The following is a 56,772-nucleotide window of genomic DNA, read 5'->3' on the forward strand; positions in this document are numbered from 1 at the left end:
TTCGCGTCGATGGACAGCTCGTCTTCAATAACATCTTTCATGTCCTGGACGCTGCGCTCGCCGGCCGCGGCCTTGGCTATGTTCCAGAAGAAATTGCCCTTCCTCACATCGCGAAAGGTCGGCTGGCCCGGGTTCTGGAAGGTTGGTCGCCATATTGGGATGGCTACCATCTCTATTATCCGAGCCGCCGGCAATCCTCACCTGCTTTCGTTGCCTTGGTCGACGCGCTGCGCCATCGCGAGTAACTATCGATGCCGCGGGCTTCGACGTTCTTGCCACTGAAAGCCAGGCAACGAGGGCGACGACAACCGTCTGTACATCATGGCTCGCAAGAGGACGTGACCGGCCGAGGTTGCCATGTCTCAGTTAGGGCTGCTGTATTGCCGCGAGCTTCCAGTCGCCGCCGTTCTGGCGCGTGAAGGTCCACAGTTCGGTTGTTTCCGTCGGCCGATCGGCTTCGCCGGCGACGATCTTGCCGCTGGCGCGATCGCGCATGACGTCATGAGACTCGTAGCGCAAGGCAGCCGTCGCGTAGTCGCGATCGTCTTCCCGCCAGCTCTCCGCAATATCGGCCTCCAACAGGCTGACGTTCGAGACCTCGTTCCTGACGCCGTTTTTGGCATTGTCGGCAAGCTCCTCGGACAAGTATGACACCATCTCGGGGGTCGCCAGCCGGCGCAAGCCAGCGTGATCTTCGCGCCCGAACGCTTCCTGAACCTCCGTCAGCCGCTGCTGGAATATGTCGAGGTCGGCCTGCGTCATCGTAATTTCATCGGACGCTGGAGCTGTCCGGCCAAATCCAGACCCAATGCCTGGAATGGGGAAAGACGAGACGTTGTCGGCGTCAGGCTGGGCTGCCGCGTTTCGCCCAAAGTTCCCCATGCTCCGCGGAACACCGGCCATGGCGGGCGCCTGGTTGCGTGCCGATTGCGACCGGAAAAAGCGGATGATCAGCATGATCGCGCCGCCGATCAGCAGCCCTTGAAGCAGCAGCCCTAATATGCCGGCCAAGCCGCCGAACCCTTGGCCCAAAAGAAGTCCTATCAGACCGCCGAGCAACAGCCCGCGCATCATCGAACCGCCGAGGCCGTTGAAGAACCCTGGCCTCTGGGATGCCGGCGTCTGGCGGGCCGCACTGTTCGTTACGGTGTTGGGCGTCATCGAGCGCTCGACCGGCGCGGCCGGCTGTGGCGCAGTCCTGGTCGGCGGGACCGACTGGAAAGTGCGCGTGCCGCGACTGCCGAAGCTGCCGCCACGCCGCGCCTCAGCGTAATCGGCCGTGACCATGGAGAATGCCAGGAACAGTCCTGCAAACAAAACTGCAAACCGGCTCGAACGCGAAATCATCATGGCAAATCCCTAGGCGATACTCTTCGCGCTCATGTGGGGTGCGCCGATCGAAATATCAGTGGCCCACCTTCCGTATTCGGCCATTGAGGAGAATTCGCGGATCGCCTCGACTCCAGACACGGCCGCTGACGTGATCCTTCTGGCACCTTGTGCGTTGTCGCCTTTGGGCACGCCGAGGGAGACGAACCGTGTTTGCAGGTTTCACAGCGACCAGCTTGCAACTGGACGACACGACCATTTTCGCAAGGGTCGGCGGAACCGGTCCGCCGCTGCTGCTGCTTCATGGTTTTCCCGAAACGCATCTGATGTGGAGGGATATCGCCGTGGCCTTGGCGCCCAACTTTACGGTGATTGCCGCCGATCTTCGAGGCTATGGGCAAAGCGGCTGCCCGGTCTCCTCTGCCGATCATAGCCCATACGCCAAGCGCGCCATGGCCGGCGACATAGTTCAAGTCATGAAGCAGCTGGGGTTTGAGCAGTTCATGGTTGCCGGACATGATCGTGGCGGGCGGGTCGCCTATCGTCTGGCACTCGACCATCCCGATGAAATCTCCAAAGTCGCCGTCCTCGACGTCATCCCCACCGCCGCCGCGTGGGATAGGGCGGATGCCAGACTGGCTCTCGCCTTCTGGCCCTGGAGCCTTCTTGCGCAACCGGAGCCGCTGCCGGAGCGACTGATAGGCGCAGCGCCTGATGCCATCGTCGACAATGCGATTGCGCAGTGGGGGTCGCCGGCAGAAACATTCTCTGCAGAGGTCAGGGACGCCTATGTCGAGGCGCTTCGCGATCCCGTTCATGTTCATGCGATTTGCGAAGAGTATCGGGCCGCTGCGACGATCGATCGTGAACATGACGCGGCGGACCAGGCAAAAGGTGGTCGCATTGAGTGTCCGCTGCTGGCACTTTGGAGTAGCGAAGGCGGCCTCGAGACTTGGTATGCCGGGGAAGGCGGACCGCTGGCTATCTGGAGGAAATGGGCCGACAGAGTTGAAGGAAGACCCGTTCCAGGCGGGCACTTCTTTCCAGAAGAGCACCCTCGCCAGACCGCAGCGGTTCTCTCGAAATTCTTCGACGATAATGAGGGGAATGACGCCCAGGGCAGAGTGTTGTAGAGCTTCACATGCTTCAATTATGCAGTAGTACCTCGGGAACGCTTGGGATCGAGTATCTCTGTGGTATTCGCCCGTCCGGCGCCAAATCTGCTTGATAAAAGAATGAAAGCCATTTTTACAGCCACGCCTTTGATATGCAGCCTCGTCCTTGTCGGAGGTTGCGCATCGCCCTTCCACGCATCCTTTGACGCCGCAAAATACGACAAGATGAGCTGCGTCGAACTCAACGTGGCCATGGGCGAAGTCGCCAAGGAGATGTCAGCGACAGCGATCACTCGGGGCAAAGTCGCGAAAACCAGTATTCCGGACTGGCTATGGGGCGCCCGGCGTGTCGCCTCTACCGTCACTGCCCGCCAGAGCGCGAGAATCGAACGCTTGCGGCAGCAGCAGGCTGCGATTGCAGCGGTGAGACGAAGCAGGTGCTGATTGCGGCGCCGGCGTGAGAGCCTGCTGCCGAAGGCCGAAAATGATCGATTTCGCAGGACATGGCATTGGAGCCGAGGCTCGACGGCTCCGTGAATTCGATTATCCTCACCGTCACGGCTTCAGTCTCGGCGACACGGCCAAACCGAGGAAAACGAGAACGGCCTGGTTGAGGCGCAGGATGTCCGCGTCGTCTAACCGTCCGATATTTGCGCCGATCTTGGATTTCGGGACCGTGGTGATCTTGTCCACCATCAGTCGGCAGACGGCGAGCAGCCCGTTCCGCTCGTTCGGTTCGATGGCCAGACGGAACAATGGCGCGTCCGTCTCGTCGGTCGTGCAGCCGCAGATGGTGATCGAATCCGTCGCATCGAAACTGTCATCCTGGATGATGACGACAGGACGCGGTTTGCCGGCGTAATCCTTGCCGCCGGCGACCGTCCAGATATCGCCACGCTTCATTCATCACCCCAATCCGATATCGCGTCGATGAACGCCTGATCCTCGCGTGCATGGGCGCTTGCCGCGACCGCTAGTGACTGGCGATGCGCTTCCGAACGGAAGCCCGGCGCACGCACGTCCGGCACCCAGATCTGTATCGGACGCAGACCTTGCCGGCGCAGACGTTCACGATGTTCCCGCACCTTCATGCCCGAGGACTTAGGCTTCGATGCCGAGGCCATGAACGATTCTCCCTGCTAGTGGTTACATGTAACCTATTGCAGAGGGCGAGCTTTGACCAGTCCTCATCGGAAAGCCCGCACCGGGCTACGACAACGGCTGTGACTTGCTGCTATTGCGTGCCATGTTATCCTATTGGCTTCAGCCGTTCGATGAAGCGCCCCTTTCGGATATGCCGTTCGCGGATCGCCTGCAGCCGGCGGGCGAAGTCGCCAATCGTCCCCCGCTCCTCGGCAATCGCCTTGAGGTCGAGCAGAAGACCGGCGGCCGTATCGTAGCCGGAAGCGTTGCGGCGGTCGATTTCGGTCTCCACCTCGCGCCATACGGTTTCGCCGCGCCGCATGATCGCATCGAGCCGGGCGCGGCGAGCGCTTAGCTCTTCCGCCTCCCGCCGTTTCCTTTCAGCCTCCCGCCGCTCGCTTTGCTCGCGCTCGCGAGCCTCGCGGATCGCATCGGCACGGGCGCGCAATTCGCCGGCCGAGCGCGGAGCGACGGCAGGTCGAGCCGCCGAGGCTTGCAACGCCTGGCGATCCCGAACGAGCGCCCGAAGCTCGTTTCCCACATGCGGATCGCCCTCGGCCAGTCGAGCAAGCAGCGTCGTTTTTTCATGATCAGGCAAATCGGCAACGGAACGACGGATGACATCCGATGACAATGGGTCCCCCGCCGTCGTGCCGGCGGGACGTTCGGCCGCCGCCTCGACGAGATCGGCATCGAGACGGAAGAACCGCGCGAATGCGTCGAGCGCGCCAGTCATCGGGCCGATCCCCGGCAACGGCTCCGCCTCGTCCGGCTCGATAGAACCGGCCTCGACCGCCATCAGCCACAGCAGATAGAAAAGCCTCAGGTCGCCGCCAAGCACGTCGGCGCGCAGCGGCGCCAGCGCTGCGAGCCAGCCCGATTCGTCGTCCCAATAGTCCTCGAGCTCCAGTTCCTCGCACAGGATGTCGACGATCCAATTTTCACCCGCTGTCGTGACATCGACGCAATCGACCGAGTGGAGAAATCCGTCGAGACGCCGCCGATCGACCAGCCGCTTCGGCAGACGGATCATCAGGCGGTACGTGCCCCAATTGGCCAGATAGAGATGGAGATCGAACCAGCGCTCCATCAACTGGACCGGGTCGCCTTTGAAGTCGCCCCACTCGTAGGAATTCGTGAAGCTCGTGGCGGTGATCCGCGCTCGTGTCGACAAATCGCGCAAGACCCGGCGATCCGCTTCGCCGAGCGGACGGTCGACCGCCTGAAACTCGTAATACTGGTATTCGCTCATGACCGCTTTCGCTTGGCTCTGTAATGGCCGACACCGACACCGCAAGCAGGCCGGCGATAGCGATTCAGACTGGATGCAGAATACCGTCCGTTTCGAGAATGCGAAGCGCCTCGACGAGCGTCTCGCCGGCGTAAAGCCGCCACCATTTACCCGTGAGCCGCATCCAGTAGATATCGAATTGATCTGGCCCCACGCGATCGATTCTGGCGAAAGCCGCGTTGAACTCCTCGCCGCGATTGTGTTCCATGCCCGACCGGTAGCGCTGGATGAAGCGGTATCGACCAGCTGCCCAGAAGCCGAGGATATCGACCATGTAATTCCATTCGGTCGGTCGGATCTGGGGCAGGACCCGAGGTTTCAGGACGTCACGGATCAACGTCTCGCAGGCCGCGACGATTGCTTGTTTTTCCCGCTCGTCGGCCACGGCCAGCCTTCCGGCATGCGCCGCGATGACCCATTGTTTCCTCTTGGTCACCGGCCTTGATCCACCCTTGCGTCGCTGATTTATCTCATATGCGGATAGCGATATTCTGCCGATTCACGGGAGAGCAGCAAGCATGAAACCGGACCAGCGGGCAAGAAAATGGATCGCCAAGAAGGCCAAGCTGGGCGTGCGCAGTTACCCCGTCGGCACCATCGCCTTCTATGGCCCCGATAACCTCCGCGCCACGAAGGTGGCGGTGGGTATCGTCCCCGCCCCTCAATCCGAGGCGACGATCCTGCGTCGCTGGTTTGTCGAAACCGGCGACGTTCGGAGGAGCGATACGATCTTCGCCGAGATCGCCGCGTTGTTGCGCGGGCATGGGGTGCATTCCGTAGCGATGGTGGACGGAATTCTCGGCTGTCCGCACGAGGAGGGAATCGACTATCCGGAAGGCGGCACTTGCCCGAACTGCCCGTACTGGGCAGGGCGAGATCGTTGGACAGGCGAGCTCGGTAAGAACTGATGCCCGACAGGTGGATTCGTGGGCCATAAAAGGACACTTCATCCCGCACGGTCCATCGTCAGCGTAATGGACAACCTCAGACCGACACACCGGATTGGTGCGCAGCGATTGCGCCAAGGAATATCTCGCCGAATTCCCTGAGCTTGGCGGCGCCGACGCCGTTGACCGCGGCAAAGGCGTCGAGGTCGCGCGGGCAGCGTTCGGCCATATCGATCAATGTACGATCGGAGAAAATCACGAAGGCCGGCACCTGGCGCTCCCGGGCGAGTCGCAGTCGTACCGACTTGAGCGTGGCCAAAAGCGCGGCATCCAGGTCTTGCGTGCCCGCGGCAACGTCCGGGGTGGGACGTGTCTTGCCACGCGATGCGTGCCGCGGCGCCTCTACGCGATACCGGAACGGGACCTCGCCGCAGGCCAGCTCACGGCCCTTTTCGGCGATGGCGAGGCCGCCATGGCCGCCTGAGTCCAATGTCAGAAACCCTCCCGCGACGAGCTGGCGGACCAGGGACAGCCAGACATTCTTCTTGTGCGCCACACCGGTCCCGAAGCTGGCAAGTCTGTGGTGGTTCCTGGCCAGGACCTTCTCGGTTTCATGGCCGAGCAGAACATCGACGATTTGGGCAGCACCGAAGCGCTCGCCGGTTTGTGCGATGGCAGCGAAGACGATCCGTGCCTCCGCCTCGCCATCCGCATGCGGCGTCTGGTCAAGGCAGTTGTCGCAATTGCCGCAAGGCATTGCTGATTCGCCGAAGTAGCCAAGCAGGATCTGGCGACGGCACTGGGCCGTTTCGCAATAGCCGATCAGCGTATCGAGCCGGCCATGCGCGCGCCGTTTATGCTCCGCCGGCGCGTCCTCGTCGTCGATGAAAAGCCGCCGCATGCGGATATCGCCGAGACCGAAGAGCATATGTGCCTCGGCAGCCCGCCCGTCGCGGCCCGCGCGGCCGATTTCCTGATAATAGGCTTCGAGGCTGCCCGGCAGGTCGGTGTGGAAGACATAGGCGACGTCAGGCTTGTCGATCCCCATGCCGAAGGCAATCGTCGCCACCATCACGACGCCGGACAAGGTCATGAATGCGTTTTGATTCGCTTCACGCGCGTCCTTGCTCATGCCGGCATGATAGGCCAGGGCGCGCACGCCGTTCTTCTCGAGGAACGCCGCCATCTCTTCCGTCTTCTTGCGCGACAGGCAATAGACGATCCCGCTGCGGCCGGCATGACGCTGCACGAAGCCCAGCAATTGGCGCTTGCTGTCCTGCTTGGCCTCGATGCCAAGCTTGATGTTCGGCCGGTCGAAACCCAGCACCAGGGTTTCGACGCGCCCGGCGAACAGCTGCGCGGCGATGTCGGTGCGCGTCGCCTCGTCCGCTGTCGCCGTCAGCGCGATGATCGGCACATCAGGGAAAATGTCGCGCAGCCGCGACAACTCTTCATATTCGCGCCGGAACGCCGGGCCCCATTGGGAGATGCAATGCGCCTCGTCGACAGCGATCAGCCGGATATCGAGCCTGGCCAGCGCCTCGAGCATCCGCGCGGTCATGAGCCGCTCCGGCGCAAGATAGAGCAGGCGCGTCTGGCCTGCCGCAACGCGGCGCCATGCGGCGACATTGGCATCGCGGTCGAGCGAGGAATTGATCGTATCGGCGGCCACGCCGGCAAGACGCAATGCGGCGACCTGGTCCTGCATCAGCGCCACCAGCGGCGAAACGACAATGGTGAGCCCGCCCAAGACCAGCGCCGGGACCTGATAGCAGAGCGATTTGCCAGCGCCGGTCGGCATGATAGCCAGCACATGACGCCCGGCCAGCAGCGCCTCCGTCACAGCGTCCTGGCCGGGACGAAAATCGTCGAAGCCGAACACGTCCTTCAGGACGCGGCGCTTGGGATCCTCCGCCGGGACGCTTGCCGCCGCTACCTGCATCAGGGAATTACTATGTTCGGCGCCGCCCAAAAAGAGAGCGGGCTCAGGGACTGCGACGACATCTCCCTGTCGAATCGCCAGCTGACGGCCTTGACCTCGGATTCGAATATTCGATCACCCCTCAAATCCCGTCTCCGTCGGCGCCGTCTGAAAGAATATCTCCCTCATTGGCGGATATGGGATCGTGATTCCAGCCTCTATTCGCTTTGGCTGTGAATAACGTGTCGGCCTGGGCGCCGGTTAATCCTATCTTCACCATAATTCGGCAGGTTCAGGTTCTGCGGTGATGTTTTGAGTACCGCGGCGCACAAGCGCCCAGGCAACCCGCCCGCGTCTCTCCGGAGGCGCGGGCTTTTCGTTTGCGGGATGTGCTGGAAGGAGGCGGCGAAAACAGGCGATCCTGCTCTTCGGGCCGGACACACGCCGCAATGACCTGCGTTCGCTCGCCCTCAGTCGATAAAATCGGCGCGGTGCGGTGTAAAACTGTCGACGAGGCGGCCGGCCTCGAGCGCCTTGACGCCGTGGATCAGGTTGGAAGGGACAATGAAGCTGCTTCCCGTTTCCAGGATTTCGGTCCTGCCGTCGATGGTAACCTCGAAGCGTCCTTCGGCGATGTAGCTCGCCTGGACATGCGGGTGCGAATGCAGCGCACCGACACCGCCCTTGTCGAAACCGAACTCGACCATCATCAATTCGCCCGTGTACAGGAGCACACGCCTGCGATTGCCATCCGGGGTCGGCGTCCATGCGCCCTCGCCGGCGTGCGAAAAGATCTTCGTTCCAGTCATCGCCAAATCCTCATCATGGCCTCATCGCGCCAGCCAGCCGCCATCCACAGGCACCACCGCGCCGTGCATGTAGTTTGACGCCGGCGCCAGCAGGAAGACGGCCGCGTCGCCGATGTCTTCCGGCCCGCCCCAACGCCCGGCCGGAATGCGCGCCAGAATGGCGGCGCTGCGGTCTGGATCGGCACGCAGCGCCTCGGTGTTGTTGGTTTCGATATAGCCGGGCGCAATACCATTGACGTTGATGCCTTTCGACGCCCATTCGCAGGCGAGCAACCGGGTGATGCCGAGCACGCCGTGTTTCGAGGCGGTGTAGGAGGCGACGCGGATGCCGCCCTGGAAGCTCAGCACCGAGGCGATGTTGACGATCTTGCCGCGCCGTCCGGGATCGGCAAGCACGCGCCGGGCAAAGCACTGGCTGAGAAAAAAGACCGTCTTCAGATTGACGTCTATGACATCGTCCCAATCGGCTTCCGCCAGATCGACGGCGTCGGCGCGCCGGATGATGCCGGCATTGTTGACCAGACCGTCGAGCGGTCCGGTTTCGTCCCAGATGCGATCGAGTATCGCCTGGGCAGCGGCATGGTCGGCAAGATCACAACGCACCGCCTCGAAGCGTCCGCCCGCCGTCGCGACCTTTTCCGCCGTCTCGTCCATCGCCGAACGGCCGACGCCGACCACAGCACCGCCGGCGCGCGCGATCGACAGGGCGATGCCTTGGCCGATGCCGGTGTTGGCGCCGGTGACGAGGACGCGTTTGCCGGCCAGGCTGAAAGCAGAGAGGTCGCTCACCGCAGCTCTTCCATCGCTACCGGATCGACATCGGTGTAGTCGACATTGTCGCCGGCCATCGCCCAGATGAAGGCATAGTTGGACGTGCCGGCGCCCGAATGGATCGACCATCCCGGCGACAGCACCGCTTCTTCATTGCGCATGACGAGGTGGCGAGTCTCGTCCGGTTCGCCCATGAAATGGAACACGCGCGCCGCCTCCGGCAGGTCGAAGTAAAGGTAAGCCTCCATGCGCCGGTCATGCACATGGCACGGCATGGTGTTCCAGACCGAGCCTGACGCAAGCTGGGTCATGCCGACGACGAGCTGACAGGTTTTCACGCCTCCGGCATGGACGAACTGAAAGATCGAGCGCTCGTTGCAGGTCGCCTGGCTGCCGAGGTCGAGCCGGTTGGCATCGCCGATGCGGATCAGCTGGCTGGGATGGCTCTGATGCGCCGGTGCGCTGAGCAGATAGAACTTGGCCGGCTCGGCTGGATCGACTGAGGCGAACGACACCTCATTGGTGCCCATGCCGAGATACAGCATGTCGCGCGGCTGCAGCTCGTAGGACTGGCCGCCGGCTTTCACGATGCCGGCGCCACCGATATTGACGGCGATCATTTCGCGGCGATCGAGAAAGTTCTTTGTCCCGGTCGGCTTGATCGCCTCCAGTGGCAGCGGCGTGCCCGCGGGCATGGCGCCGCCGACGATCATGCGGTCGTAATGGGTATAGGTCAGGCCGATGCGGCCGAGCTGGAACAGGCCTTCGATCAGGAAATTGTGACGGAGCTCGTCCGTCCCCATCGCCGCGGCGGTAACAGGGTCGATGGCGAAGCGCGAGGTGAAGTCCGTGTGGTTTTCAGTGTGATTCATTGCTGTCCCATTGGGCTGCCTCATTGATCATTCGGTGCCGCGGCCTTGACCGAATCGGCATAAAAAATCTGACGTGCATGCAGGCGCTCGCGATAGCGCTGCTGGCTGGCGGTGAGATGGGCGCGCATGGCTTCGCGCGCGGCCTCGGCATCGCCTGTCATAATGGCGTTCAGGATCACCAGATGCTCGCCTTGCAGCCCACGCTGGTAGACGTCGGATTGGGCGAGCTCGGTGGACCACGGCGATGTCACGTCGCAAGGAATGGCGCGCCGGCCAAGCACGTCGAGCATCTCGACATAGAACGGATTGTTGGTGGCGCTGGCGATCGCGCGGTGGAAGGCAAGGTCGGCCGGACCTGTCGGCTCGCTGTTCAACAGCAGCCGCTCGAACTCGAAAAACGCTTCCTGGATCGCTGCTTCCTGCGCGGCGTTGCGACGGATAGCGGCCAGCCCGGCGGATTCGATCTCGATCGCCAGGCGCACCTCGAGCACGTTGAGCGCGATCGAATCCTTGCTGCCCATGTCCGCGGCCAGCGTGCCGAACATCGTCGAGATATGCTCGGTGACGAAGACCCCGGCGCCCTGGCGCGGTTCGACCAGACCGTCGGCGGCAAGCTTGGCCAGCGCTTCGCGGATGACGGTGCGGCTGACCCCGAAGGTTTCGGTCAGCTGACCCTCGGTCGGCAGCTTTTGACCCGGCTGGATCCCGCCAGCCTGCAACTGCTTGCGGATCGCCGCGACCACGGTCTCCGACAGCTTGGGCTTGCGTTCGACCTTGAGGCTGGTCGCCATATCCGATGCCATTGCCAACCCCTATTTGAAGACACTCGGCAACCATAGCGAGATGGCCGGAATGTAGGTGACGAGCCCCAGCACCACGAGGCCTGCCCCATAGAATGGCCAGATCGAGCGCATCGCTTCCCAGACGGATATCTTGCCCACTGCGCACGCCACGAACTGCACTGCGCCCACTGGCGGCGTGTTTAGCCCGATGCCGAAGTTGAGGATCATGATGACGCCGAAATGCACCGGATCGACGCCGTAGGCCTGCGCCACGGGCAGGAAGATCGGCGTGCAGATGATGATCGTCGGCCCCATGTCCATGAACGTGCCAAGGAACAGCATCAAGATGTTGAGCAGGAGAAGCACGACCAGCGGATCTTCCGAGATCGCGTTCATGGAGGCTATGAGCGCTGCCGGCACTTTCAGGAAGGCCATCAACCACGAGAACGCCGCCGCCATGCCGATGATGAGCAGCACCATGGCCGTGGTGCGCACGGCACCATGGGTGGCATGAACGAAACCTTCCCAAGTCATCTGCCGGTAAACCAGGACAGTAACGAGCAACGCATAGATGACGGCGATGCAGGAACTCTCGGTGGCCGTGAAAACGCCCGATCGCACGCCGCCGAAGATAATCGCGATCAGCAGCAGGCCGGGCACCGCGACAGCGAAGAGATGCGCGACTGCGGCGAAGCCCGGAAACGGCTCGGTCGGATAGACGCGGGAGCGCGCCACGAAATAGGCGGTGATCATCAGTGCCAAGGCCAATAGCAGGCCCGGGATGATGCCGGCCGTGAACAGGTCGGCGATGGAGATCTTTCCGCCTGCCGAGATCGAGTAGATGATCATATTGTGCGACGGCGGCAAGAGCAACGCGATCAGCGCCGCCATCGAGGTGACGTTGACGGCGTAATCCGCTCCATATCCACGCGCCTTCATCTGCGGGATCATCAAGCCGCCGACCGCCGCTGCCTCCGCCACCGCGGAGCCTGAAATGCCGCCGAACAGCGTAGCGGTCGCGATGTTGACCTGCCCGAGGCCGCCACGCATGTGGCCGACGAGAGAGCCGGCGAAGGCAACAATCTTGCTGGCGATGCCGCCGCGCACCATCAAGTCGCCGGCGTAGATGAAAAACGGAACGGCCAGCAGCGAAAAGACGCTCATGCCGGAATTCAGGCGCTGGAACACGATGAGCGGCGGCAGGCCCATGTAGAGGACGGTGGCAAAGCTTGCGACGCCGAGGCAGAAGGCGATCGGCGTGCCGATAAGCATCAGAACGGTGAAGACGCCGAAGAGTATCCAGAGTTCCATGGCGTCAGACCTTCACGTTCGCTGTGTCGAGTTCGGCTGCGACTTCGGCCGGCGGCAGTTCATCGAGCGCATCGTCGATCGGCGCACCGGAAAGGCGAAGCACGATGCGCTCCAGCGTGAAGAGCACGATTAGCGCGCCTCCCGCGACAAGTGGGACGTAGTCCCAGCCCCCCGATATGCCTAGCGACGGCAAGGTGGCGCCCCAGGTCAATGCGACCAGCTGGCTGCCATACCAGATCATGCCGATGCCGAAGGCGAGCGCGACGAGGTCCGAGATCATCCTCAGCCAACGCTTGCCGCCTTTCGGCAGAACGTAGAGCAGGACGTCGAAGCCGAGGTGATAGTTCTCGCGCACCCCGACGGCGGCGCCGAGGAAAATGAACCAGCTCATCAGCATCACCGAACCCTGCTCGGTCCAGCTCGGCGAGCGGTTCAGAACATAACGGCCGAACACCTGCCAGGCGACGAAGGCGGTCATCAGCACCAGCCCGATGCCGGCGATCCACAGCGCCGCCGTGCTGATGCGCGACATCACCCGCGCGATGCCGGACAGGGGCGGTCTCTGTTCTGAGCTGGAGGTCACCGGTTCTCTCCGCAAGAGGATGGCGGCGCGGAATGCCCGCGCCGCCGCTTGATCACTGCACGGCCTTGATGGCCTCGACCATCGCCTTCAGCTTGTCGTCCTTGACGTGCTTTTCGTAGATCGGGCCCATCGCGTCGATGAAGGGCTGCTTGTCCGGCGTCGTGATCTGCGAACCGGCCGCTTCGACCTTGGCACGCGATTCCTTGACCTTGGCGGCCCACAGCTCACGTTGCTTGGCGACGCTTTCCTTGGCGGCCGCCCTGAAGATCGCCTGGTCTTCCGGCGTCAGCTTGTCCCAGCTCGACTTCGCCATGACGAAGGCTTCCGGCACCATCGTGTGCTCGTCGAGCGAATAGAACTTGGCGACTTCCGCATGCTTGGCGGTGTCGTAGCTCGGAAAATTGTTCTCCGCACCGTCGATGACCCCGGTCTCGATCGCCGAATACACCTCGCCATACGGCATCGGCGTCGCGTTGGCGCCGAGTGCCGCCACCATGTCGACGAAGATGTCGGACTGGATGACGCGGAATTTCATGCCGGCCATGTCGGCTACAGAGTTGATCGGCTTCTTCGAATTGTAGAAGGAGCGCGCGCCGCCGTCATAAAAGGCGAGCAGCACCAGCCCGACCTGTTCGAACGCCGCCGCGATCTGATCGCCGACCGCTCCGTCCATGACCTCGTGCATATGGTCTTCCGAGCGGAAGATGTAGGGCAGCGAGGGCACGGTGGTTTCGGGGATGAGCCCGTTGAACGGCGCCATCGAGACGCGGTTGAGGTCGATCACGCCGGAGCGCACCTGCTCGATCGTGTCCTTTTCCTCGCCGAGCTGCGCGGAATGATAGACATCGACCGAATAGCGGCCGGCCGTGCGCTCCTTCACAAGCTCGCCAAAATATTTGACCGCCTCGACCGTCGGATAGCCGTCCGGGTGCGTGTCGGACGAGCGCAGAACCGTCTGGGCGCTTGCCGCTCCGGCCATCAGTGCGGCGGCAAGTAGCGTAGCTCCCGCCAGTCTAGAAAAATGCAGCATTGGTTTCCTCCCGTTGAACGATGGCGGTAAGCGCCGTTAGATCCGGTACGCCTTTTTTGCGAGCGTATAGGCAAGTTCCTGCGCCAGTTCGTGCGCCTCGTCCTCGCGGAGCCGGTGCTCGGCGACGAGACGCGCAAGAAAGGCGCAATCGACCCGACGCGCCACATCGTGGCGAGCCGGGATGGATGGAAAGGCGCGGGTGTCGTCATTGAAGCCGACGGTGTTGTAGAAGCCTGCTGTTTCGGTGGTCATCTCGCGGAACCGGCGCATGCCCTCCGGGCTGTCGTGGAACCACCAGGCCGGCCCGATCTTCAGTGCCGGGTAGACGCCGGCGAGCGGCGCCAGTTCGCGCGCATAGCTGGTCTCGTCGAGCGTGAAGAGGATGATGGTAAGGTCGCGCTCCAGACCGACGCAATCGAGCAGCGGCTTCAGCGCCGTCACATAGTCGGTTCTGGTCGGGATATCGAAACCCTTGTCTCTGCCGAATTTCTGGAAGACGGAAGGCGAATGATTGCGCCAGGAGCCGGGATGTATCTGCAGGACCAGCCCGTCGTCGCGGCTCATCTTAGCCATTTCGGTCAGCATCTGGGCGCGAAACAGTTTTCGCTCACGCTCGTCGTCCGAGCCTCGGCGGATGCGGTTGAACAGTTCCTGCGCGGCGGCATCCGACAGATTGGCGGTCTCAGCTGTCGGATGGCCGTGATCCGACGCGGTCGCGCCGAAACTTTTGAAGAAGGCCCTTCTTTGGCGATGCGCATCGAGATAGCCGGCCCAGGTGCCGGTGTCGCAGCCGGTGATGTCGCCGAGCCGATCGAGATTGGCCGAAAAGCCTTCGAAATCGGGATCGACGATGGCGTCCGGCCGATAGGCGGTGACGACGCGGCCCTCCCAGCCGCTGTCGCGGATCATCTGGTGCCATCTGAGATCGTCGAGCGCGCCTTCGGTCGTCGCAATGACCTCAATGTTGAAGCGCTCGAACAGCGCTCGCGGGCGAAAATTCTCCCACTGCAGCAAGGTCGAGATCGTGTCGTAATGGCGGTCGGCGGTTGCGGTCGTCAGCGGCTCTTCGATGCCGAACAGATGGGCAAGCACATGATCGAACCACAGCCGCGTCGGTGTGCCGCGGAACAGATAATAGTGCTCGGCGAAGCGCCGCCAGATCGTCCTGCCGTCGGTCTCCACCGGTGAGTCGTCGAGCGTTGGCACACCAAGGTCCTCGAGCCGGACGCCCTGGCTGAACAGCATACGGAAGATGTAATGGTCCGGCACAACAAGCAATTGCGCCGGATCGGGAAATGCCTCGTTGAGCGCATACCAGCGCGGATCGGTGTGACCGTGCGGGCTGACGATCGGCAGATCCTTGACAGCTGCGTAGAGATCACGGGCAAGCGAACGCGGATGCGCCTCCGAGGGAAACAGCAAATCCGGATCGGTCAATGCGGCCACGTCGTTCCTCCCAACCTGGCCATCGGTAGGATCGGAAGGAAATAATGTCAACATACAAAAAATAGATTGTTGTATGATGACTTTAACGCAACGTCAGCCCATTGTGCGGGAACGAAACGGATGTTACGCCGCATGCCGGCCACGCCCGGCACGAGCTCGATCAGACCCATCGCACGATGACAGACAGACGCCTTTCCAACAGCACGCGGCAGGCATTGCCGGCCTCGGTCGCAGTCCCCGGATACGACCGCAACCGCGTCGTACCCGGCATCGTCCATCTCGGCGTCGGCGCATTCCACCGCGCCCATCAGGCAGCCTATGTCGACGACTGCCTGGCGGCGGGAGAGACGGATTGGGGCATTGTCGGCGTCTCGCTGCGCAGCGCCGACACACGCGACGCGCTGGCTCCGCAGGACGGGCTCTACACGCTGGCGGTCAGGAGCAGCGACAGCGAAAGCCTGCGCGTCGTCGGCTCGATCCTGTCGATGCTGGTGGCCCCGGAAGATCCGGGCGCGGTGCTGGCCGCGCTGTCTGACCCGCGCACCTCCATCGTCACGCTGACGATCACCGAAAAAGCCTATCTCAGGGTGGCGGGTGGCGGACTGGACACAGCCCATCCCGACATCGTCCACGATTTGGCCAACCCGCAAATGCCGCGAACGGCGCATGGTTTTCTGGCCGAATCGCTTGCGCGCCGCCGTGCCGCCGGTATCCAGCCATTCACCCTGCTGTGCTGCGACAATCTCCCCGCCAACGGCGCCACGCTGCACCGGCTGTTGGTCGAATTCGCCGCTTTGCGCGGCACCGATCTCGCCCGCCATATCGCCGACGAGGTGGCGTTTCCGTCGAGCATGGTGGATCGCATCGTGCCGGCGACCACCGATGCCGACCGGGCACGGATATCAGGCCAGCTCGGCGTCGAGGACGCCTGGCCTGTCATGACCGAACCGTTCTGCCAATGGGTGGTCGAAGACGATTTCCCGGCGGGCAGGCCGGCCTGGGAAAGGTTCGGCGTCACCATGGTCGGTGATGTCGGGCCGTTCGAGGACATGAAGCTGCGCCTGCTCAACGGCTCGCATTCGGCGATCGCCTATCTTGGCCTGCTCAGTGGCCATGAGACGGTCGACCGCGCCTTCGCCGATCCGGCGATCCGGCAATTCGTCGACGGATTGTGGGCCGAGGCGATCACGACGCTGCCGAAGGACGCCGGGCTCGACACGGCCGACTACACGGCCCAACTCGCCAAGCGCTATTCGAACACCGCGCTCGCCCATCGGACGGCGCAGATCGCCAATGATGGCAGCCAGAAACTGCCCCAGCGCATCGTTGCCTCGGCCATGGAGCGGATGAGTGCCGGTGCCCCGCCCGCCTATCTGATGCTGGTGGTAGCCGCCTGGATCGCCGCTTGCGAGACGCGCGGCAAATCCTTGCCGGAAAGCCACTTCACCGACCCGCTCGACTTGGCCCTGGCCGCACTCGACACTCGGCATCTGTCGGCTGACGAAGCGGTGGCGGCGGTGTTCGACCTGGCCGGCTTCGCCAAGGGCGGTGCTGAGCGCCTGACGCTGATCGACCTCGCGGCCGCGCATCTCGAACGCCTGCGGCAGGGAGGTGTGGCTGCTGCTTTCACAGCGCTGGGCATTGCGAGCGAATGACTGTTGGGCGGACCTGACACTAATCCGGATCAGGGCTAAGGCGATGCAGAAACTTTGACGTTGGCGGGGCGCGCCCTCTGTCCTGCCGGACATCTCCCCCACAGGTGGGGAGATTAGCCGTCACTACGGCTTTCGCCAATCGCCAACGTCGCTGAGCGAGCGCCAGCGGCGAAGCTACCAATCTCCCCCCAAGTGGGGGAGATGTCCGGCAGGACAGAGGGGGCGCGAAGGATCGCTGCAGAACACTCATTCTGCGCGACCAATGGCATGTATCCCAAGAGCTGCTCTCCGCCTGGAATGGGTAGGGATACCCTGCCCTCTAGGCCGGCAGGACCGCGCCTTCGAGTGTGGTGAGTTGGCTAAGGAACTGCTCGGCCTTGCTGCGCGTCTGGTCGTCCTTGGCGTCGGCGACGTCTTCCCTGGCTTCCTGGATACGGCGGGCCAGGTCGGCGCGGTCGATGTCGCCGACGGCTACCGCCGATTCTGCCAGCAGCGTGCAGCCCGCCGGAACAATGTCGGCAAAGCCGCCGAACACCACGTAGCGCTCTGCCTTGCCTTCCGCGGTCTTCACCGTGACGACGCCGGGCTTGATCGTGGTCATGACCGGCGCGTGATGGGCCATGACGGTCATTTCGCCTTCGGCGCCCGGAATGACGACGGCTTCTACCTGCTCGGAAACCAGCAGGCGCTCCGGCGAGACCAGTTCGAATTTGAAAGATTCAGGCATGATCTATTTAGTGAGTGGTCAATAGTGAATAGTAAGTAGTGAAGGGCAAAACGCCCAAACCCGTACTTACTATTCTCTACTCACTACTCCCTACTCCCTATTCGCTTGATTATGCCGCTTCGGCCGCCAGGCGCTGAGCCTTCTCGACCGCTTCTTCGATGCCGCCGACCATGTAGAAGGCGGCTTCCGGCAGGTGGTCATAGTCGCCGTTGCAGAGGCCCTTGAAGCCCTTGATGGTGTCGGCGAGATCGACCAGCTTGCCCGGCGCGCCGGTGAACACTTCGGCGACGAAGAAGGGCTGCGACAGGAAGCGCTCGATCTTGCGGGCGCGGGCCACCGTCTGCTTGTCCTCTTCCGACAGCTCGTCCATGCCCAGAATGGCGATGATGTCCTGCAGCGACTTGTAGCGCTGAAGGATCGACTGTACCTGGCGCGCCACCTGGTAGTGCTCTTCGCCGACGACCATCGGGTCGAGCATGCGCGAGGTCGAGTCGAGCGGATCGACGGCCGGATAGATGCCCTTTTCCGAGATCGCGCGGTTGAGCACGGTCGTCGCATCGAGGTGGGCGAACGAGGTCGCCGGCGCCGGGTCGGTCAGATCGTCGGCCGGCACGTAGATCGCCTGCACCGAGGTGATCGAGCCCTTGGTCGTCGTCGTGATGCGCTCCTGCAGCGCGCCCATGTCGGTGGCCAGCGTCGGCTGGTAGCCCACCGCCGAAGGAATACGGCCGAGCAGCGCCGACACTTCGGAACCCGCCTGCGTGAAGCGGAAGATGTTGTCGACGAAGAACAGCACGTCCTGGCCCTGGTCGCGGAAATATTCGGCGACCGTCAGCCCGGTCAGGCCGACGCGGGCGCGCGCACCCGGCGGCTCGTTCATCTGGCCATAGACGAGCGCTGCCTTGGATCCTTCGCCGCCGCCCTTCTTGTTAACGCCGGACTCGATGAACTCATGATAGAGGTCGTTGCCTTCGCGGGTGCGCTCGCCGACGCCGGCGAACACAGAGAAGCCGCCATGCGCCTTGGCGACGTTGTTGATCAGTTCCTGGATCAGCACGGTCTTGCCGACGCCGGCGCCGCCGAACAGGCCGATCTTGCCGCCGCGGGCATAAGGTGCCAGCAGGTCGAGAACCTTGATGCCGGTGACCAGGATCTGCGCTTCCGTCGCCTGCTCGACATAGGTCGGAGCCGGCTGGTGGATAGAGCGCATCTCGATGCCGTCGACCGGGCCTGCCTCGTCGACCGGCTCGCCGATGACGTTGATGATACGGCCGAGCATGCCCGGGCCGACCGGGACGGTGATCGGTGCGCCGGTGTCATAGACGTCCTGGCCGCGAACCAGACCTTCGGTCGAGTCCATGGCGATGCAGCGCACGGTGTTCTCGCCAAGGTGCTGAGCCACCTCGAGCACGAGGCGATTGCCGACATTGGACGTTTCCAGTGCGTTCAGGATCGCCGGCAGATGTTCGCCGAACTGCACGTCGACAACGGCGCCGATGACCTGGCGGACCTTGCCGGCCAAGCCAGTCTTCTTGATGGCAACGGTCGGCGCCTTCGCCGCGGCTGCCTTGGCGGGCGCGGCCGCCTTCTTGGCCGGAGCGGCTTTCGCTGCCGCTGCCGGAGCCTTTGCTGGTGCTGCCGCCTTCGCGGCGGTCTTCGGGGCCGCCTTCTGGGGGGTCGCTGCTTTCGCCATCGTCTTTACCCTTTTCGTCTCTTGTTTCTCACGCGATCCGCTCGAAGGTCGGAGACCTTCGTGGGAGCGCGCCTAGAGCGCCTCGGCGCCCGAAATGATTTCGATCAATTCCTTGGTGATCTGCGCCTGCCGCTGGCGGTTGTAGGTGATCGACAATTTGTTGATCATGTCGCCGGCGTTGCGCGTCGCATTGTCCATGGCGCTCATCTTGGCGCCCATCTCGCCGGCCGCGTTTTCGAGCAGCGCACGAAAGATTTGCACGGAGATGTTGCGCGGGATGAGGTCGGAGAGGATTTCGCCCGGCTCCGGCTCGTATTCATAGACGGCATTGCCGCCGTCCGTCGCCTCGGCGGCAGCGGAAGTCACGCCTGCCGGGATGATCTGCTGGGTCGTCGGGACCTGGCTGATCACCGACTTGAACTGCGAATAGAACAGCGTGCAGATGTCGAAGCCACCCTCGTTGAAAAGTTGGATAACTTTCTTGGCAATGGCATCGGCATTGACGAAGCCGAGCGTCTTCACTTCACGCAAATCGACACGCTCGAGGATCAGCGCCGCGTAGTCGCGACGCAGGATGTCGAATCCCTTCTTGCCGACGCAGATGATCTTGACCTGCTTGCCGCCGGCCAGAAGCTTGCGGATGTGGTCGCGGGCAAGGCGCGCGATCTGCGAATTGAAGCCGCCGCACAGACCACGCTCGGCGGTGCAGACGACGAGCAGATGCACGTCGTCCTTGCCGGTGCCGGTCATCAGCGCCGGGGCCTCGCCGCCGCCGCCGATCGCCTGGGTGATGTTGGCCAGCACCGCGCCCATGCGCTCCGAATAGGGGCGCGCGGCTTCCGCCGCCTCCTGCGCGCGGCGCAGCTTCGCCGCGGCGACCATCTGCATCGCCTTGGTGATCTTCTGCGTCGCCTTGACCGAGGCGATACGGTTACGAAGGTCTTTTAGTGAAGGCATGCTTCAAACCTGATCCCGTCCGTCCGGCCTCGTTCAAGCAAAGGTCTTGGCGAAGGTGTCGATCTCCGCCTTCAGCTTGGCGCGCAGATCGTCCGACAGCGCCTTCTCCTTGCGGATGCCGTCGAGCACCTCCTTGCCGGCCGAGCGCATGTGGCTGAGCAAGCCATGCTCGAATTTACTGACCTGGTCGATTGCCAGCTTGTCGAGATAGCCGTTGACGCCGGCGAAGATCACCGCGACCTGTTCTTCGACCCTGAGCGGCGAAAATTGCGGCTGCTTCAGGAGTTCGGTCAGGCGCGCACCGCGGTTGAGCAGGCGCTGCGTGGCGGCGTCGAGGTCAGAGCCGAACTGGGCGAAGGCCGCCATTTCGCGATACTGCGCGAGCTCGCCCTTGATCGAGCCGGCGACCTGTTTCATCGCCTTGATCTGCGCCGAGGAGCCGACGCGCGACACCGACAGGCCGACGTTGACCGCCGGGCGGACGCCCTGGAAGAACAGATTGGTTTCCAGGAAGATCTGGCCGTCGGTGATCGAGATGACGTTGGTCGGGATGTAGGCCGACACGTCGTTGGCCTGGGTCTCGATGATCGGCAGCGCCGTCAGCGAACCGCCGCCATTGTCGTCATTGAGCTTGGCGGCACGCTCCAGAAGGCGCGAATGCAGGTAGAAGACGTCGCCCGGATAGGCTTCGCGGCCGGGCGGGCGGCGCAGCAGCAGCGACATCTGGCGATAGGCGACCGCCTGCTTCGACAGATCGTCGTAGCTGATCAGCGCATGCATGCCGTTGTCGCGGAAATATTCGCCCATGGTGCAGGCGGTGAACGGCGCCAGGAACTGCATCGGCGCCGGATCGGAAGCGGTGGCGGCGATGATGATCGAATAGTCGAGCGCGCCACGCTCTTCGAGAACTTTCGCGAACTGCGCGACGGTCGAGCGCTTCTGGCCGACGGCGACGTAGACGCAGTAGAGCTTTTCCTTCTCCGGCCCGTGCTCGTGCACCGATTTCTGGTTGAGCATCGTGTCGAGGATGATCGCGGTCTTGCCGGTCTGGCGGTCACCGATGACCAGCTCGCGCTGTCCGCGGCCGACCGGGATCAGCGCGTCGATGGCCTTGAGGCCGGTCGACATCGGCTCGTTCACCGATTTGCGCGGAATGATGCCGGGCGCCTTGACGTCGACGCGCTTGCGCTCGGTCGCCTGGATCGGGCCCTTGCCGTCGATCGGGTTGCCGAGCGCGTCGACGACGCGGCCGAGCAGGCCCATGCCGACAGGCGTGTCGACGATGGCGCCGGTGCGCTTGACGATGTCGCCTTCCTTGATGTCGCGGTCGGCGCCGAAGATGACGACGCCGACATTGTCGGCTTCGAGGTTGAGCGCCATGCCGCGGATGCCGCCGGGGAACTCAACCATCTCGCCGGCCTGGACGTTGTCGAGGCCATAGACGCGGGCGATGCCGTCACCGACGGACAGAACCTGGCCGACTTCGGAGACCTCGGCCTCCTTGCCGAAATTCTTGATCTGGTCTTTCAGAATTGCGGAAATTTCCGCGGCGCGGATGTCCATCAGCCGACCTCTTTCAGTGCAAGCTTGAGCGAATTGAGTTTGGTTTTGAGCGACGTATCGATCTGGCGCGAGCCTATCTTGACCACCAGCCCGCCGAGCAGCGACGGATCGACGGTCACGGTGATCGCGACATCCTTGCCGGCAACGCTTTTCAGCGCCGCCTTCAGCTCGGTTTGCTGGGCGTCGGTCAGCGCATGCGCCGAGGTAACTTCAGCGCCGGTCTCGCCACGATGCTCGGCGGCGATCTGGCGGAATGCCTTGATCATGCCAGGAATGGCGAACAGCCGGCGGTTCTGGGCGACGACGCGCAGGAAATTGCCGGTGAGGCCGGCGATCCCTGCCTTGTCGGCGATCGCCGCAATGGCCTTGGCCTGGTCCTCGCTGGAGAAGACCGGGCTATTGATCAGACGGGTAAGATCCGCGCTGCCTTCGAGCATCGCCGCGAAACTGTTGAGGTCGGCCTCGACCTTTGCGACCGAATTCGCCTGGAGCGCGAGCTCGAACAGCGAACCCGCATAGCGCTCTGCGACACCTGAGATTGGTGATGACGATTGGGCCACGGACCGTCTTTTCTCTTGTCTGACAGGCCGCAGATTATTGGCTCGAGCGAAAACTCTGGCTAAATCTTTGACCTTACTGCATTTTTCCAAGCACGGAGACGCGGCTTCCGCTATCCCCGGCCGAAAGTCGATTGCCGTCTAGCACAGGCATTTTAAGACCGCAATGCGTCGTCCCGCATGGTTTTCAGGCACTATTGTCGCATCCGGCGGTGCGGTTCGACCGCCGGTTCCGAATTCGCCTTTGATTCAAGGCACAAAGCCGAAGGCGAAGGCAAGCGGCAGCGCCGCCAGCACCAGTTCCACCACGATGGACGCCCAGTTGAAAGGTGTGTTGGCGCCGTCCGACATCATCGACAGCAGGCGGCCGAAGGCGGTGAGCAGCCAGGAAAAGCCAAGCGCCATGTAGAGCAGCGGTTGCGCAAGCAGAATGCAGCACAGGCTGACGCCGAGATAGAAGCCCGACATCCTGCCGCGCCCTTCGGCGATCGCCGCCGCCTTCTCAGGCTTGACCTGCAGCCGCAGAATCCGGAAGCCCAGCCCCGGCGCCAGGAACAGCAGCAGCCCGAACAGCAAGGTCACGACGGCGCTCGACCATGCGAGCCACTCGCCCTGGCTCATAGGCCATGGAAACGCAAATTCCATACTGTCCCCTCGTAAATGGCTGTTCGAAATTTCGGGCATTCTAGCGAAGGAAGAGACATGCGCCAGATGGCGCCGGCACTTTAGGAAAGCGCATCAGCCCAGCACGAATTCGACCGCCGCCTCGGCATGGATGCGCGTCGTGTCGAACACAGGAATGTCGAAATCCTGCTGGCCGATCAGCATGGTGATCTCGGTGCACCCCATGATGACGCTGTCGATGTTTTCGTCGCGCCGCATACGGGCGATTTCATCAATGTAGGCCGCCTTCGATTCCGCGGTGACAATACCCTGACAGAGTTCGTCGTAGATCACGCGATGAACCATGTCCCGCCCGGCTTCATCTGGCACCACGGGATGAAGGCCGTACCTGTCGGCGAGCCGGCCCTTGTAGAAATCCCGGTCCATGGTGAACCGCGTTGCCAAGAGAGCCGGACGGCTGACGCCGGCCTGGGCAACCGCGGTAGCCGTGGCATCGGCAATGTGGATGAGCGGTATCGACACCGCTACCTCCACCTGATCGGCTAGCTTGTGCATGGTGTTGGTGCAGATCAGCAGCCCCTCCGCACCGGCTGCTTCGAGCTTACGCACCGCCTCGACCAGCAGAACGCCCGCCCCCTGCCAGTCGCCGACGTGCTGCCGTTCGGCGATATCGGCGAAGTCGAACGACCACAGCAGCAGTTTCGCCGAATGCAGCCCACCCAGCCGCTCGCGCACGATCTCATTCAGCAGCCGATAGTAGATCGCCGTTGATTCCCAGCTCATGCCGCCGATCAGGCCAAGGGTTTTCATCTCTTCACAGCTCCGGTCCAAATTGCATGGTCGGCCTCACAAAAAGCTCTGCGGGTCGATGTCGACCTGCACACGCACCGAGCCCCGTATCTTCGGTCCCTCGGCCAGCATGGCGCGAATGAACCCTTGCATGTCGGCGCGCCGCTCGCCCTGGATCAGCAGGCGAAAGCGATGGCGGCCGCCGATCAGCGACAGCGGCGCCTCGGCCGGACCGAGCACGAACAGGTCGCTGGCCTGAGGTGCGGCGCGCCGCAAACCCCGCGCATGTCCCTCCGCTTCCGCTCGTGTCGCAGCACTGACGATGACGCCCGCAAGCCGGCCGAAAGGCGGCAGGGCCGCCCGTTCGCGTTCGGCGATCTCGCGCTCATAGAAAGCCTCGGCGTCGCCGGAGACGATCGCCCGCATTACCGGGTGGTCGGGCTGGAAGGTCTGCAGCAGGCCAAGGCTCTTCTTGCCGGTGCGGCCGGCGCGGCCGGTCACCTGGCTGAGCAGTTGGAAAGTGCGCTCGGCGGCGCGCGGATCGCCATTAGCCAGGCCGAGATCGGCATCGACCACGCCGACCAGCGTCATGTTTGGGAAATTGTGGCCCTTGGCGACGAGCTGAGTGCCGATGACGATGTCGGCCTCGCCATTGGCGATGGCTTCAAGCTCTAACCTCAGCCGCCGCACGCCGCCCATCAGGTCGGACGACAGGACGATGGTTCGGGCGTCTGGGAAATGCGCGACGACCTCTTCAGCGATGCGCTCGACGCCCGGCCCGCAGGCGACCAGATGATCGAGCGTGCCGCATTCCGGGCAGGCCTCGGGCCGCCGCTCATTGTGTCCGCAATGGTGGCAGATCAACTGGCCACGAAAGCGGTGCTCGACCAGCCAGGCCGAGCAGACCGGGCAGCCAAAGCGATGGCCGCAGACCCGGCACAGTGTCAGCGGCGCATAGCCGCGCCGGTTGAGGAACAGCAGCGATTGTTCCTCCTTCTCCAGCGTCTGCCGCATATGGGCAAGCAGCACCGGCGACAGGAAGCCGCCGCGTGCCGGCGGGGCGCGGCGCATGTCGATCGTCTTCAGGTCGGGAAGCGCCGCCTCGGCAAAGCGCGCCGAAAGCACCGCCCTGTTGTAGCGGCCTTGGCTCGCGTTGACCCGGCTTTCGACCGACGGCGTCGCCGAGGCGAGCACCACCGGAAAGCCGCCGATATGGCCACGCACCACCGCCATATCGCGGGCATTGTAGAAGACGCGGTCTTCCTGCTTGTAGGCGGGGTCATGCTCCTCGTCGATGACGATCAGCCCGAGCTCCCTGAACGGCAGGAACAGCGCCGAACGCGCGCCGGCAACCACGCGCACGCCACCTTCCGCCACCTGCCGCCAGACACGCTCGCGCATCCTTGGCGGCAGGTCCGAGTGCCATTCCGCCGGCTTGGCGCCGAACCGTTCCTGGAAGCGCTCGAGGAAGGCGTGGGTCAGCGCAATCTCCGGCAGCAGGATCAGCACCTGTTTGCAACGGTCGAGCGCCGCCGCCACCGCCTCGAAATAGACCTCCGTCTTGCCCGATCCGGTCACCCCGTCGAGCAGCGTGACGCCGAATGCGCCGGCCGCGACATTGGTGCACAGCATCCCGGCCGCATCGCTCTGGTCCGGCATCAGCGAAGGCTGGGCGTAATTCGGATCGGGTGCTGCGACCACCGGTCGCGGCGGGATCATGACCGTCTCGAACACGCCTTGCGCTTTCAACCCGTCGATGACCGTCGACGACACGCCGGCCGCATGCGCCAACCCGGACCGCGTCCAGGCGAGCCCGCCTTCGGCTGTTTCCAGCACGCGCATCCTCGCACCCGTCATCCGGTCGGGTTTGGCGAAGGTGCGTTGCAGCCCTTCGATCCAGGGTTCCGGGTCGAAGGCCTCCGGCGCCCGCAGCAGCATGCGCGCCACCATGCCAGGCGGCGACAGCGTGTATTGCGCGATCCAGTCGACGAAGCGGCGCATAGCGCGGTCAATCGGCGGGCAGTCGAAGACCTGCTCGATCGGGCGCAGTTTTTTTGCGTCGACCTTTTCGACAACGCCGTCCCAGACGATGCCGGCAACCTGGCGCGGACCGAGCGGAACGCGCACGATCGAGCCCGGCACCACGCGCATGCCGGCGGGCACGGCATAGGTGTAGGGCCGATCGGCGGGCATCGGCACCAGCACTGGCGCGGCTGCGACAAAGGGCGAATCTTCGATCATGAGGCGTGACCTTGCCCCGACTTTCGTCTAGAGCAAAGTCCAACGCCGAATGTGCCTTGCCGGCCTAGAGCGACGTGCGTCCATCCGGACGCACAAAGTACGCTTTAGAACTTTAACCCACGCATCGTGCTTCCCGAAAATCGGTCATGATTTTCGGGCCGATGCGAAATCTTCAGGAGACCCCGCCATGAAATTTTTTGTCGACACCGCCGATGTCAATGAAATCCGTGACCTGAACGATCTGGGGCTGCTCGACGGCGTTACCACCAATCCTTCGCTGATCCTCAAATCCGGCGGCAAGATCGCCGACGTCACCAGAGAGATCTGCGAGATCGTCAAGGGCCCGGTCTCGGCCGAAGTCGTCGCCACCGAATACAAGGACATGATGGCGGAGGCCAAGATCCTGGCCAGGATCGCCGACAATGTCTGCATCAAGGTGCCGCTGACGCTCGACGGCCTGAAGGCCTGCAAGGACATCCGGTCGGACGGCCGCATGGTCAATGTCACGCTCTGCTTCTCGGCCACCCAGGCGCTGCTCGCCGCCAAGGCCGGCGCCTCCTTCATCTCGCCCTTCGTCGGCCGCATCGACGACAGCGGCTGGGACGGCATGGAACTGATCTCGGACATCCGCACCATCTACGACAACTATGATTTCCAGACCGAGATCCTGACCGCCTCGGTGCGCACGGTGAACCACGTCAAGCAGGCCGCACTGATCGGCGCCGACGTCATCACCGCGCCGCCGGCGACGCTGAAGGCGCTGGTCAAGCATCCGCTGACCGACAAGGGCCTGGAGCAGTTCCTCACCGACTGGGCCAAGACCGGCCAGAAGATCGGCTGAAATCCAGAAGGTCGGCTGAAATTAAGACGCCGCGTTCCCGTAAAAAGGCCGAGCAATCGGCCTTTTTTGTGCGCGAGCAACTGGACCTCGACGGTAGCCGGAACGTATCGATCCCGGCCGAAAAGTTTTAACCCGCCACCGTCCTGCCGTGCTTGACCAGATTCTGGGCGATCGACAGGCGCAGCAGGTCCGCCAGTTCGCGCGCCGCGCGGTTCTCGGCGTCGATTTGCGCCCGGTAGGAGGCAAATTCCTGACGGGGCCTGTCGAAGGACGACGCTATCGAGCGCCTGCCGGTCGCGATCGTCGCGCCGGTCTTGGCGTCGGTCAGCACATAGTTCGCGGTCAGTGTCACCGTGCCCGCGGTTGGCTCGTCGTCATCGGTCGAGACCTGCACGGTTGCAGCGGATTCAACAAGTTCGGTAACGCCGAGATCGAGCGAATAGGCGGGCGAAGCCGGCTCGCCCGCACCCTGGCCGAGCGCGAAGATCAGATTGTTGCGGACCTGCTGGGCGTAGCGGGTGTTGACCGGCTTGACCGCGATGGACCCGAGTTCGGCGGCAGCCCCGACTTGCGAGCCGGCCGACAGCGGCGCGCTCGAATAGAGCGGGCGCACCGTGCAGGCCGAAACCAGCGCAACCGAAGCGACCAGGCCATACAGCGCGATACGGCGCAGCAAATGCGTCACTTCTGTCTTCCTCGGATCAGGCAACGACATTGACGATCCTCTGCGGGACGATGATCACCTTGCGCGGTGCCTTACCTTCGAGCGCTTTCTGCACGAAGTCGAGAGCCAGAACCGCTTTTTCGACGGCACCTTGGTCCGCGTCGCGGGCAATTGTCAAATCACCGCGCTTCTTGCCGTTGACCTGAACCGGCAGCAGGATCTCGTTGTCGACGACAAGCGACGGCTCATAGACAGGCCAGGGCCGTTCGGCGACAAGATCGGTGCCGCCGAGCGTCTGCCAGCACTCTTCGGCCAGATGCGGCATGACCGGCGCAATCAGATGCACGAGGATGTCGACGGCTTGCCGACAGGCAGCCTTGAGCGCCGGGGCGGCCTTGCCTTCAGCCGCCTCGTTGAGCGGCGTGGTGAGCGCATTGGCGAGTTCGTAGATGCGGGCGATAGCGCGGTTGAAGGCGAGCTTTTCGATATCCTCGCCGACTGATTTCAGGATCTTGTGCGCGGCCTTGGACACAGTCCCTGCCTCGCCCTCCTTCGCCGCTGCCGGTTGGCTGCCGGCGAGCGATTCGGCAGCCGTCGACACCAGCCGCCAGATGCGCTGAATGAAGCGATGCGCGCCGGCAGCACCCTCGTCGGTCCATTCGACATCACGCTCGGGTGGTGAGTCCGACAGCATGAACCAGCGCGCGGTGTCGGCGCCGTAGCCGTCGGTGATCTCTTCCGGGCTCACCGTGTTCTTCTTCGACTTCGACATTTTTTCGAGCGGGCCGATTACCGCCTCTTCGCCGGTCGCGATTTCGACGGCGCGGCGCTTGCCGTCGACGTCCTCCAGCCGCACCTCGCTGGGTGCAAGCCAGCGGCTGTTCGAGCCACCGCCGACCCGATAGGTCTCGTGCACCACCATGCCTTGCGTGAACAGGCCCCTGAACGGCTCGGCGAGATCGACATGGCCGGTCTCGCGCATGGCGCGGGTGAAGAAGCGCGAATAGAGCAGGTGCAAAATGGCGTGCTCGATGCCGCCTATATACTGGTCGACCGGCAGCCATTCGGTAGCTGCCTTGGGATCGGTCGGGTCGTTCGCCCAGGGCGCGGTAAAGCGCGCGAAATACCAGGACGAATCGACGAACGTGTCCATCGTGTCGGTTTCGCGGCGTGCATCCTTGCCGCATTGCGGACATTTGACATGCCGCCATGTCGGATGGCGATCGAGCGGATTGCCCGGCCGGTCGAACTCGATGTCGTCCGGCAGCTTGACCGGCAGATCCGCTTTCGGCACCGGCATCACGCCGCAATCCTCGCAGTGGATCATCGGGATCGGACAGCCCCAGTAGCGCTGGCGCGAAATGCCCCAGTCGCGCAGGCGGAAGTTGACCTTGCGCTCAGCCACCGGCCGATTGCCGATAGTCTTTTGTTCCAGCAGCTTCGCCACCTCGTCGAACGCCTGATCAGGCTTCATGCCGTCGAGGAAGCGCGAATTGATCATCACGCCGTCGCCGACATAGGCCTCGTCGATGATCTGGAAGTTTCCCTGATTCTCGCCTTCCGGCATCACCACCGGAATGACCGGCAGGCCGTATCTGTTAGCGAAATCGAGGTCGCGCTGGTCACCGGACGGGCAGCCGAAGATGGCGCCGGTGCCGTACTCCATCAGCACGAAATTGGCGACATAGACAGGCAGCGTCCAGTTCGCGTCGAACGGATGGACGACGCGGATGCCGGTATCGAAACCCCTCTTCTCGGCTGTCTCCAGTGCCGCCACTGAAGTGCCCATATGGCGAACCTCGTCGATGAACTTGGCCAGCGCCGGATTGCTTTCGGCCGCCTTCTTCGCCAGCGGATGATCAGCTGCGACCGCCATGAAGGAGGCGCCGAAGATGGTGTCGGGCCGCGTCGTGTAGACCTCCAGCTCATCTTCGCCATCGACTGGAGTGGCCAGCGGCCAGCGGATCAGCAGGCCTTCCGAACGGCCGATCCAGTTCGCCTGCATCAGCTTCACTTTTTCCGGCCATTCGTCGAGGCCTTCCAGCGAGTCCAGCAGATCCTGCGCATAGTCGGTGATCTTGAAGAACCACTGCGTCAGCTCGCGCTGTTCGACCAGCGCGCCCGAGCGCCAGCCGCGTCCGTCGATGACCTGCTCGTTGGCAAGCACCGTCATGTCCTCCGGATCCCAGTTGACCTTGGAGGATTTGCGCGTCACCAGCCCCTTCTCGACGAAATCGAGGAACAACATCTGCTGGCGGTGGTAGTAGTCGACATCGCAGGTGGCGAATTCGCGTGCCCAGTCGAGCGACAGGCCCATGACCTTGAGCTGTTCGCGCATGGCGGCGATGTTCTGATAGGTCCAGTCCTTGGGATGGACCTTGTTCTGCATCGCCGCGTTCTCGGCCGGCATGCCGAAGGCGTCCCAGCCCATCGGGTGCAGCACGTTGAAACCCTTGGCACGCTTGTAGCGCGCAACCACGTCGCCCATCGTGTAGTTGCGGGTATGGCCGATATGGATGCGCCCCGACGGATAGGGGAACATTTCGAGTACGTAGTATTTCGGACGCGGGTCGTCGTTGTCAGCTTCGAACAGCTTCTTGGCGTCCCAGGCCTTCTGCCATTTGGGCTCTGATGCGCGCGGATTGTATCGTTCGGTTGCCATCGGGTGTTTTTCACTTAAAAAGCATGCGCGAACAGCCGGACATGCCCGGCGGCTCAGGAAATGTCGTCGCGGTGTTCACCATGGATTGCCGGACCCGTCAACTGCGACGCTCCGGCCAGGACAAAAACCAGAGTCAGGATATAGGCATGGCGAGCGCCGTCGAACAGTTTTTCACGGTCAAGGCGAGGATCGCCGCCGCCGAGCGCGAGGCAGGACGGCAAGCCGGCGCGGTGAGGCTGGTCGCGGTCTCGAAGACCTTCAGCGCCAACGATATCCGCCCGGTCATCGACGCCGGCCAGCGCGTCTTCGGCGAGAACCGCGTCCAGGAAGCACAAGCCAAATGGCCGGCGCTGAAGGAGGACTTCCCCGACATCGAGCTGCATCTGATCGGTCCGCTGCAATCGAACAAGGCGAAGGAAGCGGTCGCGCTGTTCGACGTCATCGAGTCGGTCGATCGGGAGAAGATCGCGGCCGAACTCGCCAAGGAAATCGCCAGACAAGGCCGGTCACCAAAATTCTACGTTCAGGTCAACACCGGCTCGGAACCACAAAAGGCAGGGATCGAGCCGCGCGAGGCTGTCGCCTTCGTCACCCGCTGCCGCGACGTCCATGGCCTCGCCATCGAAGGCCTGATGTGCATCCCGCCGGCCGACGAGAATCCCGGTCCGCATTTCGCGCTGCTGGAAAAGCTCAGCACGGGGGCACGTGTGGAGGAGCTTTCGATGGGTATGTCCGGCGACTACGAAACCGCGATCGCCTTCGGCGCGACAAGTGTCAGGATCGGCTCGGCGATCTTCGGCAGCCGTTAGCGGACATTTCGTTTAGCGGCAGTTTAGCGATCAACCTTGATAGTCGGGCGCGTCAGGCATATATCTAGCCAAGCTAGCTAGGAGAGCGACCCATGAACTGGCATCTTCAGGATGCGAAAAACAACTTTTCCAAAGTGGTTCAGCGCGCGCGCAGCGAGGGACCGCAGACGGTGACCCTGCGTGGCGAGCGCGCGGCGGTGGTGCTTTCTGCCGAAGACTATGACCGCTTGTCGGGAAAAAAGAAGTCACTGGCAGAATATCTTCTGACCGGTCCCGTCTGGGATGATGATTTCGCCGAAGAGGTCAACCGTCGCTCGGATACGATGATCCGCGACATCGACCTCTGATGTACCTGCTCGACACGAACATCGTTTCGGATGTGGAACGACGCTTGCCCAAGACTACCGCGTGGCTAGCTTCAGTGGATCCGGATTCGGTCAATCTCAGTGTCATCACGCTCGGGGAGATCGAACGCGGGATCGTCAAGCTGCGCAAGGTCGATCCCGAACGGGCAACGCGCCTCGATCTGTGGCTGCGAGAGCTTCGGCGGGACAATGCCGACCGCATCCTTGCGGTTACTGAAGATGTCGCGTTGTCGTGGGGTCGCATCTCGGCTGGCCGCACGCGAGGCAGCGCCGACACGCTCATCGCCGCGACCGCGCTCGTCCACGACCTCATTCTGGTTACGCGAAACGTCGCCTATTTCGACGATACCGGGGTGACGGTCCTCAATCCTTGGACAATCTGACCTGTTTCCCCCACCCCGCCGGATCGTCGGTCGCGGAGCTTGGTCCAGAACCACTAGGCCGTTATGCCAACGAATGGAAACGGAACGTATCGTTCCTATATTGGCCGGGTTCGTCTCCGAACTTTGCCTGGGCACCATGACCTTCGGCGCCGCCGGCGAAAACGACCAATGGGGCCTGATCGCCAGCCTCGACCAGGACGGCGTCGACAGGATCGTCCAGAGCTCGCTCGCCGCCGGCGTCAATTTCTCCGACACCGCTGACGTCTATTCCTTCGGCGCATCGGAACGGCTTCTCGGCCAGTCGCTGCGGAATCTCGGCATCAACCGGCAGGATGTGATCATCGCCACCAGGTCCATGGCGCCATGGGCGACGGCCCCAACCAGCGCGGTTCCTCGCGCGGCCACATCATGGGTTCGGTCGAGGGCAGTCTCGAGCGGCTGCAGCTCGACCATATCGGTCTCTATCAGCTTCACGGCACCGACACGGTGACGCCGATCGATGAGACGCTGCGGGCGCTCGACGATCTGGTTGCCAGCGGCAAGGTCCGCTATGTCGGCGTTTCGAACTGGGCGGCCTGGCGCATCGCCAAGGCATTGGGCATCGCCGAACGCAAGGGCTTCGCCCGTTTTGAGACCGTCCAGTCCTACTATTCGATCGCCGGCCGCGACCTGGAGCGCGAGATCGTTCCGCTGCTCAACGAGGAGAAGCTTGGACTGATGGTCTGGTCGCCGATGGCGGGCGGGCTGCTTTCCGGCAAATACGGACCCGGCGCGCCCGGCAATGGCGAAGGCCGCCGCGCCAGCTTCAATTTCCCGCCTGTAAATGAGGACCGCGCCTGGGCGGCGGTCGCCGTCATGCGCGAGATCGCCGGCAAGCATGGCGTCAGCGTCGCCACGGTCGCGCTGAGCTATGTGCTCGCCAAACCCTTCGTGATGAGCGTGATCATCGGCGCCAGCCGCATGGAGCAGCTCGAACGGAACCTCGCCGCCACCGAGTTGAAGCTCGACACCGACGATCTTGCTCGTCTCGACGAGGTCAGCGCGCTGCCGGCCGAATATCCGGGCTGGATGCTCGAGCGTCAGGCGGCCGGCCGGCGGCCGGCGCCCTTTGCGCCGAAAAGGTAGTTCAATCTCACCTCGATTGATGTTTCGGGAGCCGACCGGTTCCCGATCTTCTTTGGCTCCGATCTTCTTTAGGCTCAGGTCAGGCGGACCGTCTCGACCAGAAAGTCGAGAAAGGCCCGCACCCGCGCCGGCAAATGCTTGCCCTGTCCGACATAGACGGCGTGGGTACGCTCCTCGTCGCCTGGGTTGAAGGCCTCCAGAAGCGGTACCAGCCGCCCGGCGGCGATGTCGGGTTCCACATGCCAGCGCGCCAGCCGGGCGATGCCCGCCCCCGAAAGCGCCATCTGCCGCATCGCCTCGCCATCGCTGACCAGCGCATTTCCGGTTATCGGAACGAGAACGGCCTCGCCGGCCGCGTCGACGAATGGCCAATCATCGACATGGCGCACGAAACAGAAACCCATCCGATTGTGGCGATCGAGATCGGCCGGCGTCCGGGGGATGCCGTGCGTCCTGAGGTAGGACGGCGCAGCGACGACCACCACCGGACTTTGCCCGAGCTTGCGCGCCACCAACCGTGATTCGCCGAGCGGCCCGGCGCGGATCGCGACATCGGCGCGCTCCTCCATCAGGTCGATGACATGATCGGTCAAAACCAGATCGATGGTGATTTCCGGATAGCGTTCGAGGAAACGCGGCAAAAGCGGGATCAGCCGGTGCTGCCCGAAGGGCACGTAGCTGTTGACCCGCAGCCGGCCGCGCGGGGCGGCGCCGGCCGCCGCCTCGCGCTCGGCTGCCGCCATGTCGGCCAGGATGCGCACGCCGCTGTCGAAGAAGGCCGCGCCCTCCGGTGTCAGTTGCAGCTTGCGTGTCGAACGGCTGATCAGCCGCGCGCCAAGACGCGCCTCAAGCCGCGCAATCAGTTTGCTCACTGCCGACGGCGTCATCCGCAACGCGCGAGCGGCGGCCGAAAAACTCCCCGCCTCAACGACGCGGACAAACACTTCGATCTCGCCGGAGCGGTTGATGTCGGGTCTCGCCATTCGTGAATCTATTTCACAGACAATGTGCCCTGCGCAAGGCTGGTTCACAGCACGCCGCGACACGATCTTCCGGGACGGGGCGTGGGAGGACACGGCGTCCCGTCTTCAACACTGGCTGTCATCGAAATGGGAACCGCCATGCCTCTTGCTCTTTACGCCCTCGCCGCCGGTGCCTTCGGCATCGGTGTCACCGAATTCGTCATCATGGGCCTGCTGCTCGACGTCAGCACCGATCTCGGAGTCTCGATCTCGGCCGCCGGCCAGTTGATTTCCGGCTATGCGCTCGGTGTCGTCATCGGCGCGCCGCTGCTGACGATCGCCACCGGCCGCTGGCCGCGCAAGACCGTGCTTCTGGCGCTGATGGCGATCTTCACGCTGGGCAATCTCGCCTGCGCGCTCGCCCCCGACTACTGGACACTGATGGCTGCCCGCGTGCTCACCGCCTTTGCCCACGGCACGTTCTTCGGCGTTGGTTCGGTCGTTGCGACCGGGCTGGTGGCGCCAAACAAGAAGGCCTCGGCGATCGCCCTGATGTTCACCGGCCTGACCATCGCAAACATCCTCGGCGTGCCCTTCGGCACCTGGCTCGGCCAGGCCTTCGGCTGGCGGGCGACCTTCTGGGCGGTAACCCTGGTCGGCATCGTCGCCTTCGCCATCATTCTCCTGCTGGTGCCGCGCAGCCAGGCAGCGCCTGAGAAGAGCAACCTGAGCGGCGATCTCGCCGTGCTCGGCCGCGCGCCGGTCCTGCTTGGCTTCGCCACCACCGTGCTTGGCTATGCCGGCGTCTTCGCCGTCTTCACCTATATCGCTCCCCTGCTGACCGAGATCACCGGTTTTGGGGAAGCAGCCGTGTCGCCGATCCTGCTGGTCTTTGGCGGCGGCCTCATCGCCGGCAATCTGCTTGGCGGTAAGTTCGCCGACCGCTGGCTGGTGCCTTCCGTCCTCGGCAGTCTCGTTGTGCTGGCGCTGGTGCTCGGCACGATGACCTTCGCCCTGCACAGCCAGGTGATGGCCGTCATCTATGTCGGCCTGCTCGGCGCCGCCGCCTTCGCCACCGTGGCGCCGCTGCAGATGTGGGTGCTGGAAAAGGCTGAAGGCGCCGGCCAGAGCCTGGCCTCATCCTTCAATATCGCCGCCTTCAACCTCGGCAACGCCGCCGGCGCCTGGCTCGGCGGCGTGGTGATCGCCCATGGCCCCGGCCTCGGCGCCGTCAGCTGGGTCGCCGCCCTGCTGCCGCTCTCCGCACTGGCCGTGGCGGGATTAGCGCTGCGCCTCGACCGCAGCTCGGAGCTCGGCGCACCGGCATCCGCCCGGTCGTGACGATCCCAAACAAATCCAACCACCCTTCGATACAAGGAGCAAAACCATGGATTATCGACGTCTTGGCGCCTCGGGTCTGAAGGTCCCGGCGCTCTCGTTCGGCGCTGGAACCTTCGGCGGTTCGGGGCCGCTGTTCGGCGCCTGGGGCAACAGCGATGCGACGGAAGCGCGGCGGCTGGTCGACATCTGCCTTGAGGCCGGCGTCAACCTGTTCGACACCGCCGACGTCTATTCGAATGGCGCCTCCGAGGAGGTGCTCGGCGCGGCCATCAAGGGCCGCCGCGATGCCGTGCTGATCTCGACCAAGACCTCGCTGCCGACGGGTGACGGTCCCAACGATGCCGGCTCTTCCCGCTCGCGTCTCATCAAGGCCGTCGAGGATGCGCTGAGGCGTCTCGGCACCGAATACATCGACCTGCTGCAACTGCACGCTTTCGACGCCGCAACGCCGATCGAGGAGGTGCTGTCGACGCTGGACAGTCTCGTGCGCGCCGGCAAGCTGCGCTATGTCGGCGTTTCCAACTTTTCCGGGTGGCAAGTAATGAAATCGCTCGGCCTGGCGGACAAGCACGGCTACCCACGCTACGTTGCCCATCAGGTCTATTATTCGCTGGTCGGGCGCGACTATGAATGGGAGCTGATGCCGCTCGGCCTCGACCAGGGCGTTGGCGCGCTGGTGTGGAGCCCGCTCGGCTGGGGCCGCCTGACCGGCAAGATCCGCCGCGGCGAGCCACTGCCGGAAACAAGCCGGTTGCACGACACCGCAGGCTTCGGGCCACCGGTCGAGGACGAGCAACTCTACCGGGTCGTCGATGCGCTCGACACTGTCGCCAAGGAAACCGGCCGCAGATCGCCATCAACTGGTTACTGCAGCGGCCGACCGTCGCCTCTGTCATCATCGGCGCGCGCAACGAGGAGCAGCTGCGCCAGAACCTCGGCGCCGTCGGTTGGTCATTGACATCAGACCAGATGAAGAAGCTCGACGCGGCAAGCGCGGTCACCGCGCCCTATCCGCATTTTCCGTATCGCCGGCAGGAAGCCTTCGCCAGGCTCAGCCCGCCCGCGGTCTGACCCCGCTCGATACATCAAACGTCCGGGGATAGGGCGTGTTGAGATTTAGGTCAGGCCGCGCCGAGAATGGTGGCTTCCGAGAACCGGAGCGGAGCGTACTTAAAATAGGTGAGCCCGCGCATGACCCCGAAATCGAGATCGATTTCGGAAAGGTCATGCGCAAAATCAAAGTTCTACAGCGTCCTTTGCCCGCCCAATAGGGCGCGCGGCGCTGTAGGTAAGCGCAGGAAACCGCCATTCGCAGGCCGGCCTCACCTGAATATCGACACGCCCTAATGCAGCACGAACTCGCCGTCCACCTTGTGCCATTCGTTAGGCGCGATCAGCTTCTGGTGCGTATAGCTCACCGAATGCAGCGGGCCGTCGAGCTTGGTCTGCCAGAACTCGATGAACCGGATCAGCACCGGAAATTTCGGAGCGATGTCGTAGTCCTGCCAGATGAAGCTCTGCAGGAGATGCGGATGATCGGGAAAATGATAAAGGATCTTGGCCGTGGTCAAGCCGTAGCCCTTGAGCATCAGGTCCATTTCGGAATGGTCGCGCATCGCGGTCCCCTGGTTGATTCTCCTTTCCTCCCAATTTGAAATTGTGCGCGCAATTTGCTTAATCGTCTATTGATATTTCGTAGCTGAGGCCGGGTTTACGACGCAAAAACATGTAGTTAGCAGCGATCCAACCCGAGTGCTGATAACAGTGAAGAAAGCGTCTGCGGCATCCCGCCGCGCAAATCCAACGTCTAATATTGCCGTCACCGCGGAACTGTTAATAATGCGCGCGAATTCGCGGCCGCTTCGCCGTGATGCCGACGGCGGTCAAGCCGGGCGGCTTGGTCTTGGGAGGAAAGTGAAAAAATGTCCGAGGTTCATGTCCATCGCGTCCAGCCGGCGTGGAAGAAGAACGCACTGATCGACAATGACACCTATTTGAAATGGTATGCCGAGAGCGTGAAGAACCCGGACAAGTTCTGGGGCAAGCACGGCAAGCGCATCGACTGGTTCAAGCCCTACAGCAAGGTCAAGAACACCTCCTTCAACGGCAAGGTCTCGATCAAATGGTTCGAGGACGGCGAGACCAACGTTTCCTGGAACTGCATCGACCGGCATCTGAAGAAGCGCGGCGACCAGACCGCCATCGTCTGGGAAGGCGACAATCCCTACGACGACAGGAAGATCACCTATAGCGAGCTTTACGAGCATGTCTGCCGGCTCGCCAATGTGATGAAGAAGCACGGCGTCAAGAAGGGCGACCGCGTTACCATCTACATGCCGATGATCCCTGAAACGGCCTACGCGATGCTTGCCTGCACGCGCATCGGCGCCATCCATTCGGTGGTCTTTGGCGGCTTCTCGCCGGATGCATTGGCCGGCCGCATCGTCGACTGCGAATCGACTTTCGTCATCACCACCGATGAAGGCCTGCGCGGCGGCAAGCCGATTCCGTTGAAAGACAACACCGACAAGGCGATCGACATCGCCGCGAAGAATTTCGTGATGGTCAACAAGGTCGTCGTCGTGCGCCGCACCGGCGGCAAGGTTGGCTGGGCTCCGGGGCGCGACGTCTGGTACCACGACGAGATCGCTTCGGTGAAGGCGGAGTGCAAGCCGGAGAAGATGAAGGCCGAGGACCCTTTGTTCATCCTCTACACATCAGGCTCGACCGGCAAGCCGAAGGGCGTGCTGCACACCACGGCCGGCTATCTCGTCTATGTCTCGATGACCCACCAATATGTCTTCGACTACCATGATGGCGACATCTACTGGTGCACCGCCGATGTCGGCTGGGTCACCGGCCACAGCTATATCGTCTACGGGCCGCTCGCCAACGGCGCCACCACGCTGATGTTCGAAGGCGTGCCTAACTATCCGTCGCAGTCCCGCTTCTGGGAGGTCATCGACAAGCACAAGGTCAACATCTTCTACACCGCCCCGACGGCGTTGCGCGCCTTGATGGGCGCGGGCGACGCCCATGTCACCAGGACGTCGCGCAAATCGCTGCGCGTGCTGGGCACCGTCGGCGAGCCGATCAACCCGGAAGCCTGGGAGTGGTATTTCAACCTCGTCGGCAACGGCAAGGTGCCGATCGTCGACACCTGGTGGCAGACCGAGACTGGCGGCATCCTGATCACGCCGCTGCCCGGTGCCACTGACCTGAAGGCAGGGTCCGCGACGCGGCCCTTCTTCGGCGTCAAGCCGCAACTGGTCGACGGTGACGGCAAGGTGCTGGAAGGCGTTGCAAGCGGCAACCTCTGCATCACCGATTCGTGGCCGGGCCAGATGCGCACTGTCTATGGCGACCACGAGCGCTTCGTGCAGACTTATTTTTCCACCTACAAGGGCAAGTATTTTACCGGTGACGGCTGCCGCCGCGACGCCGATGGCTACTACTGGATTACCGGTCGCGTCGACGACGTCATCAACGTCTCCGGCCACCGCATGGGCACGGCCGAGGTCGAATCAGCACTGGTTTCACACGAGAAAGTCTCGGAAGCCGCCGTCGTCGGCTATCCGCACGACATCAAGGGCCAGGGCATCTACTGCTACGTCACATTGATGGCCGGTGAGAAGCCGGGCGAAGAGTTGCGCAAGGAACTCGTCGCCCATGTCCGCAAGGACATCGGCGCCATCGCCACGCCCGACAAGATCCAGTTCGCTCCCGGCCTGCCGAAAACCCGTTCCGGCAAGATCATGCGGCGCATCCTGCGCAAGATCGCCGAGGACGATTTTGCCGCGCTCGGCGATACCTCGACGCTGGCCGACCCGGCGGTCGTCGACGACCTCGTCGCCAACCGGCAGAACAAGAGGGCCTGATGCATTGGGTGCCGTCACCGGGCTTTGGCGCTATCCGGCGAGTTCGCTCGCCGGCGAATGCCTGGAGGTGATCTCGGTCGGTCTGGAAACCATCGATGGCGACCGCCTGTTCGGCCTTGTCGATGCCTCGAATAATGAAATCGCACGGCCCGACCGCGAGGCGAAATGGCACAAGGTGCCACGCATCCGGACCCGGTTGTCGCAAGCCCGCGAACTGGAGATCGCGACGCCACAGAGCGATTGGCTGCCAGCGCCTGGAGCCGAAAGCGACCGCGCTGTTTCCGCCTTTCTCGGCTTCGAAGCCTCGATCCGGCCGTTTCGCCGGGAAGATGCTGCGCCGGATTACGCCGGTCCCCTGACCGTGGAGCGTTACCGCAAGGCCCCCATCCACCTCCTGACCACCGCTTCGCTGGCGCGCCTGAAGGCGCTGCATCCCGACGGCACCGCCGACCCGCGCCGGTTCCGCCCCAACATCGTCGTCGACATGCCGGCGGTCGAGGGATCATTCCCGGAGACGGAATGGATCGGTCGCAAGTTGGCGATCGGCGACCTGCTGTTGACGATCTCGGAGCCGTGCCGCCGATGCGGCTTCACCATCATCGCACAGGATGGTTTCGACCACGATCCGGCAATCCTGCGCAATCTGGTCCGTCACAACGCGCATAATCTCGGCGTCTACTGCACGGTCGACCGGCCAGCCCGCGTCGAAATCGGCGAGACGATGCGGTTGGTCTAATGCATGTTGCCCAAAAGTGCGCAGCGGTTTTGGGATAACGACATGTATAAAAACAAGGACTTAAAGCGCGTCGCGCGTCGCGTGAATCCTTTCAGACGCGACGCGCTTATTAGTCCGGTTGGGCCATGCCGAACGCGCCGCGACGAGCCGGACGATTGCCTTCTCGCGCGACCTCACCTTCGCGCCCGTACAGCCGGGCAACTGTCAGCGGCACGCCCTGCCCTCACGTTCGTATCCAGAAGCTTGCGCCAATACCAACCGAACGGCACCATAATGAGCGCAGCAAGGATCAAGATCGTTGGCAACCATTGGCCTATGTCGGCGACCTCGCAGCCGCTAATCACCGCGCCGACCTATCCACCGTGGACGAGGCAATTCGTCGGCGTATCCATATGCTGCATTCACACTGACCATCCCGAAGGAACGCGTCGATAACCCCCGGATCTTAATGAGGGGCAGCTAGTGTGCCGCGGCCGAGATGTTTTGGTTGAGGCTGAAAAAATTCATGGGATCATATTTCCGCTTCACCTCGGCAAGCCGACTGTAATTATCACCGAAGGAGGCACGGATCACCTGGTCCGCGGGTTCGCTCTGAAAGTTGAGAAGGTGCATGCCACTCGAATGCGGCTCGAACGCATCGTACATGGCCTGCACCCAGGCTATATGCCTTTCGCTTTCGGCCGGATCCGTCCACTGCGCGGTCATCCCAATGTTGTATTCCGCGTTCCGCTGGGCGAAGGCAGAGTCCGTGCGACTGACCCGGCCCGGCGCGCCGCCGTAGAACTCCACGAGACAGGCCGAGAGAGGCGACTCCATGCGGTTTCCATGCTCAACAAGCAGGTCGATGACCGTATCGGTAAGTTGCGGAACGAAGCTCGCCTTCCAGTAATTGCGGGTGCCGTCCGGGAACGCCCCGTCCAGCAGCTTCTGCATCGACGGGTAGGGCATTGGCTGTATGGCGTCGACCAGCGGCGGACCGAAAGCTCGCAGCGGCGCCAGCACGCGTGCACCTTCTTCCATGTCACCGCACCAGCATGCGACTATGCCGACCGCCGGCATGCCGTCCGGCGTCGTCAACATGGCCGCGTAGGCAGTCAGTTCCTCCGGTGCCGTGGCCATGAAGTCGCGATAGAAGCGCAGCACCTCGCGGGCCTTGTCGCGGCCGTGAACAATCAGGCCGCCGAACACCGACGATATTTGCTGCGCGCGGAAGGTGAAGCAGGTGACGATGCCGAAATTGCCGCCTCCGCCGCGTAGGGCCCAGAAAAGGTCGGGGTGTTCTTCTGCGCTGGCCGTCAGCAGGCGTCCCTCAGCCGTCACCAGCTCAAACGAGATCACGTTGTCGCAACTCAGCCCGTGCTTGCGGACCAGCCAGCCCACGCCGCCGCCGAGTGTCAGCCCGGCAACGCCGGTCTTCGACACGACGCCGACCGGCACCGCCAGCCCATGCAGATGTGTCTCGCGGTCGAGGTCGCCAAGCGTCGCACCGCCTTGCACCCGCACGGTGCGCGTCTTGGGTTCAACCAGCACGCCACGCATGGCGGAGAGATCGACAACAATGCCGTTGTCGCATAGTGCCCGCCCGGCGACATTGTGACCGCCCCCACGGACCGCGACGAGAAGGTCGTTTCTGGCGGCGAATTTCACCGTGTGGATTACATCGGCGACGCCGAGGCAACGTGAAACCAATCCCGGATGCCGGTCGATTGCGGCGTTCCAAATCCGGCGCGCCTCGTCGTAGTCGGCATCAGCGGGCCGGATTAAGCGTCCAGCCAACCCGACGGCGAACTCATCGATAAGATCAGTGCCAATCCGCACGCCACTGCGGTTTTGAAGCTCCGTCACTGCCATGTCCCCCTCCTCAGCCTCGTCGCACGTCAGCATTGACCAAGCCTCGGAGGCGAAAGGCAGCATAACACCAGCGGGCGGGGTTGTGATGTGCCAAAACACCCTCGATCAGATCAGCAGACGCGCCACCGCGTCTGGTGCGCGGCCTTGCGCAGTCTGCGCTTTGGTGCGGCACACTTTTGGCCTATGGCTGCACTGTTGCGTTTGGTGATGCTAGGCCTGTTTGCCGCCGGGATAGGGCGGGCGGAGGCACCGCAAATAGCATCGTCTCCGCCGATGAAGTGCGAAACTGGTCCAGCGAACAGAACGTTCGGCGGAGCGAGTTGGATCGTCTGCAGCTGTGATGACCAGCCTTCGACGGCAGTCGTCTCTGCGCAGGGCAATCCGGTTTCACCCGACGCCGCTGGCGACGCTCTCTTCAAAATGACCCCAGCAGACTTTCGCAGCGCTTCTTGCAGCAACCAAGGCGTCAAAGACTAACCGCTGAGCCGTTACGTTTATGAGTTCACAACCTAAACCAACTACCGGTACAAATCCGCCCGCGTCGGCGGCAGGCCGCTCGGGCCCCGCGCGCGCTTGGTGACGACGGTCTGGAAAATCTGCGCCGAGCCGCGTTCGAAAGTGATCGAACAGCCGGTGAGATAAAGCAGCCAGAGGCGCGCCTTGGCTTCGCCGACCTCGGCGATCGCTTCGTCGAAGCGTGCGTGGAGGCGCTCGGCCCACAGGCGGCAGGTGCGGGCGTAGTGCTCGCGCAAATTCTCGACATCGTAGACAAGAAAGCCGTGCGCTTCGAGATTGCCAAGCGTCATGCCGATCGTGTCGAGCTCACCGCCGGGAAAGATGTATTTGATCAGCGCCTTGAATTCCGGGCCCTTGCGCAAGGTCTTCTTGACGCTGCCCTTGTCGCGCCGGGTGATGGCGTGATGCAGATAGATGCCGCCCGGTTTGAGCAAGCGATGAATGGTCGAGAAATAGGCGGCGTGGTTGGCCAGCCCGAGATGCTCGAACATGCCGATCGACGAGATCTTGTCGAAGTGGCCGGACAGCTCGGCATAGGACTTTATCTCGATGGTGATGCGATCCTCCAGTCCCTCGGCACGGATGCGCTCGCGGGCGAGCTCAGTCTGGGCTTCCGACAGCGAGACGCCATGGCCGACGACGCCGTAATTTTTCGCGGCATGCATGAGCATGGCTCCCCAGCCGCAGCCGATGTCGAGCAGCCTTTCGCCGGGCTTCAGCCGGAGCTTGCGGCAGATATGGTCGAGCTTGTCTTTCTGCGCCTGGTCGATGCCATTGGCGAAATCGGTGAAATAGCCGCAGCTATAGACCATGCGTTCGTCGAGGAAGAGCCGGTAGAAGGCGTTCGAAATGTCGTAGTGGTGCTGGATTGCTTGCCTGTTCGACCCGCTGACGAAGGGGTTGCGGCCGGAAAGGTCGGTCCGCGCCGTCATCTGCTTTCGCGAAAACAGCACGGCCGGCAGGTCGCGCAGGACCGCGAGCTTGGGCAACGACTTGAGCTTCGTCCTGAGCTTGCCGTGCGCAGGCAGAGCGTAGAAATCGAACAGCGACCCGTCTTCCACGTCGATGGTCTTGGAGATCCACATTTCGATCAGCGTCGAGAGGTTGGGCCGGCGCATCACCTGCCAGACGATGTCCTGGTCGTTGATGGTGACCACCGGGCCGGTGGCGGGGCCGATCCGCTCGCCGTTCCACAGCTTGACCGCGAAACCCGGCTTCAACGTCTCGATAACCGTTCGAACGATCCGTGCGGCTCTGTCGGCTGCCTCCATCCCCGTCCTTCCTACTCATCCCGCTGGTGGTCCGGCAGCGACTTTGCCTGTCCGATCGGATAGCCGCAAGCAGTAGCGGCAAACGTGCACCGCATTTTCGAGATGGCGGCTTGCCATTTGCGGATCGACACCCCATCATGGGGGCGTCTTCAACAAATCGAAAGGAGGTGATCCGATGTCGAGTGATTTCGTTTTCCAGAACGTGGCCTCAGCGGATTGCACTTTCGGGAAGCAGTCTTCCCGTTAAGGCGCGAGATGCGCGGCCGGCGACGCCTGGAGCGCCGCGCGTCCTTTGGACGCGCAAAGGACGCTCCAGCACTTTAACACTTTAAGTGACACGTCGCCGCCATGAGCCGCGCCATGGACGGAAACACGGAAGGCCGCCGACTTCGAAAGAAGCGGCGGCCCTTTTTCTTGTCCGGATCCTCTCTGGTCAATGCCCTCTATTTGGTCAATGCCAGGCTTTCGATGTTGTGCGCTATGTCCTGGAAAGCCTGGTTGAGTTCCGTCCCGTTGGCGGCCTGATAGAAGTGCTTGATCTTGGCGGTATCCGGGCTCGCGCAATTGTGCAGTGTCGCCTGGGCAATCTCTTCGTTGAGATCGAAACCGATGGTGAAGATTTCGATGCCCTTGTCGCGCATGGCGGTACAGAGCGTCTTGGCTGCCGTGCGGGTCGGTTCCTTGCCGGCATCATTGTAGACCTCACCGACAGTGCTGGCATCGAAATAGGACAGGTTGAACTCGCCGTCGGTCATCAGGATCGCGATTTTGGCGACCTTTTTCGGATCCGCCTTGGCCGGCCGCTGCGAAGCATTCATCACACTGCCCCAGTTTTCCGAAAGCATGTACCAGGTCCACTGCACGCCGATATGGCCCGCTGTGCCGCCCGATGCGACAAAGGTCTTGATGACGTTCTTGAGCGCCGCGGCGTCCGCCGTCAGCGGCTTCAACGCGGCGGCCGGACAGGCAGCCGTGCCTGTCCGCCAAGCGAAGGACGACAACAGGTAATCGCGATTGACCATGCTGATGTCGGGGCCTGCATCCGAATATTGATAGGTGCCCTTGCGCTCAGTGGCGCAATTGTCCGGACGTATTAAGCCGGAGACGTACTGTACGGCGCCATTGCCTGGCGCCTGCTTGCGCTGGCTGGTCGAGGTTTCGACATAGACGCTGCTGGCGGCAAGCGCGCCGGCATTCACCGAATTGGCGTAGGGCACGATGGAGACACGCACCCGGGGGTTGGAGGAGTCTTGGCCGTCCAAGAAGCTGTCGACCGCGTTCGCTGCAGCTGTCCTCAGATCGATGATTTTCTGGCCGGCCATCGACCCTGTGACGTCGAGCATCATCGCCACTTCGATCGTCTTGTCCGAATAGAGCGCTGTCGTCGATGCGGCAACGCGCTTCATGTCACCCATGCTGAAAAGCGGAAAATAAAGGCCGAGATCGACATGGACGTCCGCCTGAACCGTCTTGGCGGTCCTGTCGATGGTCAATTTGTCGAGGACGGTCCGATCAGCCTGCAGGATGCCCGCTCGGCTGTTGGCATCGAGAAACGCCTGCACCGACTTGTTGGCGTCGGCCTCCTTGATGACGCCGGTCGTCAGGTCGCGTGCCGTAGAGGTCACCGCCGCATCGATCACGCCCTGCAAACTCGACTTGGCGTTGTAGAGTTGGGAAACGTTGACGGCAAAGCCGACGCCCAGCGCCAGCACCGACGCAACCATGCCGAACAGAACCGCTAAATTTCCGCCGCGATCCCCGGCAACGCTGCCGATCGCGTGAAAAAGACCCCCAAAATGCCGCATGCTTCCGCCTCCATTCGCCACGGCCTCAAAGCCGTGTGAAGGCGCATTGCAGGATTCCGGCCGGATGGCGCTGCGAAGCGACCAACAGCTACCGCTCATTGTCAAACCGTTGTTTCTGCTTGGTTTCGAAATGCGGCAAGGTGAACAGCCGGTAAACGACAAGCCGCTGCGGCAGTTTCGTTTACGAAGCGCTTACCACGATCCCGCCGCCTGCCGTGGAGCACAAGAACTCGATCCCGATCCGGCACAGGGGTTCTGTGCCGACGCGGATCAGGCGCAACAGATCCGTAGCACGGCCCGGATGATCGCAACGGCGGCGCATGCCGTTCGCGCCTGAGCTTATGCCAGCATCCGCGCGCGGGCGGTCCTATCGACGCCGCGATGGGGCGGGTTGAACAGATTGCTTTCCTGCTCGTAGGTCCAGACCTTGAATAGGCTGAGCCGGTGCGGGCCGAAACTGTGCAGCAGCGGCACGTCGGTCGCGTCGCGACCGCGCGCGATGACGACGCGGCCGATCCTTGGCATGTTATGGCGGGGATCGAAAGTGTACCATTTGCCGTCGAGGAACACTTCCAGCCACGCCGAAAAATCCATCGGTGCCGGGTCGACCGGTACGCCGATGTCGCCGAGATAACCGTTCACGTAACGGGCGGGGATGTTCATGCAGCGGCAGAGCGTGATCGCCAGATGAGCGAAGTCGCGGCAGACGCCGACGCGCTCCTCATGCGCCTGCGCCGCCGTGCGGGTTGGGCGCGCATAGCCGTAACCGAACGACAGACGGTTGTGGACATAGTCGACGATCGCCTGCACCCGCGCCCAGCCGGATGGAACAGGGCCGAAAACCTGCCAGGCCAGGTCACCGAGATGATCGGTCTCGCAATAGCGACTGCCGAGCAGATAGCAGAGCACATCGTCGGGCAACTCCGCCACCGGCACTTCCCCGGCCAGCGTGTTGACCTCGTCGGTCTCGCCGCTGTCCTCGACGACGGCGTCGTAAAGAATGCGAAAGCTGCCGCCAGGCGCCGTGAAGCGACGGCAGGTGTTACCGTAAAGATCGTGATAGAGCCTGGTTGGGACGGAAGGCGAGGTCAGCACGCGCGTCTGCCGCTTGATGTCGGCCTGGCGCTCCCTGTGAATCTCGAGCAGCGAAATCACCGGGGTGGCTTCAGCACAGTCGATGGCGATTTCGTAGCCGAGCCGAATCAGCATCGCGGTTCCCCCTTTTCTGAGCTTCATGGAAAACAGTTACGTTAACGCGAGACGGCTCGCCGTGGTTCCCTGGTAATGTCGAAAAGGCGATCTCGCGCCTTCCCATGCAGCCGACGCGACGTTACGGTCGATCGACAGGCTTTGGCCCCTCCGAAAACAACCGGGATAGCAGATGTTCGCAGGCAAAAAATTCGCAGCCTTCCTATTCGACATGGACGGCACGGTGGTCAATTCGATTGCCGCGGCAGAAAGGGTCTGGGCAGATTGGGCACGCCGGCAAGATCTCGACGTTGCCGCATTCCTGCCGACGATCCACGGCGTGCGGGCGATCGAAACCATCGCCCGGCTGGCGCTCCCAGGCGTCGACCCGATGCGCGAAGCCGATGCACTTCTGCAGGCCGAGGCGGCCGATATCGACGGCATCCTTCCGATCGCAGGCGCCGCGGCGTTTCTGGCGTCGCTGCCGCCCGAGCGCTGGGCCATCGTCACTTCGGCGCCGCGCGAGCTGGCTCTCCTGCGCATCGCCGCCGCCGGCATCCCGCTTCCGGCCATCCTTGTCGCGGCGGAGGATGTTTCGCGTGGCAAGCCGGCGCCGGATTGCTTCCGGCTGGCGGCCGCGCGGCTGGGCGTCGACGCGCGCGACTGCCTCGTTTTCGAAGATGCGCCCGCCGGAATATCGGCGGCCGAGGCCGCAGGCGCCACGGTCGTGGTGATCAGCGCCACCCACCAGGATCCGTTGCAAACGCCGCACGCCGCGATCGCCGGTTATGACGCGATCGGCATCGCTATCGACGACCGCGGCTGGATCGCCATCCAGCCGGAGCGTGCCGCCGAGGTCTGCTGACCCTCCGGTATCCGGTCGTGCCTTAGAAATCGCTGGTCAGGCCCTTCACTTCCCAGTCGCCATAGCGGCCGGGCTCCTTGCCGCCACGGCCGCCGATCTCCCGGAGCATCGCGGCTTCCTGCTGGCGATAGTGTTCGCGCCGGGCTTCCGCTTCCGCCAAAGCGCGGCGGGCTGCCGGCGTCAGCGTTTTTTGCGGCGCGCCGTGACCGGAGCCGGCGTTTGTATTGCTGGTTTCGCCTGTTCTACTGGTTTCGTCGATCATGCGATATTCCCGGCGGATTGAAACCGGCCCCAATTGAAACAGGGCCGCATGTTTCCCATCATATAGCGATGAGCCGATAGGGATCGACCCCTTTTACGCAGGGCCGGCAGAAACGGGAGCAGACGATGAACACACTTCGCACCGCCATGCTTTTGGCCGCGATGACCGCGCTGTTCATGGGCGTCGGTTATCTGATCGGCGGATCGGGCGGCATGATGATCGCCTTGCTGATTGCCGCCGGCATGAACCTGTTCAGCTATTGGAACGCCGACAAGATGGTGCTGTCGATGAACCGCGCCGTCGAGGTCGACGAAAGGAACGCCCCGGAATATTACGCCATCGTGCAGAGCCTCGCCAGTCAGGCCGGCCTGCCGATGCCGAAAACCTATCTGATCGACAACCCGCAGCCCAACGCCTTCGCCACCGGCCGAAACCCGCAGAATGCCGCGGTCGCCGCCACCACCGGGCTGCTGCAGCAACTGTCGCATGAGGAGGTCGCCGCGGTGATGGCGCACGAGCTCGCCCATGTGCAGCACCGCGACACGCTGACCATGACGATCGTCGCCACGCTTGCCGGCGCGATCTCGATGCTCGGCAATTTCGCCTTCTTTTTCGGCGGCAACCGCGACAACAACAATTCCCTCGGCATTATCGGCGTGCTGGTGGCGATGATCGTGGCGCCGTTCGCCGCGATGATCGTGCAGATGGCGATCAGCCGAACCCGCGAATACGAGGCCGACCGGCGCGGCGCCGAGATCTGTGGACAGCCGCTTTGGCTTGCCTCGGCGCTTGACAAAATCGCCCGTGGCGCCGAACGCATCCGCAACCCGGATGCAGAGCGCAATCCGGCGACCGCCCACCTCTTCATCATCAATCCTCTTTCCGGCGAGCGCATGGACAGTCTGTTTTCCACCCACCCGAACACCGACAACCGTATCGCGGCCTTGCAGGCGATGGCGCGGGATATGGTCGGTGGCGGCTCATCCGACGCGACCCCAGTGTCGCGCCCACGACAGGCCGACGAACAATCGCCATCGGGCCCGTGGGAGAAGGCAACACAGCAGCCTGAGCAGCCGCTGGCGCAACCGGCCCCGCCGAAGCCAAATCCTTGGGGCCGCAATCCGACCGGACCCAAGGGTCCGTGGTCGTGAGCGAAGCGAAACGCCGGCACCGAATTTCAGGCGATCACGAAAACAATGCAGTGAGCCCCGGCGAGCCCGTTGCCGGTCTCGCCGCGCGCAAGGCGGCTGCCCGGCTGCTCGCCGCCGTCATCGATGCCAAAACGCCGCTTGATGGGCTGACCGACCACGAGAACGGCCATCCGCATTACAAGGCGCTCGACCTGCGCGACCGGGCGCTGGTGCGCGCCATACTGGTCACCGCGCTGCGCTTCCGCATGACCATATCAGGGCTGCTGGCCCGCCGCCTGGAAAAGCCGCTGCCGCCCAATGCCACAGCGCTTTCGCATATTCTGCATGTGGCGGCGGCGCAGATCCTGTTCCTCGATATTCCCGACAGCGCCGCCGTCGACCTTGCCGTGACCCACGCCAAGTCCGATCCGCGCACGGTGCGCTTCTCCAGTCTCGTCAACGGCGTGCTGCGCACGCTGGCGCGGTCCAAGCAGGCCGAGCTGGCTGCGGCACTTGCTGCCACCGACGAAGCGCCGAAATGGTTTTCCGACCGGCTGAAAGCCGCCTATGGCGTCGACAAGGCCAGGCAAATCCTCGCCGCTCATCGGTACGAGGCGCCGGTCGACTTCACTGTCAAGTCCGATCCCGCGCTGTGGGCCGAGCGGCTCGGCGGCATCGTGCTGCCGACCGGCACCGTGCGCGTGGAAAAGCTCAGCGCCTCCGTCACCGAACTGCCCGGCTTCGAGGACGGCGCCTGGTGGGTTCAGGATGCCGCCGCCAGCCTTCCGGCCCGGCTCTTCGGCGACATCAGGGGTTTGCGCGTCGCCGATCTCTGTGCCGCCCCTGGCGGCAAGACCGCTCAGCTCATTCTCGGCGGCGCCACGGTCACCGCGATTGATTCCTCGAAGAACCGGTTGGCGCGGCTGTCGCAGAATCTCGAACGGCTTGGCCTGTCCGCAGAGATCGTCCAGGCCGATCTGCTCAAATACGAGCCGGAACAACCGTTCGACGCCGTCCTCCTCGATGCACCCTGCTCTTCGACCGGCACGGTGCGGCGGCATCCCGACGTGCCCTGGACGAAGACAACTGCCGACGTCGACAAACTCGCCGATCTTCAGCGGAGGCTGCTCGCCCGCGCTGTCACCCTGGTCAGGCCCGGCGGCCGCATCGTCTTTTCCAACTGTTCGCTCGACCCGCTCGAAGGCGAGGCGCTTCACAGCGCCTTCCTAGCCGGGACGGCTGATATCGTCGACGATCCGCTCCGCCCGGGCGAGATCGCCGGCATCGATCCGTTCCTGACGCCGCAAGGCACGCTCCGCACCACGCCCGCCGATCTGGAGCTCGACTCACCGGAAATGTCCGGCCTGGACGGCTTCTTCGCCGCCCGGATGCGCAGAGCCGGCTAACGCTGAGAATTTGAAGACTATTTTAGGGAGAATCCTGCGGAAAACAGGCCGAACTCCAAGGTCTCCGTGGAATTCGCCTTCGCATAAGTTCTTGAATCATATAACTTGTCTTCGGGTTGAGGGGTATGAGAGGGCTTTTGGCGATCGCTGCCGGCAGCACGACGCGTCTATGGACGCTTGTCGCGAAGGAGTTCTGGCGCAAGACGCGCCGGCGCCTGCGTGCCGGGCCGCTCTATCGCTGGCGCTACTCCGGCCGAACGCCGGAACGCGTGTTGATCGCTCCGCCAGACCTGCGCCTGGCCGACCCGCAGATTGCGCTCGAGATCTACTATGGCCGCTATCCGCTGTCGGGACATATGGTCGAGACCGGCGGCAAGTCGCCCTTCCAGATCGCCGTGCCCAATCCCGGCTGGCAAAAGACGCTGCACGGCTTTCGCTGGTTGCGCCACATGCGCGCCGCCGGCACCGAGCTTGCCGCCGCCAATGCGCGGGCGCTGGTCTCCGACTGGATCGCCATGCATGGCAGCAATATTGCCGGTGTCGCCTGGGAGCCTGGCACGACGGCCAAGCGCGTCATTGCCTGGCTGCAGCATTCCTCGGTGGTGCTGCAGGGCGCTGAATTTCCCTTCTACCGGGCCTTCCTGAAATCGCTTGCCATGCAGATCCGCTATCTCAGGGCGATGGCACGCGAGATGCCGGACGGCAAGGACAGGCTGCGCGCCCGCATCGCGCTCGCCTTTGCCGCTCTGTCGCTGCCGGCGCCGGCATCGGCGCTGCGCGGTGCGACCCGCAGCCTCGCCGATGAGCTCGATCGCCAGATTCTGCCGGATGGCGGCCATGTTTCCCGCAATCCGATAACCGTTCTTGAAATCCTCGCCGACCTTCTGCCGCTGCGCCAGACCTATGCCAATCAAGCCGAAACTCCGCCGGCGGCGCTGATGGGCGCCATCGACCGTATGCTGCCGGCGCTGCGTTTCTTTCGCCACCAGGACGGCAGCCTCGCCCGCTTCAATGGCATGGGCGCGACCATCCACGACCGCATTGCCACCATTCTGCGCCACGACGACACCGCCGGCGCGCCTTTACTGCACGCGCCGCATTCAGGCTACGAGCGCCTCTCAATGGGCGGCGTCACCGTGATCGCCGATACCGGCCCGCCGCCCCCAATCGACGTTTCCAACGCGGCGCACGCCGGATGCCTGGCTTTCGAATTGTCCTCCGGCCGCCAGCATTACGTCGTCAATGCCGGCGTCGACACCTATGGCGCCGCCGAATTCCGGCCGCTTGCCCGCGCCACGGCCGCCCACTCGACCGCCACCCTCAACGACACCTCGTCGGCGCGTTTCAGCCATTCGCTGCGCGTCAACGATCTGCTCGGCACGCCGTTGATCGGCGGCCCGCAGCATGTGCCTTGCAAGCGCACCGACCAGCCAGGTAGCCAGGGTTTCCTGGCTCGCCACGACGGCTATGTCGTGCGCTTCGGCCTGCTGCATGAGCGCGAGCTGAAATTGTCGACGAACGGCAATGTGCTCGCCGGCAGGGATCGCTTTCTGCGGCCGGGCAATGCTGCGATCCGCAACAACGGCCGCGATTTCGTCACGGTGCGCTTCCACATCCATCCCGCCATAGGCCTGCTCCAGGACGAGCACGGCCGCCTGGTGCTGACCGCCGAACAGGCCGACACATGGGTATTCACCTGCACCGAGGTGGCGCCCGAGGTCGAGGAATCCATCTACTTCGCCGGTTTGGGCGGCCCGCGCCGCAGCCGGCAGATCGTGCTGGCCTTTAGGGCGGCGGAGGTTTCCGAAGTCCATTGGCAACTGACGCGAACGGTCATCGCCCGTCAGCTCGCAAAAAGCTGAGATTGCGATTAGCCTCGCAGTTTGATTTCCAGGCCTCATGTGCTACGGCGCGCGGACACTGTCCCAACCAGCCGTGAAAGGCCGCCAGCCCATGGCCGTCGCCGCCAAGAACATTCCCGCGCCCGACCTCGTTCTCGTTCGTCGCGCGCTGCTTTCCGTTTTCGACAAGACCGGGCTCATCGATTTCGCCAGGGCGCTGGCCGCGGCCGGTGTCGAGCTGGTCTCCACCGGCGGCACGGCAAAGGCGATCGCTGAGGCGGGCATGGTCGTGCGCGATGTCTCCGATCTTACCGGCTTTCCAGAGATCATGGACGGCCGCGTCAAGACGCTGCATCCGTCCGTGCATGGCGCGCTGCTTGGCGTGCGCGACGATCCCGAACACGCCGCAGCGATGCGCGATCATGGTATTGAGCCGATCGATCTCGTCGTCTCCAATCTCTACCCTTTCGAGGATGTCCGCCGCTCCGGCGCCGCTTACGCCTCGATCGTCGAGAACATCGATATAGGCGGCCCGGCGATGATCCGCGCCGCCGCCAAGAACCACGCCTATGTCGCCATCGTCACCGATCCCGAGGACTATGCCTCGGTGCTCAACGCGCTTGAGATGAATTTCGGCTCGCTCTCGCTGGATTTCCGCAAGAAGCTGGCGGCCAAGGCCTTCGCCCGCACCGCCACCTATGATGCGGCGATTTCCGGCTGGTTCGCCGAAGCGCTGGAGATCGAGCATCCGACCTGGCGCGCCTTCGGCGGCAGGCTGGACCAGGTGATGCGCTACGGCGAGAACCCGCACCAGAGCGCCGGCTTCTACGTCGATGGCGACAGGCGGCCGGGCGTTGCGACGGCGCGCCAGCTTCAGGGCAAGCAGCTTTCCTACAACAACATCAACGACACCGACGCCGCCTTCGAACTCGTCGGTGAATTCGATCCGGCCCGCTCTGCCGCTGTGGCCATCATCAAGCACGCCAACCCGTGCGGCGTCGCCGAGGGCGCTTCGCTGAAGGCGGCCTACGTCAAGGCGCTTGCCTGCGACCCGGTCTCGGCTTTCGGCGGCATTGTCGCGATGAACCGTACCCTCGATGCCGAGGCCGCCGAAGAGATCGTCAAAACCTTCACCGAGGTCATCATCGCGCCGGGCGCCTCGGAAGAAGCTATCCGCATCGTCGCCGCCAAGAAGAATCTGCGCTTGCTTGTCACCGGCGGCCTGCCCAATCCGCGCACGGCCGGCTCCACCGTGAAATCCGTTTCCGGCGGGTTGCTCGTCCAGGGCCGCGACAACGCGGTGGTCGACGACCTGGAACTCAAGGTCGTGACGAAGCGGGCGCCGACGCCGGCTGAAATGGCCGATCTCAAATTCGCCTTCCGCATCGCAAAGCATGTCAAGTCGAACGCCATCGTCTATGTCAGAGATGGTGCCACCGTCGGCATCGGTGCCGGCCAGATGAGCCGGGTCGATTCCTCGCGCATCGCCGCGCGCAAGGCGCTCGACGCGGCTGAAGCTGCCGGGCTGGCCGAGCCGCTGACCAAAAATTCTGTCGTCGCCTCGGATGCCTTTTTCCCGTTCGCCGACGGGCTTTTGTCTGCGATCGAAGCCGGTGCTACCGCCGTCATCCAGCCGGGCGGCTCGATGCGCGACGACGATGTCATCGCCGCCGCCGACGCCCACGGCATCGCCATGGTGTTTACCGGCGTGAGGCATTTCCGGCATTGAGCGCTTCTTCCCTTCTCCCCCTGTGGGCGAAGGTGGTCGAGCGAAGCTCGGTCGGATGAAGGGTGTTGGCAGGATCGCTTCGATGAAGACGTAAGCGCTTCAAATCCCTTGATGTTTTCACGTCTTGCTTCTTCCAACACCCCCTCATCCGTCTCGGCGCTACGCGCCGATCCACCTCCTCCCACAAGGGGAGAAGGCAAGAGCCCTACTCCGCCGGCCGGTTATCCGCCGGATACGGCGTGCGGACCAGGATCGCCAGGCCGACGCCGAGGAACAGCACGATAACCGCCATGCCAAGCCGTTGCGAGCCGCTGACCCAACCTATGGTCGATACCAAAAACGGCGCGAGGAAGCTGGTTGCCCGTCCGGCCAGTGCGTAGATGCCGAAATAGCGACCCGATTCGGCCGCAGTGACGCTGCGCGCCATATAGGAGCGGGACGAGGCTTGTACTGGCCCGAAGGCAAGGCCGATCAGCAATCCGTAGAAAATATAGGCCTTTTCCGCCGCCGTGCCGAACAGGCCGCCCGAATCGGCGGTGGAGAGCTGTAGCATCCCGAGCAGCGTGAAACCCGGTCCGGTCGAGACAATGCCGATTGTCGCGATAGACAGCATCACCAGCGAAATCATCACCACCGCCTTGGAGCCGAGCGCCGTGTCGAGACGGGCGGCGATCCAGCAGCCGACGATGGCGACGACGTTGAGGATGATGCCGAATAGGCCGATCTCGGTGATCGACCAAGCGAACATCCCTGCCGCGAAAAGCCCTCCAAGCGCAAGCAGCGCGTTGACGCCGTCCTGGTAGATCATGCGGGCGACCAGGAAGCGGAAGATGCCGCTGCGCTGGCGCACTTCGGCCAGTGTCGACTTCAGCTCCGACAGCCCCTCGCGCACCGCTGGCCCGATCGGAATGCCTTTGACGGCATCCGGGGTGAAGAAGAACATTGGCAGGATAAACAGCAAGTACCAGCCAGCCGACAGCGGCCCGGTCGCCCGAGCGTCCTCGCCGAGCATCGGGTCGAGACCGAAGATCGGGTCGAGACCGATGATCGTCTTGCCGGTTTCCGGCGAGCCGGCCATGACGGCAACGACGAAGATCAGCGCGATCATGCCGCCGAGATAGCCGAGACCCCAAGCGATGTTCGAGATCCTTCCAATCTCGCTCTTCGGCACCAGGCGCGGCATCATCGAATCGTTGAACACTGTCGAGAATTCCGCTGCAACCGACGCCAGTGAAAAGAGCATCGCGACCAGGAAAAGACTCGAGCCGGGGGCGGCAAACCAGAGCAAACAAAGACTGGTGATCTTGATCGCAGCAAAGAACGCGATCCACGGCTTTCGCGGGCCAGTCTGATCTGCGATCGAGCCGAGTATGGGCGACAAAACGGCAATGACCAGTCCCGCTGCGGCGATGCTCCAACCCCAGACCGTCTGGCCAAGTAGGTGCTGGGATTCGACGTAAGTTTCAACTGCGGCTGGACCGGCTGTCTGGGCAGCTTGCATGGCAGCCGGATCCAGAACCATGCGCGAAGCGAAGTAAGGCCCGAAGATGAAGGTGGTGATGACCGTGAAGAACGGCTGCGCTGCCCAGTCGAACAGCATCCATCCCCAGATGCCGCGTTCCGGCGCTCGCTGCACTGCTACCTCGGCCATGTGCCCTCCCACGAACGGCGCCCCGAAGTGGGGCACCGCTCCGCTCTATAGCGCAGTTCTTCCCGGCAATCCCGCGCGATGTGGAAGACTTCTCACAGCGCTGTCAGGTCGCTGATCAGCCCCGATGCCACCGACAGCCGCGACACGGTGATGTCGCCGCCCTCGGTCAGCGCCTGCAGCCGCTCGCGGATGCGCCCGACCCTCTCGCCGCCGGCCTCCAGCCACGCCGCCACCGGGTCCGCCGCCTCGGCATGGCCGATGAGCGCCGCCACCGCGATGCCGCGCCTGGCTGCGCCGATTGTATCGGTGGCGCGGGAAAGCGCCAATTGATCATAGTAGTCGGACGGCGCGATCGAGCGCGCCGCGTCCTCGACGCGAGGAATGCGGAAGGCATCGCTGACCGCGAAAAACGCCTTCGCGGCGACGACGATGTCGGCATTCGCGGTTCGGGCCGTCAGCGCGATGTCGGGGACGACGCCTGCCACATCGGTCAGCGCCAGCCGTTCGGCCAGGCTTTCTGGCGCGCCGCCCTTGGCCAGACCATGCCGCCGTTCCTCGATCCGCTCGCGCGAGAAGGCCGGCAGCAGCGAAATCAGCTTCGGCTCCAGAGCCTTGCGCGCGTCCTGCAACTCGGCGATCCGTTGGCCGAGCGGAGCGGTGCTGGTATCGTTTTTGAGATACCAGCCGCTGGCCACATAGGTAAGCCGGCTAATGGCCTGATAAAGATCGAGCTGCACCTGTCCGTCGATCTGGTTGTCCAGCGCGTCGATCTGGCGATAGAGCGCCGGCAAGCCGAAGCCGTCGCGCACCACGGCGAAGGTCCGGACCACGTCGGCCGTGCTGCGGCCGGTCGCTTCCTGCAGCCTGTTGACGAAGGATGGGCCGCCGCGATTGACCAGATCGTTGGCGACGACACGGGCGATGATTTCGCGGCGCAGGCGATGACCATGGATCTCGGCCGCGTATTTCTTCGCCATACGGTCCGGAAAATAGCCCATCAGGTCACGGTCGAAATGCGGATCGTCCGGCACGTCGCTGGCGACGATGTCGGAAAACAGCACGATCTTGGCATAGGCCAACAGCACGCCGAGTTCGGCCCTGGTCAACGGCTCGCCGCGCGCCTCGCGCTCCGCAAGGGCTGCCGGCGACGGCAGAGCTTCGACATTGCGATCGAGCAGACCGCGCGCCTCGAGCGCGGCCATGAAACGGCTCTGATGGGCGATGTCGGCAAGGCCGCGCTTGCGGGCCAGGGACAGCGCCAGCGTCTGCTCGTAATTGTTGGACAGCACCAGCGCGCTCACCTCGTCGGTCATCTCGGCAAGAAGCTTGTTGCGCGCTGGGCGGGTCAGCGCCCCCTTGCGCATGGCGGAAGCCAGCGCGATCTTGATGTTGACC

Annotated in this window: 51 protein-coding genes and 2 pseudogenes (2 of these 53 running past the window's edge); 20 read left to right on the forward strand and 33 right to left on the reverse strand. The window is 63.4% G+C overall.

Annotated elements, in window-relative coordinates; all coding sequences use genetic code 11:
- Positions 1–245, forward strand: partial view of a LysR substrate-binding domain-containing protein gene (locus AC0L14_RS20300; RefSeq protein WP_473750569.1) — the 3' portion only. It extends 76 nt beyond the left edge of the window; the window shows 245 of its 321 coding nt (coding positions 77–321); the start codon falls outside the window, past its left edge; the stop codon is at positions 243–245.
- 121 nt (positions 246–366) lie between these two features.
- Here the strand turns inward: AC0L14_RS20300 and AC0L14_RS20305 are convergent, their stop codons facing one another.
- Entirely contained in the window at positions 367–1,347 is a 981-nt protein-coding gene (locus AC0L14_RS20305; RefSeq protein WP_473750570.1) for a Tim44 domain-containing protein, read from the reverse strand.
- A gap of 191 nt (positions 1,348–1,538) precedes the next feature.
- Between AC0L14_RS20305 and AC0L14_RS20310 the strand changes: the two genes are divergently transcribed.
- Positions 1,539–2,462: an alpha/beta fold hydrolase gene (locus tag AC0L14_RS20310; RefSeq protein ID WP_473750540.1), complete on the forward strand. Its 924-nt coding sequence runs from the start codon at positions 1,539–1,541 to the stop codon at positions 2,460–2,462.
- 102 nt (positions 2,463–2,564) lie between these two features.
- Complete coding sequence (locus AC0L14_RS20315; protein ID WP_473638702.1) at positions 2,565–2,888, forward strand: hypothetical protein; 324 nt, start codon at positions 2,565–2,567, stop codon at positions 2,886–2,888.
- Between the two features lie 111 nt (positions 2,889–2,999).
- On the opposite strand, the gene AC0L14_RS20320 is transcribed toward AC0L14_RS20315, so the two are convergent.
- The 4 genes from AC0L14_RS20320 to AC0L14_RS20335 all read right to left on the reverse strand — a co-directional run bounded on the left by AC0L14_RS20320 (position 3,000) and on the right by AC0L14_RS20335 (position 5,314).
- On the reverse strand, positions 3,000–3,347 hold the full coding sequence (locus AC0L14_RS20320) for a type II toxin-antitoxin system PemK/MazF family toxin (RefSeq protein ID WP_473638703.1): 348 nt from the start codon (positions 3,345–3,347) through the stop codon (positions 3,000–3,002).
- A complete protein-coding gene (locus AC0L14_RS20325; RefSeq protein ID WP_165848737.1) occupies positions 3,344–3,568 on the reverse strand; it encodes an antitoxin MazE family protein in 225 nt (74 codons plus the stop codon). Before AC0L14_RS20325 ends, AC0L14_RS20320 begins: the two co-directional genes overlap by 4 nt.
- Before the next feature lie 125 nt (positions 3,569–3,693).
- Complete coding sequence (locus tag AC0L14_RS20330) at positions 3,694–4,839, reverse strand: hypothetical protein (RefSeq protein ID WP_473638704.1); 1,146 nt, start codon at positions 4,837–4,839, stop codon at positions 3,694–3,696.
- 64 nt (positions 4,840–4,903) lie between these two features.
- Positions 4,904–5,314, reverse strand: coding sequence for a DUF3024 domain-containing protein (locus AC0L14_RS20335; protein ID WP_473638705.1), 411 nt, complete (start codon positions 5,312–5,314; stop codon positions 4,904–4,906).
- Between the two features lie 82 nt (positions 5,315–5,396).
- Here AC0L14_RS20335 and AC0L14_RS20340 point away from each other — a divergent pair, with 82 nt between their 5' ends.
- On the forward strand, positions 5,397–5,786 hold the full coding sequence (locus AC0L14_RS20340; protein ID WP_473486265.1) for a hypothetical protein: 390 nt from the start codon (positions 5,397–5,399) through the stop codon (positions 5,784–5,786).
- A gap of 76 nt (positions 5,787–5,862) precedes the next feature.
- On the opposite strand, the gene recQ is transcribed toward AC0L14_RS20340, so the two are convergent.
- The 9 genes from recQ to uxaC all read right to left on the reverse strand — a co-directional run bounded on the left by recQ (position 5,863) and on the right by uxaC (position 15,290).
- Positions 5,863–7,707: a DNA helicase RecQ gene (recQ, locus tag AC0L14_RS20345; RefSeq protein WP_473750542.1), complete on the reverse strand. Its 1,845-nt coding sequence runs from the start codon at positions 7,705–7,707 to the stop codon at positions 5,863–5,865.
- A gap of 449 nt (positions 7,708–8,156) precedes the next feature.
- Positions 8,157–8,495 (reverse strand): cupin domain-containing protein, encoded by a 339-nt coding sequence (locus tag AC0L14_RS20350; protein ID WP_473525753.1) that lies wholly within the window; start codon positions 8,493–8,495, stop codon positions 8,157–8,159.
- A gap of 21 nt (positions 8,496–8,516) precedes the next feature.
- Complete coding sequence (gene kduD, locus AC0L14_RS20355) at positions 8,517–9,284, reverse strand: 2-dehydro-3-deoxy-D-gluconate 5-dehydrogenase KduD (RefSeq protein ID WP_473486262.1); 768 nt, start codon at positions 9,282–9,284, stop codon at positions 8,517–8,519.
- The gene (gene kduI, locus AC0L14_RS20360; protein ID WP_473525754.1) at positions 9,281–10,138 is read right to left on the reverse strand and encodes a 5-dehydro-4-deoxy-D-glucuronate isomerase; all 858 of its coding nucleotides are present in this window, start codon (positions 10,136–10,138) and stop codon (positions 9,281–9,283) included. Before kduI ends, kduD begins: the two co-directional genes overlap by 4 nt.
- A gap of 20 nt (positions 10,139–10,158) precedes the next feature.
- Entirely contained in the window at positions 10,159–10,941 is a 783-nt protein-coding gene (locus AC0L14_RS20365; protein WP_473525755.1) for a FadR/GntR family transcriptional regulator, read from the reverse strand.
- A 9-nt stretch (positions 10,942–10,950) separates the two neighbouring features.
- A complete protein-coding gene (locus AC0L14_RS20370; protein WP_473525756.1) occupies positions 10,951–12,231 on the reverse strand; it encodes a TRAP transporter large permease in 1,281 nt (426 codons plus the stop codon).
- 4 nt (positions 12,232–12,235) lie between these two features.
- On the reverse strand, positions 12,236–12,763 hold the full coding sequence (locus AC0L14_RS20375) for a TRAP transporter small permease (protein ID WP_473525986.1): 528 nt from the start codon (positions 12,761–12,763) through the stop codon (positions 12,236–12,238).
- Between the two features lie 103 nt (positions 12,764–12,866).
- Positions 12,867–13,844 carry a TRAP transporter substrate-binding protein gene (locus AC0L14_RS20380; RefSeq protein ID WP_473750543.1) on the reverse strand — a complete coding sequence of 326 codons (978 nt, stop codon included), beginning with the start codon at positions 13,842–13,844 and terminating at the stop codon, positions 12,867–12,869.
- Positions 13,845–13,880: 36 nt separating this feature from the next.
- Entirely contained in the window at positions 13,881–15,290 is a 1,410-nt protein-coding gene (gene uxaC, locus AC0L14_RS20385) for a glucuronate isomerase (protein WP_473525758.1), read from the reverse strand.
- Positions 15,291–15,466: 176 nt separating this feature from the next.
- Here uxaC and AC0L14_RS20390 point away from each other — a divergent pair, with 176 nt between their 5' ends.
- Positions 15,467–16,945 (forward strand): mannitol dehydrogenase family protein, encoded by a 1,479-nt coding sequence (locus AC0L14_RS20390; RefSeq protein ID WP_473525759.1) that lies wholly within the window; start codon positions 15,467–15,469, stop codon positions 16,943–16,945.
- A 319-nt stretch (positions 16,946–17,264) separates the two neighbouring features.
- Here AC0L14_RS20390 and AC0L14_RS20395 read toward each other — a convergent pair whose 3' ends face one another.
- The 8 genes from AC0L14_RS20395 to AC0L14_RS20430 form a co-directional block, all read right to left on the reverse strand.
- Positions 17,265–17,672: a F0F1 ATP synthase subunit epsilon gene (locus AC0L14_RS20395; RefSeq protein ID WP_473525760.1), complete on the reverse strand. Its 408-nt coding sequence runs from the start codon at positions 17,670–17,672 to the stop codon at positions 17,265–17,267.
- Positions 17,673–17,781: 109 nt separating this feature from the next.
- Positions 17,782–19,365 carry a F0F1 ATP synthase subunit beta gene (atpD, locus tag AC0L14_RS20400; RefSeq protein WP_473525761.1) on the reverse strand — a complete coding sequence of 528 codons (1,584 nt, stop codon included), beginning with the start codon at positions 19,363–19,365 and terminating at the stop codon, positions 17,782–17,784.
- A 72-nt stretch (positions 19,366–19,437) separates the two neighbouring features.
- A complete protein-coding gene (locus AC0L14_RS20405) occupies positions 19,438–20,322 on the reverse strand; it encodes a F0F1 ATP synthase subunit gamma (RefSeq protein WP_473525762.1) in 885 nt (294 codons plus the stop codon).
- A gap of 33 nt (positions 20,323–20,355) precedes the next feature.
- Positions 20,356–21,885, reverse strand: a complete 1,530-nt coding sequence (gene atpA / locus AC0L14_RS20410; RefSeq protein WP_292548611.1) for a F0F1 ATP synthase subunit alpha — start codon at positions 21,883–21,885, stop codon at positions 20,356–20,358.
- Positions 21,885–22,445 (reverse strand): F0F1 ATP synthase subunit delta, encoded by a 561-nt coding sequence (locus AC0L14_RS20415; RefSeq protein ID WP_473486251.1) that lies wholly within the window; start codon positions 22,443–22,445, stop codon positions 21,885–21,887. Before AC0L14_RS20415 ends, atpA begins: the two co-directional genes overlap by 1 nt.
- A 246-nt stretch (positions 22,446–22,691) precedes the next feature.
- Positions 22,692–23,087, reverse strand: a complete 396-nt coding sequence (locus AC0L14_RS20420; protein WP_473486250.1) for an AGROH133_08824 family phage infection protein — start codon at positions 23,085–23,087, stop codon at positions 22,692–22,694.
- 93 nt (positions 23,088–23,180) lie between these two features.
- Positions 23,181–23,876 (reverse strand): aspartate/glutamate racemase family protein, encoded by a 696-nt coding sequence (locus AC0L14_RS20425; protein ID WP_473486249.1) that lies wholly within the window; start codon positions 23,874–23,876, stop codon positions 23,181–23,183.
- 36 nt (positions 23,877–23,912) lie between these two features.
- Positions 23,913–26,096, reverse strand: a complete 2,184-nt coding sequence (locus AC0L14_RS20430) for a primosomal protein N' (RefSeq protein ID WP_473525763.1) — start codon at positions 26,094–26,096, stop codon at positions 23,913–23,915.
- A 187-nt stretch (positions 26,097–26,283) separates the two neighbouring features.
- Here AC0L14_RS20430 and fsa point away from each other — a divergent pair, with 187 nt between their 5' ends.
- A complete protein-coding gene (gene fsa / locus AC0L14_RS20435; protein ID WP_473525764.1) occupies positions 26,284–26,937 on the forward strand; it encodes a fructose-6-phosphate aldolase in 654 nt (217 codons plus the stop codon).
- Between the two features lie 127 nt (positions 26,938–27,064).
- Here the strand turns inward: fsa and lptE are convergent, their stop codons facing one another.
- Together lptE and leuS are read right to left on the reverse strand one after the other, a co-directional pair.
- Complete coding sequence (lptE, locus tag AC0L14_RS20440; RefSeq protein ID WP_473525765.1) at positions 27,065–27,652, reverse strand: LPS assembly lipoprotein LptE; 588 nt, start codon at positions 27,650–27,652, stop codon at positions 27,065–27,067.
- Entirely contained in the window at positions 27,639–30,263 is a 2,625-nt protein-coding gene (gene leuS, locus AC0L14_RS20445; protein ID WP_473525766.1) for a leucine--tRNA ligase, read from the reverse strand. Before leuS ends, lptE begins: the two co-directional genes overlap by 14 nt.
- 146 nt (positions 30,264–30,409) lie before the next feature.
- On the opposite strand from leuS, the gene AC0L14_RS20450 reads away from it, so the two are divergent.
- The 4 genes and pseudogenes from AC0L14_RS20450 to AC0L14_RS20465 all read left to right on the forward strand — a co-directional run bounded on the left by AC0L14_RS20450 (position 30,410) and on the right by AC0L14_RS20465 (position 32,945).
- Complete coding sequence (locus tag AC0L14_RS20450; RefSeq protein WP_473525767.1) at positions 30,410–31,072, forward strand: YggS family pyridoxal phosphate-dependent enzyme; 663 nt, start codon at positions 30,410–30,412, stop codon at positions 31,070–31,072.
- Positions 31,073–31,164: 92 nt separating this feature from the next.
- Positions 31,165–31,419, forward strand: a complete 255-nt coding sequence (locus AC0L14_RS20455) for a type II toxin-antitoxin system Phd/YefM family antitoxin (protein ID WP_123151235.1) — start codon at positions 31,165–31,167, stop codon at positions 31,417–31,419.
- Positions 31,419–31,820, forward strand: coding sequence for a PIN domain-containing protein (locus AC0L14_RS20460; protein WP_473525768.1), 402 nt, complete (start codon positions 31,419–31,421; stop codon positions 31,818–31,820). Before AC0L14_RS20455 ends, AC0L14_RS20460 begins: the two co-directional genes overlap by 1 nt.
- Positions 31,821–31,893: 73 nt before the next feature.
- A pseudogene (locus AC0L14_RS20465) lies at positions 31,894–32,945 on the forward strand (aldo/keto reductase).
- A 74-nt stretch (positions 32,946–33,019) separates the two neighbouring features.
- Here the strand turns inward: AC0L14_RS20465 and AC0L14_RS20470 are convergent.
- Positions 33,020–33,928: a LysR family transcriptional regulator gene (locus AC0L14_RS20470; protein ID WP_473750544.1), complete on the reverse strand. Its 909-nt coding sequence runs from the start codon at positions 33,926–33,928 to the stop codon at positions 33,020–33,022.
- Between the two features lie 138 nt (positions 33,929–34,066).
- Here AC0L14_RS20470 and AC0L14_RS20475 point away from each other — a divergent pair, with 138 nt between their 5' ends.
- Both AC0L14_RS20475 and AC0L14_RS20480 read left to right on the forward strand, forming a co-directional pair.
- Complete coding sequence (locus tag AC0L14_RS20475; protein WP_473486240.1) at positions 34,067–35,248, forward strand: MFS transporter; 1,182 nt, start codon at positions 34,067–34,069, stop codon at positions 35,246–35,248.
- Positions 35,249–35,294: 46 nt separating this feature from the next.
- Positions 35,295–36,319 (forward strand): annotated as a pseudogene (locus tag AC0L14_RS20480) (aldo/keto reductase).
- 272 nt (positions 36,320–36,591) lie between these two features.
- On the opposite strand, the gene AC0L14_RS20485 reads toward AC0L14_RS20480, so the two are convergent.
- Positions 36,592–36,864 (reverse strand): usg protein, encoded by a 273-nt coding sequence (locus tag AC0L14_RS20485; RefSeq protein WP_065011174.1) that lies wholly within the window; start codon positions 36,862–36,864, stop codon positions 36,592–36,594.
- A gap of 306 nt (positions 36,865–37,170) precedes the next feature.
- On the opposite strand from AC0L14_RS20485, the gene acs reads away from it, so the two are divergent.
- Both acs and AC0L14_RS20495 read left to right on the forward strand, forming a co-directional pair.
- Positions 37,171–39,126, forward strand: a complete 1,956-nt coding sequence (gene acs, locus AC0L14_RS20490) for an acetate--CoA ligase (protein WP_473486238.1) — start codon at positions 37,171–37,173, stop codon at positions 39,124–39,126.
- Positions 39,127–39,130: 4 nt separating this feature from the next.
- Positions 39,131–39,862 carry an MOSC domain-containing protein gene (locus AC0L14_RS20495; protein WP_473486237.1) on the forward strand — a complete coding sequence of 244 codons (732 nt, stop codon included), beginning with the start codon at positions 39,131–39,133 and terminating at the stop codon, positions 39,860–39,862.
- Positions 39,863–40,321: 459 nt separating this feature from the next.
- Here the strand turns inward: AC0L14_RS20495 and AC0L14_RS20500 are convergent, their stop codons facing one another.
- The 3 genes from AC0L14_RS20500 to AC0L14_RS20510 all read right to left on the reverse strand — a co-directional run bounded on the left by AC0L14_RS20500 (position 40,322) and on the right by AC0L14_RS20510 (position 45,305).
- Positions 40,322–41,713 (reverse strand): FAD-binding oxidoreductase, encoded by a 1,392-nt coding sequence (locus tag AC0L14_RS20500; protein WP_473750545.1) that lies wholly within the window; start codon positions 41,711–41,713, stop codon positions 40,322–40,324.
- Between the two features lie 518 nt (positions 41,714–42,231).
- On the reverse strand, positions 42,232–43,500 hold the full coding sequence (locus tag AC0L14_RS20505) for a class I SAM-dependent methyltransferase (protein ID WP_473750546.1): 1,269 nt from the start codon (positions 43,498–43,500) through the stop codon (positions 42,232–42,234).
- A 443-nt stretch (positions 43,501–43,943) separates the two neighbouring features.
- Positions 43,944–45,305 (reverse strand): TadE/TadG family type IV pilus assembly protein, encoded by a 1,362-nt coding sequence (locus AC0L14_RS20510; RefSeq protein WP_473750547.1) that lies wholly within the window; start codon positions 45,303–45,305, stop codon positions 43,944–43,946.
- 64 nt (positions 45,306–45,369) lie between these two features.
- Between AC0L14_RS20510 and AC0L14_RS20515 the strand changes: the two genes are divergently transcribed.
- On the forward strand, positions 45,370–45,642 hold the full coding sequence (locus AC0L14_RS20515) for a hypothetical protein (protein WP_473750548.1): 273 nt from the start codon (positions 45,370–45,372) through the stop codon (positions 45,640–45,642).
- A 2-nt stretch (positions 45,643–45,644) separates the two neighbouring features.
- Here the strand turns inward: AC0L14_RS20515 and AC0L14_RS20520 are convergent, their stop codons facing one another.
- Entirely contained in the window at positions 45,645–46,514 is an 870-nt protein-coding gene (locus AC0L14_RS20520) for a transglutaminase-like domain-containing protein (RefSeq protein ID WP_473750549.1), read from the reverse strand.
- Positions 46,515–46,686: 172 nt separating this feature from the next.
- On the opposite strand from AC0L14_RS20520, the gene AC0L14_RS20525 reads away from it, so the two are divergent.
- Positions 46,687–47,358 carry an HAD-IA family hydrolase gene (locus AC0L14_RS20525; RefSeq protein WP_473750550.1) on the forward strand — a complete coding sequence of 224 codons (672 nt, stop codon included), beginning with the start codon at positions 46,687–46,689 and terminating at the stop codon, positions 47,356–47,358.
- A 22-nt stretch (positions 47,359–47,380) separates the two neighbouring features.
- On the opposite strand, the gene AC0L14_RS20530 is transcribed toward AC0L14_RS20525, so the two are convergent.
- Positions 47,381–47,620: a DUF1674 domain-containing protein gene (locus AC0L14_RS20530; RefSeq protein WP_473750551.1), complete on the reverse strand. Its 240-nt coding sequence runs from the start codon at positions 47,618–47,620 to the stop codon at positions 47,381–47,383.
- Positions 47,621–47,745: 125 nt separating this feature from the next.
- On the opposite strand from AC0L14_RS20530, the gene htpX reads away from it, so the two are divergent.
- From htpX to purH, 4 genes are all read left to right on the forward strand, one after another.
- A complete protein-coding gene (gene htpX, locus AC0L14_RS20535; protein ID WP_473750552.1) occupies positions 47,746–48,771 on the forward strand; it encodes a zinc metalloprotease HtpX in 1,026 nt (341 codons plus the stop codon).
- The gene (locus tag AC0L14_RS20540) at positions 48,762–50,156 is read left to right on the forward strand and encodes an RsmB/NOP family class I SAM-dependent RNA methyltransferase (protein ID WP_473750553.1); all 1,395 of its coding nucleotides are present in this window, start codon (positions 48,762–48,764) and stop codon (positions 50,154–50,156) included. Before htpX ends, AC0L14_RS20540 begins: the two co-directional genes overlap by 10 nt.
- A gap of 137 nt (positions 50,157–50,293) precedes the next feature.
- Complete coding sequence (locus AC0L14_RS20545) at positions 50,294–52,018, forward strand: heparinase II/III family protein (protein ID WP_473750554.1); 1,725 nt, start codon at positions 50,294–50,296, stop codon at positions 52,016–52,018.
- Positions 52,019–52,109: 91 nt separating this feature from the next.
- Positions 52,110–53,726, forward strand: coding sequence for a bifunctional phosphoribosylaminoimidazolecarboxamide formyltransferase/IMP cyclohydrolase (gene purH, locus AC0L14_RS20550; RefSeq protein WP_473750555.1), 1,617 nt, complete (start codon positions 52,110–52,112; stop codon positions 53,724–53,726).
- A gap of 205 nt (positions 53,727–53,931) precedes the next feature.
- On the opposite strand, the gene AC0L14_RS20555 is transcribed toward purH, so the two are convergent.
- Positions 53,932–55,377 carry an MFS transporter gene (locus AC0L14_RS20555; RefSeq protein ID WP_473525781.1) on the reverse strand — a complete coding sequence of 482 codons (1,446 nt, stop codon included), beginning with the start codon at positions 55,375–55,377 and terminating at the stop codon, positions 53,932–53,934.
- 92 nt (positions 55,378–55,469) lie between these two features.
- Positions 55,470–56,772, reverse strand: partial view of an NAD-glutamate dehydrogenase gene (locus tag AC0L14_RS20560; RefSeq protein WP_473750557.1) — the end only. It continues 3,482 nt past the right edge of the window; only the last 1,303 of its 4,785 coding nucleotides appear in the window; the start codon falls outside the window, past its right edge — the gene reads right to left on this strand; the stop codon is at positions 55,470–55,472.

Source organism: Mesorhizobium sp. WSM4841 (assembly GCF_055811515.1).

What these genes read in the sequence shown, in the direction of transcription:
- AC0L14_RS20305 (WP_473750570.1), bottom strand. Translation starts at nt 1,347, where the DNA reads ATGATTTCGCGTTCGAGCCGGTTTGCAGTTTTGTTTGCAGGACTGTTC.
- AC0L14_RS20315 (WP_473638702.1), top strand. Translation starts at nt 2,565, where the DNA reads ATGAAAGCCATTTTTACAGCCACGCCTTTGATATGCAGCCTCGTCCTT.
- AC0L14_RS20320 (WP_473638703.1), bottom strand. Translation starts at nt 3,347, where the DNA reads ATGAAGCGTGGCGATATCTGGACGGTCGCCGGCGGCAAGGATTACGCC.
- AC0L14_RS20325 (WP_165848737.1), bottom strand. Translation starts at nt 3,568, where the DNA reads ATGGCCTCGGCATCGAAGCCTAAGTCCTCGGGCATGAAGGTGCGGGAA.
- AC0L14_RS20330 (WP_473638704.1), bottom strand. Translation starts at nt 4,839, where the DNA reads ATGAGCGAATACCAGTATTACGAGTTTCAGGCGGTCGACCGTCCGCTC.
- AC0L14_RS20340 (WP_473486265.1), top strand. Translation starts at nt 5,397, where the DNA reads ATGAAACCGGACCAGCGGGCAAGAAAATGGATCGCCAAGAAGGCCAAG.
- recQ (WP_473750542.1), bottom strand. Translation starts at nt 7,707, where the DNA reads ATGCAGGTAGCGGCGGCAAGCGTCCCGGCGGAGGATCCCAAGCGCCGC.
- AC0L14_RS20350 (WP_473525753.1), bottom strand. Translation starts at nt 8,495, where the DNA reads ATGACTGGAACGAAGATCTTTTCGCACGCCGGCGAGGGCGCATGGACG.
- kduI (WP_473525754.1), bottom strand. Translation starts at nt 10,138, where the DNA reads ATGAATCACACTGAAAACCACACGGACTTCACCTCGCGCTTCGCCATC.
- AC0L14_RS20365 (WP_473525755.1), bottom strand. Translation starts at nt 10,941, where the DNA reads ATGGCATCGGATATGGCGACCAGCCTCAAGGTCGAACGCAAGCCCAAG.
- AC0L14_RS20370 (WP_473525756.1), bottom strand. Translation starts at nt 12,231, where the DNA reads ATGGAACTCTGGATACTCTTCGGCGTCTTCACCGTTCTGATGCTTATC.
- AC0L14_RS20375 (WP_473525986.1), bottom strand. Translation starts at nt 12,763, where the DNA reads ATGTCGCGCATCAGCACGGCGGCGCTGTGGATCGCCGGCATCGGGCTG.
- AC0L14_RS20380 (WP_473750543.1), bottom strand. Translation starts at nt 13,844, where the DNA reads ATGCTGCATTTTTCTAGACTGGCGGGAGCTACGCTACTTGCCGCCGCA.
- AC0L14_RS20390 (WP_473525759.1), top strand. Translation starts at nt 15,467, where the DNA reads ATGACAGACAGACGCCTTTCCAACAGCACGCGGCAGGCATTGCCGGCC.
- AC0L14_RS20395 (WP_473525760.1), bottom strand. Translation starts at nt 17,672, where the DNA reads ATGCCTGAATCTTTCAAATTCGAACTGGTCTCGCCGGAGCGCCTGCTG.
- atpD (WP_473525761.1), bottom strand. Translation starts at nt 19,365, where the DNA reads ATGGCGAAAGCAGCGACCCCCCAGAAGGCGGCCCCGAAGACCGCCGCG.
- AC0L14_RS20405 (WP_473525762.1), bottom strand. Translation starts at nt 20,322, where the DNA reads ATGCCTTCACTAAAAGACCTTCGTAACCGTATCGCCTCGGTCAAGGCG.
- atpA (WP_292548611.1), bottom strand. Translation starts at nt 21,885, where the DNA reads ATGGACATCCGCGCCGCGGAAATTTCCGCAATTCTGAAAGACCAGATC.
- AC0L14_RS20420 (WP_473486250.1), bottom strand. Translation starts at nt 23,087, where the DNA reads ATGGAATTTGCGTTTCCATGGCCTATGAGCCAGGGCGAGTGGCTCGCA.
- AC0L14_RS20425 (WP_473486249.1), bottom strand. Translation starts at nt 23,876, where the DNA reads ATGAAAACCCTTGGCCTGATCGGCGGCATGAGCTGGGAATCAACGGCG.
- AC0L14_RS20430 (WP_473525763.1), bottom strand. Translation starts at nt 26,096, where the DNA reads ATGATCGAAGATTCGCCCTTTGTCGCAGCCGCGCCAGTGCTGGTGCCG.
- fsa (WP_473525764.1), top strand. Translation starts at nt 26,284, where the DNA reads ATGAAATTTTTTGTCGACACCGCCGATGTCAATGAAATCCGTGACCTG.
- lptE (WP_473525765.1), bottom strand. Translation starts at nt 27,652, where the DNA reads ATGTCGTTGCCTGATCCGAGGAAGACAGAAGTGACGCATTTGCTGCGC.
- leuS (WP_473525766.1), bottom strand. Translation starts at nt 30,263, where the DNA reads ATGGCAACCGAACGATACAATCCGCGCGCATCAGAGCCCAAATGGCAG.
- AC0L14_RS20450 (WP_473525767.1), top strand. Translation starts at nt 30,410, where the DNA reads ATGGCGAGCGCCGTCGAACAGTTTTTCACGGTCAAGGCGAGGATCGCC.
- AC0L14_RS20455 (WP_123151235.1), top strand. Translation starts at nt 31,165, where the DNA reads ATGAACTGGCATCTTCAGGATGCGAAAAACAACTTTTCCAAAGTGGTT.
- AC0L14_RS20460 (WP_473525768.1), top strand. Translation starts at nt 31,419, where the DNA reads ATGTACCTGCTCGACACGAACATCGTTTCGGATGTGGAACGACGCTTG.
- AC0L14_RS20470 (WP_473750544.1), bottom strand. Translation starts at nt 33,928, where the DNA reads ATGGCGAGACCCGACATCAACCGCTCCGGCGAGATCGAAGTGTTTGTC.
- AC0L14_RS20475 (WP_473486240.1), top strand. Translation starts at nt 34,067, where the DNA reads ATGCCTCTTGCTCTTTACGCCCTCGCCGCCGGTGCCTTCGGCATCGGT.
- AC0L14_RS20485 (WP_065011174.1), bottom strand. Translation starts at nt 36,864, where the DNA reads ATGCGCGACCATTCCGAAATGGACCTGATGCTCAAGGGCTACGGCTTG.
- acs (WP_473486238.1), top strand. Translation starts at nt 37,171, where the DNA reads ATGTCCGAGGTTCATGTCCATCGCGTCCAGCCGGCGTGGAAGAAGAAC.
- AC0L14_RS20500 (WP_473750545.1), bottom strand. Translation starts at nt 41,713, where the DNA reads ATGGCAGTGACGGAGCTTCAAAACCGCAGTGGCGTGCGGATTGGCACT.
- AC0L14_RS20505 (WP_473750546.1), bottom strand. Translation starts at nt 43,500, where the DNA reads ATGGAGGCAGCCGACAGAGCCGCACGGATCGTTCGAACGGTTATCGAG.
- AC0L14_RS20510 (WP_473750547.1), bottom strand. Translation starts at nt 45,305, where the DNA reads ATGCGGCATTTTGGGGGTCTTTTTCACGCGATCGGCAGCGTTGCCGGG.
- AC0L14_RS20515 (WP_473750548.1), top strand. Translation starts at nt 45,370, where the DNA reads ATGGCGCTGCGAAGCGACCAACAGCTACCGCTCATTGTCAAACCGTTG.
- AC0L14_RS20520 (WP_473750549.1), bottom strand. Translation starts at nt 46,514, where the DNA reads ATGCTGATTCGGCTCGGCTACGAAATCGCCATCGACTGTGCTGAAGCC.
- AC0L14_RS20525 (WP_473750550.1), top strand. Translation starts at nt 46,687, where the DNA reads ATGTTCGCAGGCAAAAAATTCGCAGCCTTCCTATTCGACATGGACGGC.
- AC0L14_RS20530 (WP_473750551.1), bottom strand. Translation starts at nt 47,620, where the DNA reads ATGATCGACGAAACCAGTAGAACAGGCGAAACCAGCAATACAAACGCC.
- htpX (WP_473750552.1), top strand. Translation starts at nt 47,746, where the DNA reads ATGAACACACTTCGCACCGCCATGCTTTTGGCCGCGATGACCGCGCTG.
- purH (WP_473750555.1), top strand. Translation starts at nt 52,110, where the DNA reads ATGGCCGTCGCCGCCAAGAACATTCCCGCGCCCGACCTCGTTCTCGTT.
- AC0L14_RS20555 (WP_473525781.1), bottom strand. Translation starts at nt 55,377, where the DNA reads ATGGCCGAGGTAGCAGTGCAGCGAGCGCCGGAACGCGGCATCTGGGGA.